General features: G+C 71.6%; 50 protein-coding genes, 2 pseudogenes and 1 riboswitch (1 of these 53 running past the window's edge). Of the genes and pseudogenes, 18 read left to right on the top strand and 34 right to left on the bottom strand.

The window, feature by feature from the left end; all coding sequences use genetic code 11:
• Positions 1-24 carry the beginning of an SDR family NAD(P)-dependent oxidoreductase gene (locus ACFCZF_RS08025; protein WP_376670927.1) on the bottom strand. Its footprint begins 795 nt before the window's first position, so only the first 24 of its 819 coding nucleotides appear in the window; the start codon lies at positions 22-24; its stop codon lies beyond the left edge, outside the window.
• 142 nt (positions 25-166) lie between these two features.
• Between ACFCZF_RS08025 and ACFCZF_RS08020 the strand changes: the two genes are divergently transcribed.
• Entirely contained in the window at positions 167-748 is a 582-nt protein-coding gene (locus ACFCZF_RS08020) for a TetR/AcrR family transcriptional regulator (protein WP_376670926.1), read from the top strand.
• A 51-nt stretch (positions 749-799) separates the two neighbouring features.
• A pseudogene (locus ACFCZF_RS08015) lies at positions 800-1,588 on the top strand (GNAT family N-acetyltransferase); the annotation flags it as partial.
• Between the two features lie 42 nt (positions 1,589-1,630).
• Here the strand turns inward: ACFCZF_RS08015 and ACFCZF_RS08010 are convergent.
• The 4 genes from ACFCZF_RS08010 to ACFCZF_RS07995 form a co-directional block, all read right to left on the bottom strand.
• The gene (locus ACFCZF_RS08010) at positions 1,631-2,023 is read right to left on the bottom strand and encodes a type II toxin-antitoxin system death-on-curing family toxin (RefSeq protein ID WP_376670925.1); all 393 of its coding nucleotides are present in this window, start codon (positions 2,021-2,023) and stop codon (positions 1,631-1,633) included.
• Positions 2,020-2,214: a ribbon-helix-helix protein, CopG family gene (locus tag ACFCZF_RS08005; RefSeq protein ID WP_307058058.1), complete on the bottom strand. Its 195-nt coding sequence runs from the start codon at positions 2,212-2,214 to the stop codon at positions 2,020-2,022. Before ACFCZF_RS08005 ends, ACFCZF_RS08010 begins: the two co-directional genes overlap by 4 nt.
• A 129-nt stretch (positions 2,215-2,343) precedes the next feature.
• Positions 2,344-3,696 carry a class I SAM-dependent RNA methyltransferase gene (locus ACFCZF_RS08000; protein ID WP_376670924.1) on the bottom strand — a complete coding sequence of 451 codons (1,353 nt, stop codon included), beginning with the start codon at positions 3,694-3,696 and terminating at the stop codon, positions 2,344-2,346.
• A gap of 77 nt (positions 3,697-3,773) precedes the next feature.
• Complete coding sequence (locus tag ACFCZF_RS07995) at positions 3,774-5,834, bottom strand: APC family permease (protein WP_376670923.1); 2,061 nt, start codon at positions 5,832-5,834, stop codon at positions 3,774-3,776.
• A 561-nt stretch (positions 5,835-6,395) separates the two neighbouring features.
• Here ACFCZF_RS07995 and ACFCZF_RS07990 point away from each other — a divergent pair.
• Entirely contained in the window at positions 6,396-7,067 is a 672-nt protein-coding gene (locus ACFCZF_RS07990) for a TrkA family potassium uptake protein (RefSeq protein ID WP_121749678.1), read from the top strand.
• Entirely contained in the window at positions 7,067-7,744 is a 678-nt protein-coding gene (locus ACFCZF_RS07985) for a potassium channel family protein (protein WP_375925177.1), read from the top strand. Before ACFCZF_RS07990 ends, ACFCZF_RS07985 begins: the two co-directional genes overlap by 1 nt.
• Before the next feature lie 158 nt (positions 7,745-7,902).
• Here ACFCZF_RS07985 and ACFCZF_RS07980 read toward each other — a convergent pair whose 3' ends face one another.
• The 9 genes and pseudogenes from ACFCZF_RS07980 to ACFCZF_RS07940 all read right to left on the bottom strand — a co-directional run bounded on the left by ACFCZF_RS07980 (position 7,903) and on the right by ACFCZF_RS07940 (position 16,628).
• Entirely contained in the window at positions 7,903-8,691 is a 789-nt protein-coding gene (locus ACFCZF_RS07980; protein WP_376670922.1) for a DUF3159 domain-containing protein, read from the bottom strand.
• A gap of 3 nt (positions 8,692-8,694) precedes the next feature.
• Positions 8,695-9,093: an OB-fold nucleic acid binding domain-containing protein gene (locus ACFCZF_RS07975; RefSeq protein ID WP_073731801.1), complete on the bottom strand. Its 399-nt coding sequence runs from the start codon at positions 9,091-9,093 to the stop codon at positions 8,695-8,697.
• Positions 9,094-9,177: 84 nt separating this feature from the next.
• Positions 9,178-9,894: a response regulator gene (locus ACFCZF_RS07970; protein ID WP_375923740.1), complete on the bottom strand. Its 717-nt coding sequence runs from the start codon at positions 9,892-9,894 to the stop codon at positions 9,178-9,180.
• Positions 9,882-12,437, bottom strand: coding sequence for an ATP-binding protein (locus tag ACFCZF_RS07965; RefSeq protein WP_376670921.1), 2,556 nt, complete (start codon positions 12,435-12,437; stop codon positions 9,882-9,884). The genes ACFCZF_RS07970 and ACFCZF_RS07965 overlap by 13 nt, the downstream gene beginning before the upstream one ends.
• Before the next feature lie 124 nt (positions 12,438-12,561).
• Positions 12,562-12,660 (bottom strand): annotated as a pseudogene (locus ACFCZF_RS07960) (ABC transporter ATP-binding protein); the annotation flags it as partial.
• A 149-nt stretch (positions 12,661-12,809) separates the two neighbouring features.
• Positions 12,810-14,504, bottom strand: coding sequence for an IS4 family transposase (locus ACFCZF_RS07955; protein WP_376670920.1), 1,695 nt, complete (start codon positions 14,502-14,504; stop codon positions 12,810-12,812).
• 210 nt (positions 14,505-14,714) lie between these two features.
• Positions 14,715-15,467, bottom strand: coding sequence for a DUF3710 domain-containing protein (locus tag ACFCZF_RS07950; RefSeq protein ID WP_375923734.1), 753 nt, complete (start codon positions 15,465-15,467; stop codon positions 14,715-14,717).
• A 1-nt stretch (position 15,468) separates the two neighbouring features.
• Complete coding sequence (gene dut, locus ACFCZF_RS07945; RefSeq protein ID WP_375923732.1) at positions 15,469-16,047, bottom strand: dUTP diphosphatase; 579 nt, start codon at positions 16,045-16,047, stop codon at positions 15,469-15,471.
• A complete protein-coding gene (locus ACFCZF_RS07940; protein ID WP_375923729.1) occupies positions 16,044-16,628 on the bottom strand; it encodes a PaaI family thioesterase in 585 nt (194 codons plus the stop codon). Before ACFCZF_RS07940 ends, dut begins: the two co-directional genes overlap by 4 nt.
• 57 nt (positions 16,629-16,685) lie before the next feature.
• Here ACFCZF_RS07940 and ACFCZF_RS07935 point away from each other — a divergent pair, with 57 nt between their 5' ends.
• Positions 16,686-17,147, top strand: coding sequence for a DUF3093 domain-containing protein (locus ACFCZF_RS07935; protein WP_121749670.1), 462 nt, complete (start codon positions 16,686-16,688; stop codon positions 17,145-17,147).
• Positions 17,148-17,160: 13 nt separating this feature from the next.
• On the opposite strand, the gene ACFCZF_RS07930 is transcribed toward ACFCZF_RS07935, so the two are convergent.
• From ACFCZF_RS07930 to ACFCZF_RS07915, 4 genes are all read right to left on the bottom strand, one after another.
• On the bottom strand, positions 17,161-18,111 hold the full coding sequence (locus ACFCZF_RS07930; RefSeq protein WP_376670919.1) for a hypothetical protein: 951 nt from the start codon (positions 18,109-18,111) through the stop codon (positions 17,161-17,163).
• A gap of 13 nt (positions 18,112-18,124) precedes the next feature.
• On the bottom strand, positions 18,125-18,421 hold the full coding sequence (locus ACFCZF_RS07925) for a DUF4193 domain-containing protein (protein ID WP_003993510.1): 297 nt from the start codon (positions 18,419-18,421) through the stop codon (positions 18,125-18,127).
• Between the two features lie 406 nt (positions 18,422-18,827).
• Positions 18,828-20,072, bottom strand: a complete 1,245-nt coding sequence (locus ACFCZF_RS07920) for a sensor histidine kinase (RefSeq protein ID WP_376670918.1) — start codon at positions 20,070-20,072, stop codon at positions 18,828-18,830.
• A 6-nt stretch (positions 20,073-20,078) separates the two neighbouring features.
• Positions 20,079-20,732 carry a response regulator transcription factor gene (locus ACFCZF_RS07915; RefSeq protein ID WP_003993508.1) on the bottom strand — a complete coding sequence of 218 codons (654 nt, stop codon included), beginning with the start codon at positions 20,730-20,732 and terminating at the stop codon, positions 20,079-20,081.
• A gap of 446 nt (positions 20,733-21,178) precedes the next feature.
• On the opposite strand from ACFCZF_RS07915, the gene ACFCZF_RS07910 reads away from it, so the two are divergent.
• Positions 21,179-21,352: a hypothetical protein gene (locus ACFCZF_RS07910; protein ID WP_167392522.1), complete on the top strand. Its 174-nt coding sequence runs from the start codon at positions 21,179-21,181 to the stop codon at positions 21,350-21,352.
• 1,096 nt (positions 21,353-22,448) lie between these two features.
• Here the strand turns inward: ACFCZF_RS07910 and ACFCZF_RS07905 are convergent.
• Together ACFCZF_RS07905 and ACFCZF_RS07900 are read right to left on the bottom strand one after the other, a co-directional pair.
• Positions 22,449-23,267, bottom strand: coding sequence for an inositol monophosphatase family protein (locus ACFCZF_RS07905; RefSeq protein WP_375923703.1), 819 nt, complete (start codon positions 23,265-23,267; stop codon positions 22,449-22,451).
• Positions 23,268-23,275: 8 nt separating this feature from the next.
• The gene (locus ACFCZF_RS07900; RefSeq protein ID WP_376670917.1) at positions 23,276-24,403 is read right to left on the bottom strand and encodes a ferrochelatase; all 1,128 of its coding nucleotides are present in this window, start codon (positions 24,401-24,403) and stop codon (positions 23,276-23,278) included.
• A 186-nt stretch (positions 24,404-24,589) separates the two neighbouring features.
• Between ACFCZF_RS07900 and ACFCZF_RS07895 the strand changes: the two genes are divergently transcribed.
• Together ACFCZF_RS07895 and ACFCZF_RS07890 are read left to right on the top strand one after the other, a co-directional pair.
• Entirely contained in the window at positions 24,590-25,846 is a 1,257-nt protein-coding gene (locus ACFCZF_RS07895; protein ID WP_375923698.1) for an MFS transporter, read from the top strand.
• Entirely contained in the window at positions 25,815-27,125 is a 1,311-nt protein-coding gene (locus ACFCZF_RS07890; RefSeq protein WP_376670975.1) for a D-arabinono-1,4-lactone oxidase, read from the top strand. The genes ACFCZF_RS07895 and ACFCZF_RS07890 overlap by 32 nt, the downstream gene beginning before the upstream one ends.
• Here the strand turns inward: ACFCZF_RS07890 and ACFCZF_RS07885 are convergent.
• Positions 27,049-27,903, bottom strand: coding sequence for a hypothetical protein (locus tag ACFCZF_RS07885; RefSeq protein WP_376670916.1), 855 nt, complete (start codon positions 27,901-27,903; stop codon positions 27,049-27,051). The two genes, ACFCZF_RS07890 and ACFCZF_RS07885, sit on opposite strands and share 77 nt — an antisense overlap.
• Positions 27,904-28,374: 471 nt before the next feature.
• On the opposite strand from ACFCZF_RS07885, the gene sepH reads away from it, so the two are divergent.
• Complete coding sequence (gene sepH / locus ACFCZF_RS07880) at positions 28,375-29,433, top strand: septation protein SepH (protein WP_375923693.1); 1,059 nt, start codon at positions 28,375-28,377, stop codon at positions 29,431-29,433.
• A gap of 415 nt (positions 29,434-29,848) precedes the next feature.
• Here sepH and ACFCZF_RS07875 read toward each other — a convergent pair whose 3' ends face one another.
• Positions 29,849-30,700 carry a sulfurtransferase gene (locus ACFCZF_RS07875; RefSeq protein WP_376670915.1) on the bottom strand — a complete coding sequence of 284 codons (852 nt, stop codon included), beginning with the start codon at positions 30,698-30,700 and terminating at the stop codon, positions 29,849-29,851.
• Positions 30,701-30,952: 252 nt separating this feature from the next.
• Here ACFCZF_RS07875 and ACFCZF_RS07870 point away from each other — a divergent pair, with 252 nt between their 5' ends.
• The gene (locus ACFCZF_RS07870; RefSeq protein ID WP_376670914.1) at positions 30,953-31,792 is read left to right on the top strand and encodes a VOC family protein; all 840 of its coding nucleotides are present in this window, start codon (positions 30,953-30,955) and stop codon (positions 31,790-31,792) included.
• On the opposite strand, the gene ACFCZF_RS07865 is transcribed toward ACFCZF_RS07870, so the two are convergent.
• The 4 genes from ACFCZF_RS07865 to ACFCZF_RS07850 all read right to left on the bottom strand — a co-directional run bounded on the left by ACFCZF_RS07865 (position 31,781) and on the right by ACFCZF_RS07850 (position 37,285).
• Positions 31,781-32,431, bottom strand: coding sequence for a thymidine kinase (locus ACFCZF_RS07865; protein WP_376670913.1), 651 nt, complete (start codon positions 32,429-32,431; stop codon positions 31,781-31,783). The two genes, ACFCZF_RS07870 and ACFCZF_RS07865, sit on opposite strands and share 12 nt — an antisense overlap.
• A gap of 110 nt (positions 32,432-32,541) precedes the next feature.
• Positions 32,542-33,735, bottom strand: coding sequence for an alkaline phosphatase family protein (locus tag ACFCZF_RS07860; protein WP_376670912.1), 1,194 nt, complete (start codon positions 33,733-33,735; stop codon positions 32,542-32,544).
• Complete coding sequence (locus ACFCZF_RS07855; protein WP_376670974.1) at positions 33,735-34,331, bottom strand: DUF5998 family protein; 597 nt, start codon at positions 34,329-34,331, stop codon at positions 33,735-33,737. The genes ACFCZF_RS07860 and ACFCZF_RS07855 overlap by 1 nt, the downstream gene beginning before the upstream one ends.
• Positions 34,332-34,393: 62 nt before the next feature.
• Entirely contained in the window at positions 34,394-37,285 is a 2,892-nt protein-coding gene (locus ACFCZF_RS07850; protein ID WP_376670911.1) for a GNAT family N-acetyltransferase, read from the bottom strand.
• A 197-nt stretch (positions 37,286-37,482) separates the two neighbouring features.
• Between ACFCZF_RS07850 and ACFCZF_RS07845 the strand changes: the two genes are divergently transcribed.
• Complete coding sequence (locus tag ACFCZF_RS07845; protein WP_055419832.1) at positions 37,483-37,764, top strand: HPr family phosphocarrier protein; 282 nt, start codon at positions 37,483-37,485, stop codon at positions 37,762-37,764.
• Between the two features lie 137 nt (positions 37,765-37,901).
• On the opposite strand, the gene ACFCZF_RS07840 is transcribed toward ACFCZF_RS07845, so the two are convergent.
• The 4 genes from ACFCZF_RS07840 to ACFCZF_RS07825 form a co-directional block, all read right to left on the bottom strand.
• Complete coding sequence (locus ACFCZF_RS07840; protein ID WP_376670910.1) at positions 37,902-38,621, bottom strand: GntR family transcriptional regulator; 720 nt, start codon at positions 38,619-38,621, stop codon at positions 37,902-37,904.
• A gap of 199 nt (positions 38,622-38,820) precedes the next feature.
• On the bottom strand, positions 38,821-39,585 hold the full coding sequence (locus ACFCZF_RS07835; protein WP_376670909.1) for a M23 family metallopeptidase: 765 nt from the start codon (positions 39,583-39,585) through the stop codon (positions 38,821-38,823).
• A gap of 12 nt (positions 39,586-39,597) precedes the next feature.
• Positions 39,598-39,762: riboswitch (cyclic di-AMP (ydaO/yuaA leader) on the bottom strand.
• Positions 39,763-39,953: 191 nt separating this feature from the next.
• On the bottom strand, positions 39,954-41,342 hold the full coding sequence (locus tag ACFCZF_RS07830) for a M16 family metallopeptidase (RefSeq protein ID WP_376670908.1): 1,389 nt from the start codon (positions 41,340-41,342) through the stop codon (positions 39,954-39,956).
• On the bottom strand, positions 41,339-42,691 hold the full coding sequence (locus ACFCZF_RS07825) for a M16 family metallopeptidase (protein WP_376670907.1): 1,353 nt from the start codon (positions 42,689-42,691) through the stop codon (positions 41,339-41,341). Before ACFCZF_RS07825 ends, ACFCZF_RS07830 begins: the two co-directional genes overlap by 4 nt.
• Positions 42,692-43,012: 321 nt before the next feature.
• Here ACFCZF_RS07825 and ACFCZF_RS07820 point away from each other — a divergent pair, with 321 nt between their 5' ends.
• Complete coding sequence (locus ACFCZF_RS07820; protein WP_376670906.1) at positions 43,013-45,472, top strand: DNA topoisomerase (ATP-hydrolyzing) subunit A; 2,460 nt, start codon at positions 43,013-43,015, stop codon at positions 45,470-45,472.
• Here the strand turns inward: ACFCZF_RS07820 and ACFCZF_RS07815 are convergent.
• The gene (locus tag ACFCZF_RS07815) at positions 45,469-46,578 is read right to left on the bottom strand and encodes a CobW family GTP-binding protein (RefSeq protein WP_376670905.1); all 1,110 of its coding nucleotides are present in this window, start codon (positions 46,576-46,578) and stop codon (positions 45,469-45,471) included. The genes ACFCZF_RS07820 and ACFCZF_RS07815 overlap by 4 nt on opposite strands.
• 319 nt (positions 46,579-46,897) lie before the next feature.
• Between ACFCZF_RS07815 and ACFCZF_RS07810 the strand changes: the two genes are divergently transcribed.
• Positions 46,898-47,446, top strand: a complete 549-nt coding sequence (locus ACFCZF_RS07810; protein ID WP_375924839.1) for a DUF6082 family protein — start codon at positions 46,898-46,900, stop codon at positions 47,444-47,446.
• A gap of 136 nt (positions 47,447-47,582) precedes the next feature.
• Entirely contained in the window at positions 47,583-47,819 is a 237-nt protein-coding gene (locus ACFCZF_RS07805; RefSeq protein ID WP_121749648.1) for a hypothetical protein, read from the top strand.
• Between the two features lie 174 nt (positions 47,820-47,993).
• Here ACFCZF_RS07805 and ACFCZF_RS07800 read toward each other — a convergent pair whose 3' ends face one another.
• Positions 47,994-49,166 (bottom strand): citrate synthase/methylcitrate synthase, encoded by a 1,173-nt coding sequence (locus ACFCZF_RS07800; protein WP_376670904.1) that lies wholly within the window; start codon positions 49,164-49,166, stop codon positions 47,994-47,996.
• Between the two features lie 125 nt (positions 49,167-49,291).
• On the opposite strand from ACFCZF_RS07800, the gene ACFCZF_RS07795 reads away from it, so the two are divergent.
• From ACFCZF_RS07795 to ACFCZF_RS07780, 4 genes are all read left to right on the top strand, one after another.
• Positions 49,292-50,551 (top strand): citrate synthase, encoded by a 1,260-nt coding sequence (locus ACFCZF_RS07795; RefSeq protein WP_376670903.1) that lies wholly within the window; start codon positions 49,292-49,294, stop codon positions 50,549-50,551.
• A 55-nt stretch (positions 50,552-50,606) separates the two neighbouring features.
• Positions 50,607-51,557, top strand: coding sequence for a sucrase ferredoxin (locus tag ACFCZF_RS07790; RefSeq protein WP_375924845.1), 951 nt, complete (start codon positions 50,607-50,609; stop codon positions 51,555-51,557).
• Between the two features lie 283 nt (positions 51,558-51,840).
• Positions 51,841-53,538: an ATP-binding protein gene (locus ACFCZF_RS07785; protein WP_376670902.1), complete on the top strand. Its 1,698-nt coding sequence runs from the start codon at positions 51,841-51,843 to the stop codon at positions 53,536-53,538.
• Positions 53,535-54,215 (top strand): response regulator, encoded by a 681-nt coding sequence (locus tag ACFCZF_RS07780; protein WP_376670901.1) that lies wholly within the window; start codon positions 53,535-53,537, stop codon positions 54,213-54,215. Before ACFCZF_RS07785 ends, ACFCZF_RS07780 begins: the two co-directional genes overlap by 4 nt.
• A gap of 30 nt (positions 54,216-54,245) precedes the next feature.
• Here the strand turns inward: ACFCZF_RS07780 and ACFCZF_RS07775 are convergent, their stop codons facing one another.
• Both ACFCZF_RS07775 and ACFCZF_RS07770 read right to left on the bottom strand, forming a co-directional pair.
• On the bottom strand, positions 54,246-55,838 hold the full coding sequence (locus ACFCZF_RS07775) for a cation acetate symporter (RefSeq protein WP_376670900.1): 1,593 nt from the start codon (positions 55,836-55,838) through the stop codon (positions 54,246-54,248).
• On the bottom strand, positions 55,835-56,398 hold the full coding sequence (locus ACFCZF_RS07770; protein WP_376670899.1) for a DUF485 domain-containing protein: 564 nt from the start codon (positions 56,396-56,398) through the stop codon (positions 55,835-55,837). Before ACFCZF_RS07770 ends, ACFCZF_RS07775 begins: the two co-directional genes overlap by 4 nt.
• Between the last annotated feature and the right edge of the window lie 337 nt (positions 56,399-56,735).

The raw sequence follows: 56,735 nt of genomic DNA, 5'->3' as shown, positions 1-56,735 counted from the left end.
AGTGATGAGCGCTGCACTGTTCACGGGAAATCTCCTTCACTCGACGATCGACTGATACAAGAGAGTACCCACTTCCCCATTAACTGCAACAACAATGACGCAGTTAATTGAGAGATGACGCACCGGTGTATCGTTTCGGATGTCAGGCAGATGAGTGGGAGGTGCCATGAGCGAGACAGCGGCACGACCGTTGCGAGCGGACGCGGAGCGCAGTGTGCGCGCCATCCTGGAGGCGGCCGAACGCGTACTCTCCGCGGATCCCGGCGCGTCGATGGAGCAGATCGCGACCGCGGCGGGAGTGGCCAGGACGACGATCCACCGGCGGTTCGCCCATCGGCAGGCACTGGTCGAGGCCCTGGCTTCGTCCGCCGCCCGCCAGCTCGCCCAAGCCGTGGAAGACGGCCGGCCCGACACCGCCCCTCCCCTTGTGGCACTGCACCGGATCACGGCCAATGTGCTCGAGGTGAAGGGCGCCTGGGCATTCGCCCTGGGGCTGCCGGCCGACCCCGACAGCGAAGCGGCCGCCGTCCACCAGGACATCGGCCGGCGGTGCATCACCGTGCTGGAACGTGCCCGGGCGGACAAGCTCATCGACGAGACAGCCGACCTCCACTGGGTACGACGGGTGTACTACTCGCTCCTCGGGGAGTCCCTGCAGGGGAGCCCGGACGACGCCGGTATCGACACCGACACCCTCGCCGCCCGCATCATCGACACCCTGCTGCACGGCGCCGGACCGCGCACCTGAACACGGCTGCGGGCGCGGCCATCGACGTACGGAAACCGCTCACCGACGGCGTTCACGCGAGAAGGCCAGGATCACCTGGCCGAGCTGCACCTGCACGTCCACCGGACGGAGCGGCGTCGGCACGTCGGGACGCGTCTCCTCGAAACAGCGGTGGCCGCCGCGCGGGAGGCGGGAAGGCGGTCGGTCGTCGCGCAGGCCGACGCGGACACACCCGGCGATCACTTCCTCGCCGCACGCGGCTTCCGCAAGGTGCTCACCTTGACATACGCCCGTCTTGCCCTGGAGAAGTGGGGCGCCGCCGAGGCTGACGCGATAGCGGCTGCCGCCGCGCGGCGACACCCCGGCTACCGGCTCGCGTCCTGGCGCGGCACCGTCCCCGGGGAACTGGCCGAGACATTCGCCGCGTCGCGCCGCGCGATGGACGACATGCCGATGGACGACACCGACTACGGCGTGGTCGTCTGGGACACCGAGCGGGTTCGGGCCGCTGCCCAGGCCATCGCCGACCGAGGGGACCTGCTGACCACGGTGGTTGCCGTCGACGAGTCCGACGGCTCGATCGCCGGCTTCTCCGAACTCGTCGTCCCGGGTGACGGCAAGGGCGACGGGACGCACTACGGCACCGGCGTCCTCCCCGAGCACCGCGGTCACGGCCTGGGCCGCTGGATGAAGGCCGAGTCGATCCACCTGGCCCGCACCAACCACCCCGATCTCGCCGGCCTGGTCACCGACACGGCGGACAGCAACACACACATGCGGCGCATCAACGACGCCTTGGGATACGCCCCCACCCACAAGGCCCTGGAGTACCAGCTCGACCTTCAATCAGCCGGCTCCTGACCGCGGGCCCGGAACACCCGGACTCGACCACGTCAACGTGCGTCAGGAAACCGGGAACCAGACCGACAGACGCTTGGCAATGACCGGTACGTCGATGTTGTCCTGCGCGACTTCCTCGACGAACGGGCCGGCAACGGAGACGGGCGGCGGTTCTGTACTGGCGCTGACGCCGTTGAACCGCAGGAAGACGCGCATGGCCAGCCAGGCAGTGCGCTTGTTGCCGTCGATCAGCGCGTGATTGCGGGCGACGGAGTGCAGCAGTGCCGCCGCCTTCTCGTGCAGCGTGGGATACAGCTCGGCTCCGAACACGTTGGTCCGGGGCCGTTCGACAGCTGACACCAGAAGTCCCATGTCACGCACGCTGTGCTCGGTACCGTTGACCGTGCGGGCGATGGCCAGGATCTCGTCGATCTGGATGTAGCGCACTTCGGTCACTTCAGGTAGTCCAGGATCTCCGCATCGCTCTCCATGAGCTCGGCCAGGACATCGTCGACCTTCAACTCGGCCCGGTTCTGGGCGTCGCGGATGGCCTCGATGGCGAGTTCCTGCTTGCTGCGGCCCTCACGACGAGCCCGTTCGGTGAGCTTCGCGTCAAGGTCGTCGGGGAGTCGGAGTGTCATCGCCATACAGCAATGATACCGGCCTGGTATCTAGGTAGCGAGCTGATACCACCTACTCGCGCCGCCGCCGGGGTGCAGCAGGATGCCCATACCGGCGGAGTCCCTGTCCCCGTGCCGACGGTCAGGTCAGCACGGTCAGACGCCCTTGTTCGCAGGCTCCAGGATCGCCACACACTCCACATGATGCGTCATCGGAAACAGATCGAACACCCGCAACATCCGCACCCGATATCCCCCGTCCCGGAAGTACCCCAGATCCCGGGCCAGCGCAGCGGGATCGCACGCCACGTACGCGATACGACGCGCCCCCAGGGACGCGAGGTGCTGCACCGTCTTCCGCCCCGCCCCCGCGCGCGGCGGGTCGAGGACGATGAGGTCGACCTCGTCGATGCCGGTGCGCGGCAGGACGGCCTCGACCTTGCCCTGTTCGATGCGGACGCGGTCGAAGCCGGCGAGGTTGTGACGGGCGTCCTCGACGGCGCGCTTGCCGGACTCGATGCCGAGTACCGCGCCCTTGTCGCCGACGCGGTCGGCCAGGGCGCCGGCGAAGAGGCCGACGCCGCAGTACAGGTCGAGGGCCATGTCGCCCTTGCGCGGGAGCAGGCCCTGCATGACCGCGAGGACCAGGGTGTCGGCGGCCTTGGGGTGGACCTGCCAGAAGCCGCCGGAGCCGACCCGGTAGGTGCGGCCGTCCGCGCGCTCGCGGACGAAGGGGCGGCCGTGGACGCGGTGGACGCCGCCGTCCTTCTCCTCCACGCGCATGACCGACACCGGGCGGTCCAGCTCGACGATGGGGAGCCTCGCACCCGGGCGGGGAGTCAGGATGACCTGCCGGTCCTGCGAGCCGCTCGCCGCGATCGCCTCGACCGACTCCATGCCGATCCAGTCGCGCTGCTCGATCCCCAGCTCGCTGACGCCCTCGGCGGCGATCATGCAGTGGTCGATCGGTTCGACCTCGTGCGAGCGGTGCTTGCGCAGGCCCGCGTTGCCCTCGGCGTCCACGGCGTACTGCACGCGCGTGCGCCACGACGGGACCTGGCCGGCGGGCAGCTTGTCGCCCTCGGCCGGCATCACCGTGCCGTCCCAGCCGGCCTCCTCGGGCGTGAGGCCCGAGAGCCGCTTGAGCTGCTCGGTGACGACCTCGCCCTTCAGGCGGCGCTGCGCTCCGGGCTTGGCGTGCTGCCAGTCACAGCCGCCGCAGCGGCCGGGGCCGGCGAAGGGGCACGGTGCCTCGATGCGGTCCTTGGAAGCGTCCAGGATCTCGACCGCGTCCGCGCGGAGGAAGCGGGCGCCCTCCTCGCCCTCGGTCACCCGGGCCACGACGCGCTCGCCGGGCAGCGTGTGCCGGACGAACAGCACCTGCCCCTCGGACGTACGGGCGATGCAGTGGCCGCCGTGGGCGACGGGGCCGATCTCGACCTCGTACTCCTGGCCCACCAGCGAGACCGCCTGGGACTCCGCCTGCGATTTCTTCGGTTCTGCCTGCATGGCGGGGTGACTCCAGAGAACGGACGACGAGAGACGGACGTCGGCAGACGAACGTCAAAGGACAACAGCCGTCCAGTCTACGTCGACGACGAGGACTCCTTCGCCCGGTCGTGCTGGGCCGGACCGCGCCGGACCGCACCTGGCGCGTTCCAGTCCTGCCGCTTGCGGGCCCGGCGCTTGGCGGCCTCGGAGGACTGCAGCTGGTAGGGGACGGAGGTGACCATAACCCCGGGGGTGAACAACAGCCGCCCCTTGAGACGCAGGGCGCTCTGGTTGTGCAGCAGGTGCTCGTACCAGTGGCCGACCACGTACTCCGGGATGATCACGGAGACCGCGTCGCGCGGGGACTCCTTGCGCAGGCTCTTGACGTACTCGATGACCGGCCGCGTGATCTCGCGGTACGGCGAGTCCAGCACCTTCAGCGGTACGGCGATGCCGCGCCGCTCCCACTCGTCGCGCAGCGCCTTCGTCTCCGCCGGGTCGACGTTGACGCTGAGCGCCTCCAGGGTGTCGGAGCGCATGAGCTTGGCGTAGGCGAGGGCGCGCAGGGTGGGGCGGTGGATCTTGGAGATGAGGACGACGGAGTGGACGCGGGAGGGGCGCACCATGTCGTCGCTCTGCGCATCCGGGTCCTCGGGGGCGGCGATCTCCTCGGCGACGCGGTCGTAGTGCTTGCGGATCGCCGTCATCGTGGCGAAGAAGATGCACATGCCGAGCAGGGCGACCCACGCTCCGTGCGTGAACTTCGTGGCGAGTACGACGACCAGCACCAGGCCGGTGAAGAAGGCGCCGAAGGCGTTGATCGCGCGGGAGCGGTGCATGCGGCGGCGCTTGGCCGGGTCCCGCTCCGTGGCCAGGTGGCGGTTCCAGTGGCGGACCATGCCGATCTGGCTGAGCGTGAAGGACACGAAGACGCCGACGATGTAGAGCTGGATGAGGCGGGTCGAGTCGGCGCCGTAGATGAAGACCAGGAGCATCGCCGCGCCGGCGAGGAGCACGATGCCGTTCGAGAAGGCCAGGCGGTCGCCGCGGGTGTGCAGCTGGCGCGGCAGGTAGCGGTCCTGGGCAAGGATCGAGCCGAGCAGCGGGAAGCCGTTGTACGCGGTGTTCGCGGCGAGGAAGAGGACGAGCGCGGTGGCGGCGGCCAGGACGATGAAGAGGAAGCTGCCCTCGCCGAAGACCGCCTCGGCGACCTGCGAGATCACCGGGTGCTGGACGTAGTCCGAGCCGAGCGCGACGCCGTTGTGGAAGAGGTCGGTGGCCGGGTTCTCCGACATGCGGACGTCGGTCGCGGCGGCCAGCGCGATGATGCCGCAGAACATGGTGACGGCGAGCAGGCCCATCAGCGCGAGGGTGTTGCCCGCGTTCTTCGACTTGGGCTTGCGGAAGGCCGGGACGCCGTTGGAGATGGCCTCGACGCCGGTGAGGGCGGCGCAGCCGGAGGAGAAGGCGCGCAGCAGGAGGAAGACCAGGGCGAAGCCGGCCAGGCCGCCGTGTTCCGGTTTGATCTCGTAGTCCGCCGTCGGGGCGCGCATGGTGTCGTCCAGTACCAGGCCTCGGAAGGCCCCCCACGCGATCATGATGAAGACGCCCGTGACGAAGACGTAGGTCGGAATCGCGAACAGGGTGCCCGACTCCCTGACCCCGCGCAGGTTCATCAGCGTCAGCAGCAGGATCACGGCGACCGCGCAGAGGACCTTGTGCTCGACGACGAAGGGGATCGCGGAGCCGAGGTTCTCGATGCCGGAGGAGATGGAGACGGCGACGGTCAGGACGTAGTCCACCAGCAGCGCGCTCGCCACCGTCAGGCCCGCCTTGGGGCCGAGGTTGGTGTTCGCGACCTCGTAGTCGCCGCCGCCGCTCGGGTAGGCGTGCACGTTCTGCCGGTAGGAGGCGACCACCGTGAACATCAGCACGACGACCGCGACCGCGATCCAGGGACTGAAGTGGTACGCCGACACGCCCGCGATGGACAGGACCAGCAGCACCTCGCCCGGCGCGTACGCCACGGAGGAGAGCGGGTCGGAGGCGAAGACGGGTAGGGCAATGCGCTTCGGCAGGAGCGTTTCCCCCAGCCGGTCACTGCGCAGTGCGCGCCCGATCAGGATCCGCTTGGGCACGTCGGTCAGTTTGGACACAACAGAGGATCGTAAGCGTTCGAACGGGCGCCCGCCCACCCGCCACCCCCGATCGGCCCGCCGTCTGCTCTACGGGTGAATTCGGCGGGTGGTCCGGCTGCGGATTCCGCAGGCCGCCGGGTTCCCATGCCTATATGACAAGCACCGTCCGATTGCCGGCCGATTGCCGTTCGCTTCCCGGCCGTTGCCGCCCCTGGAGGTCCCATGCACCTGAGCGCAGAGCTGATCGGCGGCGCCGCCACGCTCGTCGGCCTCGGAATCCTGACCCGCGCCAGCATCCGCAGCATCGGCCGGCGGGGGTCGTCGGCCGGGGGGTGAGACGGCCCCTGCGGGCGCTGGAGGCTTGCCGATACGTTGGGTGCGGGCAGGGGGACCCGGCTTCCCGGACGGGGAATCCGGCTTCCCGGGGCCCCGAGAGGCGTCAGCGTCGGTACTCACCGGCATGATGTTCCCCTGCGGCCCGCACACTGGCCGCGACGTGTCGCCAGGCGAGCCGAAAGAGAGACATGAGCAGGACATCCACAGAGGCCGGCGGGCCCGCAGAAAGCGGGGTGTGAGGCGATGCACATCGTCATCATGGGCTGCGGGCGCGTGGGCTCGGCCCTCGCGCAGACCCTGGAGCAGCAAGGGCACACGGTCGCCGTGATCGACCAGGACCCCACCGCGTTCCGTCGCCTCGGTTCCACGTTCGGCGGCCGTCGGGTCACCGGTATCGGTTTCGACCAGGACACCCTGCGCGAGGCGGGCGTCGAGGAGGCCGGTGCCTTCGCCGCCGTCTCCAGCGGTGACAACTCGAACATCATCGCTGCCCGCGTGGCCCGCGAGATGTTCGGCGTGGAGAACGTCGCCGCCCGTATCTACGACCCCCGCCGCGCCGAGGTCTACCAGCGCCTGGGCATCCCCACGGTCGCCACCGTCCGCTGGACGGCCGACCAGATGCTGCGCAGGCTGCTCCCCTCGGGCGCCGAGCCGTTGTGGCGCGACCCCACCGGCGGCGTCCAGCTCGCCGAGGTGCACACCTCGGCGTCCTGGGTCGGCCACAAGATCAGCCGGCTCCAGGAGGAGACCGGTGTGCGGGTGGCGTTCCTCACCCGGCTCGGGGAGGCCATCCTGCCCACCTCGCAGACGGTGTTGCAGGAGGGTGACCTGGTGCACGTGATGATGCGCGCCGACGAGGTTCACAAGGTCGAGGCGTCGTTCGCCAAGGGTCCCGAAGAGGAGGGCGGTCACTGATGAGGGTCGCCATTGCCGGAGCCGGTGCGGTCGGCCGCTCGATCGCGGGCGAACTGCTGGAGAACGGCCACGAGGTCCTGCTCATCGACAAGGCGCCGACCGCCATCTCGGTCGAGCGCGTCCCGATGGCTGAGTGGCTGCTCGCCGACGCGTGCGAGATCACGTCCCTGGACGAGGCGGCGCTCCAGCGCTGCAACGTCGTCATCGCCGCGACGGGCGACGACAAGGTCAACCTGGTCGTCTCCCTGCTGGCCAAGACGGAGTACGGCGTTCCGCGCGTCGTCGCCCGGGTGAACAACCCGAAGAACGAGTGGCTGTTCAACGAGTCCTGGGGCGTGGACGTCGCCGTCTCCACCCCGCGACTGATGTCGGCCCTGGTCGAGGAGGCGGTGAGCGTCGGTGACCTGGTCCGGCTGCTGCGCTTCAGCCACGGCGACGCCAACCTGGTGGAGCTGACGCTGCCGGAGGAGTCGGCCCTGGCCGGCATCCAGGTCGGCGACGTGGAGTGGCCCGAGGACACCTCGCTGGTCACGATCATCCGCGGCACCCGGGTGCTGACACCGTCCCGGGAGGACTCGCTGGAGGCGGGCGACGAGCTGCTGTTCGTGGCGGCCCAGGCCCGCGAGGAGCAGCTGGAGGACCTGCTGTCGGCGCGGAAGGGCAGTACGGCGCGCTGACCGACGCACGGCCCGCGACACGAGGGTGGGGCGCCCGGAGATCTCCGGGCGCCCCACCGTCGTATGCCGTCGGTGCCGTCGGCGCCGTCGTATGCCGTCAGCGCGCCGTCGGTGCTTGGGGCGCGTCAGCCTTCGGGTTCGTCGGCTCCCGGGTGCCGTCAGCCCTTGCGGTGCCTGCCGCCGGGCGTCTGGTCCAGGGTGTCCTCGCCCCGGGCCTCGCGCTCGGCCTTCTCGCGCTCCGCCCTCTCCTCCTCGGCCTTCTCCGCCGCCTCCATCTCCGCGAACACGTCGATGGGGGCCGGCGCCTTCGCCAGGAACACCCAGGTCAGCCACACGGCGAGCAGGAACGGCGGGATCTTCAGGGTGACCAGGACCCAGCCGAGCTGCTCGGTGTCCGCCCACCAGTACAGCGGGAAGAGGATGGCGCTCTTGCCGAGCAGGATCAGGCCCCAGGCGTAGCTGGCCTTGGTGTACGCCTTCTTGCGGCCCGGGTTGCGGGTGCGCCAGGAGAGGTTCTCCTTGAAGACCGGGCCGAGGATCAGGCCGATCAGCGGCACCCCGGCCAGCGAGGTGACGATGTACGCCATGGCCAGGCCCAGGGTGTAGAGCATGCCCGGCAGATAGAAGTTCTTGGCGTTGTCGGTCATCATCGCGAAGACCACGCCGAAGGCGACGCCGAAGACCCCGCTGAAGGCGTGCTTGACGGTGTCCTTCATCGCCAGCCGGACCACGACCAGCACCAGCGACACGGCGAGCGCCGCGATCGCGGACATGTGCAGGTCGTTGTTGAGGGTGAAGATGGTGACGAAGAGCAGGCCCGGCAGCACCGTCTCGACCATGCCCCGCACGCCGCCGAACGCCTCGAACAGCGCGGCCTCCGTCACCGCCCGGGCGTCGTCGGCTTCCGTGTCTTGGGTGTCTTCGGTCGGCTTGTCGAGCGACGTCACCGGCTACTCCCGTCCGAGGGGTCTCAGTTCGTATTTCGGGTTGAAGAGCACCCGGCGGCCCCGGCTCATCGAGATCCGGCCCGATGCGATGAGCTTGCGCCCCGGCTCTATGCCCACGATGGAGCGTCTGCCCAGCCACACCACGTCCAGGGCGGCGGAACCGTCGAACAGCTCGGCCTCCAGGGCCGGGACGCCCGCACGCGGTCGCAGGGTGACCGTGCGCAAGGTACCAGTAACCGACACGATCTGCCGGTCCTGACAATCGCAGATACGGGTGCAGCCGGCGGTGTCGGCGTCCTCGCGCAGTTCCTCGGACTCCAGGTCCTCCTGCGACGAGGAGAGCCGGTCGAACATGCGCCGGAACCGGCCCACCGGCTTGTCGGAACGCGGAGCAGCACTCATATCTGAAGCGTACCGGGGCGCGCCGACAGCCAGACACCCTCTCCGGCCCGGTATAGCGAGGCTCACTTCCCACTCACTTCCCGCTCACTTCTCGAAGCGGTACCCCATGCCTGGCTCCGTGATGAAGTGCCGCGGGTGCGCCGGGTCCGCCTCCAGCTTGCGGCGCAGCTGCGCCATGTAGACCCGGAGGTAGTTCGTCTCCGTCCCGTACGACGGCCCCCACACCTCCTGCAGCAGCTGCTTCTGGCTGACCAGGCGTCCGGTGTTGCGCACCAGCACCTCCAGCAGATGCCACTCGGTGGGGGTGAGCCGTACGTCCTTCCCGCCCCGGTTCACCTTCTTCGCGGCCAGGTCGACGGTGAACTCCGCGGTGTCCACGACCACGTCGTCCTCGCCGCCCGGGACCGGCTCGGCCCGGCGCACGGCGGCGCGCAGCCGGGCCAGCAGTTCGTCCATGCCGAAGGGTTTGGTGACGTAGTCGTCGGCACCCGCGTCGAGCGCCTCGACCTTCTCGTCGGAGGAGTGCCGGGCGGACAGCACCAGGATCGGTACCCGGGTCCAGCCGCGCAGCCCTCGGATCACCTCGACGCCGTCCATGTCGGGCAGTCCCAGGTCCAGCACCACGACGTCGGGATGGCGGGCCGCGGCGAGCTGGAGGGCGGCGGCACCGTCGTGGGCGGCGTCGACCTCGTAGTGCCGGGCCTTGAGGTTGATCACGAGGGCACGCACGATCTGCGGTTCGTCGTCGATCACGAGCACCCTCGTGGGGGTCCGGGGGTCTCCCCCGGTCAGGCTCGGCATCGGGCGGCCTGCCTTTCTGCTGTCGTGAGGTGGTCGGCGCGGGCGGGCGTTCCCGCCGCGCGGAGGGTGAGCACCATGGTGAGACCGCCGCCGGGGGTGTCCTCGGCGTTGAGGGTGCCGCCCATCGCCTCGGCGAAGCCCCGGGCCACGGCCAGGCCGAGCCCCACACCGGCGCCGCGCGGGGCGTCGCCGTAGCGCTGGAAGGGCTCGAAGATGCGGTCCTTGGCCTCGTCCGGCACGCCCGGCCCCCGGTCGACGACCCGCACCTCGACGCGGTCCGCGAGGGCGCTGGCGGCGACCAGGACGGTGCGACCGGCGGGGCTGTACTTGACGGCGTTCTCCACCAGGTTGGCCATCGACCGCTCCAGGAGCCCGGCGTCGACGGCGACCATGGGCAGCGTCTCGGGGATGTCCAGTTCGACGCTTCCCTCGGGCACCCCGCCCAGCGCCATCGGCACCACCTCGTCGACGTCGATCTCGCGGATCAGCGGCGTGACCGTACCGGTCTGGAGGCGGGACATGTCGAGCAGATTGCCGACGAGGTGGTCGAGGCGGTCGGCGCCCTCCTCGATGCCCTCCAGGAGCTCCGCCTCGTCCTCCTCCGACCACGCCACGTCGTCGGACCTGAGGCTGGTGACCGCCGCCTTGATCCCGGCCAGCGGGGTACGGAGGTCGTGGCTGACGGCGGCGAGCAGCGCCGTGCGGATGCGGTTGCCCTCGGCGAGCGCGCGGGCGCGGTCGGCCTCCTCGCGCAGGCGCCGCCGGTCCAGGACGACGGCGGCCTGGGCGGCGAAGGCGGCCAGTACCCGGCGGTCCTCGGCAGGCAGGACCCGGCCGCTCAGCGCGAGGGCCATGTGGTCCCCGACCGGAATGTCCACGTCCGCGTCCTCCGGGCGCCGCACCGGCGGCCCCGCCCCGGCGCGGCCGGCGCAGGTCCAGGGCGCCACGTCGCCCTCGCGCTCCAGCAGGGCGGCCGACTCCATGCCGAAGGTCTCGCGGACCCGTTCCAGGAGGGCCTCCAGGCTGGTCTCGCCGCGCAGGACGTTGCCCGCGAGGAAGGAGAGGATCTCGGACTCGGCGCGCAGCCGGGCGGCCTGGTGGGTGCGGCGGGCGGCGACGTCGACGACCGAGGCCACGGAGAGCGCGACGCCGACGAATATGGCGAGCGCGAGGATGTTCTTCGGGTCCGCGATGGTGATCCGGTTGACCGGAGGCGTGAAGAACCAGTTCAGCAGCACGGATCCGACCGCCGCCGAGGCGAGTGCCGGGTACAGCCCGCCCAGCAGGGCGGCCGCCACGGTCAGCGTCAGGTAGAGCAGGACGTCGTTGGCGAGCCCGAGGTGAACGGTGTTCAGCAGCAGCGTCAGCAGCACCGGCCCGCCGAGGCCCGCGAGCCAGCCCCAGACGATCCGGGAGCGGCCGAGCCGCGCTCCCCTGGCCACCGGCAGTCCGCGGCCCTTGGCGACCTCCTCGTGGGTCACGATGTGGACGTCCAGGTCGGGGCCGGACTCGCGGGCGACCGTGGCACCGACGCCGGGGCCGAAGACGTACTGCCAGGCCTTGCGGCGCGAGGAGCCGAGGATGATCTGGGTGGCGTTGACGCCGCGCGCGAAGTCGAGCAGGGCGGCCGGTATGTCCTCGCCGAGCACGTGGTGGAAGGTGCCGCCGAGGTCCTCCACCAGGGTGCGCTGCACCGCCAGCTCCTTCGGGGAGGCCGAGGTCAGCCCGTCGCTGCGGGCTATGTAGACGGCGAGCACCTCGCCGCCGGCGCCCTTCTCCGCGAGGCGCGCGGCCCTCCGTATCAGCGTCCTGCCCTCGGGGCCGCCGGTCAGGCCGACCACGATGCGCTCGCGCGAGCCCCAGATCTTCGACACGCGGTGTTCGCTGCGGTACTGCTGCAGGTACTCGTCGACCCGGTCCGCCACCCACAGCAGCGCGAGTTCGCGCAGGGCGGTGAGGTTGCCGGGGCGGAAGTAGTTGGACAGGGCCGCGTCGACCTTGTCCGACTGGTAGATGTTGCCGTGGGCCATGCGCCGGCGCAGTGCCTGCGGTGACATGTCGACCAGTTCGATCTGGTCCGCGCGCCGTACCACCTCGTCCGGCACGGTCTCCTGCTGTCTCACGCCGGTGATCGACTCGACGACGTCGCCGAGTGACTCCAGGTGCTGGATGTTGACGGTCGAGACCACGTCGATCCCGGCGGCCAGCAGCTCCTCGACGTCCTGCCACCGCTTGGCGTTGCGGGCGCCGGGGACGTTGGTGTGGGCGAGCTCGTCCACCAGGGCCACCCGGGGGGCCCTGGCCAGCACCGCGTCCAGGTCCAGCTCCGTGAAGACCGCGCCGCGGTGCTCCAGCTCCCGGCGCGGCACCTGCTCCAGGCCGTGCAGCAGCACCTCGGTGCGCGATCTGCCGTGGTGCTCCACGAAGGCCACGACGCAGTCGGTGCCCCGCTCCGTGCGGCGGTGCGCCTCGGACAGCATGGCGTACGTCTTGCCGACGCCCGGCGCCGCGCCGAGGTAGATCCGAAGCTTGCCGCGTCCCATGGCCTCATTGTCTTCCGGTCGACGCTGATTGCGCAGCGTCGACCTTACGGCGAGCAATCCCGACAAATCGGGGCGGGGTACGGGGTGGGGTCGCTCTTTGACGGAACTCTGACGTCCGCGGCCGTCACGGCCCGGTCAGCTCCCCGTCCCGCAGCTCCAGCACCCGGTCGGCGAGGTCCAGCAGCGTGGCGTCGTGGGTGGCGACCAGGGCGGTGACCCTCCCCCAGTGCCTGAACGGCAATGCCGTTGCTTTAGTGGTCGTGCCATCGGTTGTTGAGAGTGAGGACGGCCGGAGGGCGGGGGCTGCTGGCGGGTTCGCCTGGGGCCTTGCTGCCGTAGCCGGTGATGCACGACCGGATCTTTCGCGGACAGCTACGGGATCTTCGGCGGGGCAGCAGGCTGCGCCCGATCTCGGCGACTCCGAGGCGCCGGTCCCGCTTGATCGCTGAGGGGGGAAAAGCCGCTCGGCGAGATCACTGAGCGGCGGACGACGTGCAGGGCCCGGGTGAACGAGGTCCGTTCTGCGGTGCTGTGGTGCAGGTGGGCGGCCTCGTTCAACAGATCCCGGGTGGCATGGTGCACGATCAAGTGCGCGTAGATTTCCTGCCGCACGCCGTCCGGTGTCTGTGATCTGAGGACTGGTCGGCCGCGTTGGTGGGTCTTGATCTCGTCGAAGACGAGCTCGATCTCCCAGCGCCGGGCATAGAGCACGGCAAGTTCTTCGGCGGGGTACTTCTCGTGGTCGGTGAGACTGGTGATGAGCCGCACCACGTCGGTTTGCCCGTCGACGCGGTACTCGATCACCCGGACCAGCACCGGCGGGGCCTTGACCGTCCCGGCTGCCTTGCTGTGCTTGTTCGCCTCGATCCGGGCGAGGTAGCTGCCGTCGGGCAGGACATCCTGGACCCGGCGGGCCTTGCGCCGCTCGATCCGCCAGAGCAGGTGCGTGCCCTGGTCCCTCAGCCGGTGCCAGCGGGCCAGACCCCACAGCCCCCGGTCGGCCAGTAACAGCGTGCCGGCTCCGACATGGGCGTCCAGGGCGTCGGAGACGATGCGCTCGGAGTCCTTGAACCCGCCGATCGCGGTATCCAGCACGGCATGGGAGGAGCACTCAGCCACCGCGAGGACTCTGGCCTGCGGATATCCTATGGGACTGCGAGGAGAGCCGGACTTGCCGAAGGCGTCGTTGTTACTTGCGGAGTCGGGCACGGCCAGCAGCATCCCGTCCAGGGCCAGCACCCGCAGCCCGTGGAACAACTCGCCGTCCGTGCCGAGCGGACGGGCCACGGCCCGGAACAGCTCACGCATCACCGGCCAGCCGAGCCGCTGCCGGGCCCTGGTCAACGACGACTTGTTCACCCCGGACCAGGACCGCAGCCCCTTGTCGCCTGTCTTCACCAGCCGCAAGATCTCCAGGTAGTCGGCCCGCGGGAACAGGCACATCGCCAGCACGAAGTACACCGTGAACCGGGCGGACAGCAGACGCCGGCGCTTCTCCGAGCGCCCCGCCTCACCCACCACCCGGTCCACCAGCTCAGGCGGACACGACCGAGTCAGGACCCCCAACCCCAGCCGCTCTGAACGGCCTGGGGGCACCCCCACCTGCTGGCCGCCGGACAGCTCGCCGGGCCGCTGTGCGGCGTGGTCGGCGAGGCCGACCAGTGAGAGCAGCAGCTCGACGCGCTCCTCGCGCTCGCGCGGTGCGGCCCGGCGCAGCCGCATCGGTACGCCCACGTTCTCGGCGGCGGTGAGGATCGGGATGAGCCCGAAGGACTGGAAGACGAAGCCGACGCGGTCCCGGCGCAGGGCGAGCAGCCCCTCCTCGTCCAGCTCCGCCAGGTCGCGGCCGTCGACCTCGACCCGTCCGGCATCGGGTACGTCGAGACCGCCGACGATGTTGAGCAGCGTGGTCTTCCCGGACCCGGACCGCCCCTTGAGGGCGACCAGCTCGCCACGCGGCACCTCGAAGGAGACGCCGCGCAGGGCGTGTACGGCGGCGGCGCCGTGGCCGTACGACTTCCGCACGTCCTCGACGCGCACCATGGTCTCGGTGACCACCTGGCTCATGTGCCCTCCCCCGCCGGAAGCCGGGCGCCAGTATCGCGAGCGGACCCTGTGCCGTTCGCCTGTCCGGCCCGGATCGGAGCGTCGAACGTGAGTGGCTTCCCACGTGAGTGGCTTCCCATGACAGAAGGGCCGCGCCCCGAGCGGGGCGCGGCCCTTCACGCGCGCGTGCGGACGTTCACGCGCGTACGGAGAACCGTACGGAGACTTTACCTACCGGACCTCGGTGATCTCCGGTCCGCGCTGGAGCTGGCCCATGCCGCCGGCGAAGCGGGAGCCCTCCTCCTGTTGGACGCCCTCGGGGACCATCTGCGCGTCGTTCGGCAGCTTGAGGACGATCGGGTCGCGGGGGGCCATCGGGCCGTCGCCGCGGACCACGACCGTGTCCCGGAAGATCTGCTCCAGCAGACCGGCGGCCTGCGGCTGCACCGCGCCCTGGCCCGAGATCACTCCGCGCAGGAACCAGCGGGGGCCGTCCACACCGACGAACCGTACGACCTGGAAGCCGCCCGTGCCGTCCGGCAGCTGCACCGGGACCTGGGCCCGCAGCTCCCAGCCCAGCGGACCCTCGACCTCGTCGATGATGCCGCCCTGCTGGGTGATGCCGGAGCCGATCTCCTCGCGCACCTCGCCCCAGATGCCCTCGCGCTTGGGCGCCGCGAAACCCTGCAGCTGGATGGCGCTGTCGCGCAGCACGACGGTCGCGGCGACGATCGCGTCACCCGCGACCTCCACGCGCAGTTCCATGCCGTCGACTCCGGGGATGAACAGGCCGCCCAGGTCGACCCGGCCCTCGGCCGGGTCGCGGACCTCGGTGCTGTCCCAGGGCCCGTCGGGCCGCGGTTCGGGCTCGAGCCGCACACGCTCGGGCTCTTCGTCCGCCTCGGTGTCGACGCTGTCGACGACCTGCTCGGTCTCGCCGGCCGCGTCCTCGGCGGCATCCTTCTTCTTGCGACGTCCGAACACGTCACTGTCCTTCCCGGTCGGATACGACCGAAGCGTATCGATTCCCACCCGTCGGGCCGCCCTCGGCGACCTGACCGCTTGTGCCGCTTGCACGGTCCAACCCGGCGTGGCCACCGGTGGACCCGAAGCCCCCTCCGGCCCGCACCGAGTCGGGAAGCTCCGCGACCTGACGGAAGCGGACCCTCTCGACCTGTTGGACGACCAGTTGGGCAATCCGGTCGAAGCGCTCGAACCGCACAGTCTCGCGCGGGTCGAGATTCACCACGATCACCTTGATCTCCCCACGGTACCCGGCATCAATCGTCCCCGGGGCATTCACGAGGGCGACACCGCAGCGGGCGGCCAGACCGGAACGTGGGTGCACGAAGGCCGCGTACCCCTCCGGGAGCGCCACAGACACGCCCGTGGGCAGTACGGCCCGCTCGCCGGGCGCGAGTTCGCAGCCGGCGGTGGTGCGCAGATCGGCGCCCGCGTCGCCGGGCTGCGCGTACGTCGGGAGCGGTACGTCGGGGTCGACGCGGCGGATCAGGACGTCGAGTTCGGGCCTCGGCTCCCGGTGCCCGGGGTTCGGGAGGGTCACGGGTTCACCTCGAAGGCGCGCGTGCGGCGGACCTGGTCCGGGTCGTCCATGGCGGCGCGGATCTCCTCCTCGCGGCCGTGGTCGACGAAGTGATCGATCTTGACCTCGATGAACAGCGCGTCGGCGCGGACGGCCACGGGCCCGTCGGGGCCGCCGATCCGTCCCGTGGCGGTGGAGTAGATCTTCCGGCCGGCCACGGCGGTCACCTCGGCCTCCAGATGCAGCGTCGTGTCGACGGGCACGGGCCGCCGGAAGTCCGTCTCCAGCCGTCCGGTCACCGCGATGGTGCGCAGCAGCCAGTTCAGCGAGCCGAGGGTCTCGTCCAGGGCGGTGGCCAGCACGCCGCCGTGCGCCAGGCCGGGGGCGCCCTGGTGGGCGGGCTGCACGGTGAACTCGGCGGTGATCGACACGCCTTCGCCCGCCCGCGCCTGGAGGTGCAGTCCGTGGGGCTGGTCGCCACCGCAGCCGAAACACTGGCCGTAGTGCGCGCCGAGCAGTTCGCCGGGGGCGGGCGCGTCGGGGTGCCGTACGGGTTTCACGGCGTCGGCGGGGGGCTGAAGACCTGGGGAAGTACCACTCACAGGCGCAGACCTTACCCGCGCGTCGGCCGAACACCGATACCGTGCCAAGCTTGGTTCATGCAGCTCTCCACCGCCCCGTACGAAGAACGCCTCACCGCGCCGCGCTCCTGGTGGCTGGTCTCCTTCCTGGTGGGGCTTTCGTTCGCCCTGATCCTGCTGCCCTTCGGCACGCTGCCGATGCTGGGCGGACTGGCCGGCGGGACGGCGGTGGCGGCGGTGGCGGCCAGTTCGTACGGCGCGGTCCGCATCCGTGTCGTGGGCGGCTCGCTGATCGCGGGCGAGGCGAAGGTGCCGGTCTCGGCCCTGGGCGAGGCGGAGATCCTCGATCCGGAGGAGGCCCGCGCCTGGCGCACCTACAAGGCCGACACCCGCGCCTTCCTGCTGCTGCGCGCCTACATCCCGAGGGCCGTGCGCGTGCTGGTCACGGATCCGGAGGACCCGACTCCGTACCTGTACCTGTCGACCCGCGAGCCGGAGCGGCTGGTGGAGGCCCTGACGGCGGCGAAGGCGGCGGCGTAGCACCCGCGCGGGATCAGTGCCCGCCGTCCCCTCCAGGGCGGCGGCCGAGCCCTTTGGGACCGAGTTCCTTCGTGAGGGCGCCCATGTCCAGCGCGTCCCGCGGTCCCTCCAGCGCCGGGAGTTCTTCGAGGGCGCTCCACGGCACCTGCTGCTTGCGCAGGTCCGCCCGGATTCTCGCGGCCAGCTTTCTGGTGTCGCGGCGGTTCATGACGGCGCCCACGGCCGCGCCCACCATGAACGGCATCAGGTTCGGCAGGTCACGCACCATCCGCTTCATGATCTGCTGACGGAGCTGGCGCTTCATGTGGCTGTTCATGGCCGAACCGAGAGTCGACGGCTTGGACACGTCGACGCCGCGCTCGTCCGACCAGGAGTTCAGATACGCGGTGCTGCGCTGCGCGAGACCGCCGGGCGGTCGTACGCCGTAGACCTCGTGGAGTTCGGCGATCATCTTGAGTTCGATCGCCGCGACGCCGGTGATCTCGGCGGCCAGTTCCGTGGGCATCGCGGGCGGTACGGGCATCATCGCGGCCGCGCCGATCCCCGCTCCGACGGTCGCGGTGCCCTTGGCGGCGCCTGCCACCAGCCGGTCGGCGAGCTCCTCGGGTCCGAGACCGGGGAACTGCCTGCGGAGCGTCGCCAGGTCCCGTACGGGCACGCGCGGTGCCAGGTCGATGATTCGGTCGGCGAGGTGCGCCAGGGCGGCCCTGGCGCGCTGACCGCCGTTGCGGACCCCCTGTCCGGCCTTGTGCCGGAACGCCGCTGCCCGTCGCCGGGCAGCGGGTGCCGACGTCTCGGCGGTCGCCGGGAGGTCACCCCGGTCGGCCACTGATTCGAGCGAGGCCGTCCCCGTATCGGTCGGGCCCCGCTCGTCGTCACGCGCGCCATAGGGACCGTCGGACGGTCCTTGGTCCGCTTCCCGCCTGGAGAAGCGGCGCTTCCAGGGAGGGGTCGAGCCAGTCACGGCCGACCCCGCCTCAGTCGCAGTCGCGGCAGATCGGCTGGCCGTTCTTCTCCCGGGCCAGCTGGCTGCGGTGGTGCACCAGGAAGCAGCTCATGCAGGTGAACTCGTCCTGCTGCTTCGGAAGTACACGGACGGCCAGTTCCTCGTTCGAGAGGTCGGCGCCGGGAAGTTCGAGGCCTTCCGCGGCCTCGAACTCGTCGACGTCGACGGCCGAGGCGGACTTGTCGTTCCGCCTCGCCTTCAGCTCTTCGAGGCTGTCCGAGTCGACGTCGTCGTCGGTCTTGCGTGGAGTGTCGTAATCGGTTGCCATGGTCGCTCTCCCCCTCTGGGTGTCTGCGGGTGTCTCCAGCGCACGTAACGCGTGAGAGGCCGGACTTGTGCCCGACCCGAGGCGGAGATTTTGCCTCACATCAAGGTCTGTTACTCAATCGACACCCAACCGGACCCCTCATGAGTGATCGGCTTGGATGGCGATGGGGACCGTACACGGTCCGAATGCCGCACTTCAAAGGCGTCTCACCGTGTACTTCCCGTGATCAGGACCCCTGAAAACCAGGATTTTCCCGGCTTTCCGACAGGGTGCATGATCACGGAGAGTAGATGGCGGGAAAGCCTCCGCTGTGATCGATCACACAGGCAGCTCCAGGGCCGGTGGCCTGGAAATTCCGCTCAAAGCGAACATCCTCGGGTCTCGGTGAGATGTCGGGGTCATGATCTCAGACGGGCAGCGTCACCCGCATCACGAGCCCTCCGCCCTCGCGCGGCTGTGCGTAGATGTGCCCGCCGTGCGCCCGGGCCACCGACCGCGCGATGGACAGGCCGAGGCCGACTCCCTTGTCGCTGCCCGTGCGCTCGGTGCGCAGCCGCCGGAACGGCTCGAAGAGGTTGTCGACCTCGTAGGCCGGCACGACCGGGCCGGTGTTGGTGACCACCAGGACCGCCTGACCGTTCTCCACGGCGGTGGTGACCTCCACCCAGCCCGCCTCGGCCACGTTGTAGCGCACGGCGTTCTGTACGAGGTTCAGGGCGATGCGCTCCAGCAGGACGCCGTTGCCCTGGACCACGGCGGGATCGCGCGTGCCGCGGATCTCCACGCCCTTGGTCTCCGCCTCGGCGCGCACCTGGTCGATGGCCTGGCCGGCCACCTCGGCGAGGTCCACCGGCTTGCGCTCGACGATCTGGTTGTCGCTGCGGGCGAGCAGCAGCAGACCCTCGACGAGCTGCTCGCTGCGTTCGTTGGTGGCCAGCAGTGTCTTGCCCAGCTGTTGGAGCTCCACCGGGGCGTTCGGATCGGACAGGTGCACTTCCAGGAGGGTGCGGTTGATCGCCAGCGGCGTGCGCAACTCGTGGGAGGCGTTTCCGACGAAGCGCTGCTGGGCGGTGAAGGCCCGTTGCAGCCGCTCCAGCATGTCGTCGAAGGTGTCCGCCAGCTCCTTCAGCTCGTCGTCCGGGCCGTCCAGCTCGATCCGCCGGGAGAGGTCGGAGCCCGCCACCGCGCGCGCGGTGCGGGTGATCCGGCCCAGCGGCGACAGGACGCGGCCGGCCATGGCGTAGCCGAAGGCGAAGGCGATCACGGCAAGGCCGAGCAGGGCCAGCAGCGAGCGGCTGAGCAGCCGGTCCAGGGCGACCTGGCGCTGGTGGTCGATGCAGTCGCTGATCGCGGCGTTGAACTGCGACAGCGACAGGTTGCCGTTGGTGACCCCGGGACAGTCGCTGCTCGCGACCTCCAGGTCCTGGAAGTTGACGATCTTGTAGAGCGGTTGGTTGCCGGTGCGTACCGCCTGGGCGGCCAGCAGGTAGATGATCGACAGCAGCAGGATGCCGGCGATCAGGAACATGCCGCCGTACAGCAGCGTCAGCCTTATCCGGATGGTGGGCCGCAGCCACGGCAGCGGGGTGGCCGAGCGTGGGTCCCAGGTGGGTTTCGGAGGCGCCCCGGGGGGCGCGGGTGTCGTCGCCACGGTCGATCAGATCCGGTAGCCGGAGCCGGGGACGGTGACGATGACGGGCGGCTCGCCCAGCTTGCGGCGCAGGGTCATCACGGTCACGCGCACGACGTTGGTGAACGGGTCGGTGTTCTCGTCCCAGGCCTTCTCCAGCAGCTGCTCCGCGGAGACGACCGCGCCCTCGCTGCGCATGAGCACCTCCAGCACGGCGAACTCCTTGGGCGCGAGCTGCACCTCCTTGCCGTCCCGGAAGACCTCTCGGCGGTTCGGGTCGAGCTTGATGCCGGCCCGCTCCAGGACGGGCGGCAGGGGCACGCTGGTACGCCGGCCCAGGGCGCGCACGCGCGCGATGAGCTCGCTGAACGCGAAGGGCTTGGGCAGATAGTCGTCGGCGCCGATCTCCAGGCCCTCGACCCGGTCGCTGACGTCGCCGGAGGCCGTGAGCATCAGCACGCGCGTGGGCATGCCCAACTCGACGATCTTGCGGCACACGTCGTCGCCGTGCACGAGCGGGAGGTCGCGGTCGAGGACGACCACGTCGTAGTCGTTGACGCCGATGCGCTCCAGGGCGGCCGCACCGTCGTACACGACGTCGACGGCCATGGCCTCCCGGCGCAGTCCGGTGGCCACCGCATCGGCGAGCAGTTGCTCGTCCTCGACGACGAGTACGCGCACGTCGCTTGTCCTTCCTGTGTCCACCCGCGTAGCGCTTCTGGCGCACGAGGGCAGGGGGCTGGTGGGTGTTGCCTCCATCCTGCCCTTTTCGGCCATAAGTCGGCTGTAAGACGGGTGAGGGGCCGGTGACGGCCCCGGAGCGGCCCGCGCCGGACGGGACGGTCGGGAAAGGTGGCGGGAGCGGGAATGCGGGATTTTCTCGCGCGGTTGAGGTTTCCGCGGAAGGGAGTGGGGGGAGGACGGCTTTACACCCCGCGATCACGCTCTGCCTGTACCGCGTTACCGCGCGGTACGCCGCGGTCCGCTTCCGCAGAGCGGGCGTGGGTGTCCGGCACCGTCGCCGCCCGGCAGGGCTGCGCTGGGCACTCCACCGGAGACGTGATCGTCCCTTTCGAACGGCACACCCCCGTGCCACCGACCCACGACCCAGGACGAGGGGGCGCAGCATGGACGCTTTCACCGCAGGACTTCTGCAGCGCATAAAGACGACCGAGTCCGACCTGTCCCGGGCCCGCGACGAGGGGGACGAGTTCCTCGTCGAGGTGGAGCTGGGAGAGCTCGACGACCTGCGCCGTCTCGCTGCCGAACACGGTGTGGAGGTCGGCGCGACCGGCGTCTGATCGGCCCGTGAGCGACAAGGCCCCGGCGGGATCCAGCGCCGGGGCCTCGTCGTGCGTGGTGCCGTCCGGCGGTGAGCGGGCGGGGGCGTGGGCGCCGGGCGCCGTCCGCCCGAGCGAGGGTCCGCCCCGGCGGAACGGATATCGGGCGGGACCGGTGTCCGGCAGGTCGCCGTCCGGCGGTGAGCACGCGGGGCGTGGTCGCCGGGCACCGGGTCCGCCCCGGCGGAGCGGGTATCGGGCGGGGGTCCGCCCCGGCGGAACGGCTGTCGGGCGGGGCCAGTGTCCGGCAGGTCGCCGTCCAGCGGTGAGCACGCGGGGCGTGGTCGCCGGGCACCGGGTCCGCCCCGGCGGAACGGGTATCGGGCGGGGGTCCGCCCCGGCGGAACGGATGTCGGGCGGGGCCGGTGTCCGGCAGGCTGCCGTCCGGCGATGAACAGGCGTGGCGTGGGCGCCGGGGCGGCGTACAGAGCCGGGTGGCGGCGTCGGGCCGATGGCCGGGGTCGGCCGCCGAGCCTGTGGGGCCGCGGGGGCGACCCACGGGGCCGTCTGCGACGGTGCCGGGTGGTCCGGCGGGGCAGGGATGAGCCGTGACCGCGCCGAGCCGGTGGCACCACCGGACCGGATGCCGACGCCGAACCCACAGCCGGAGCCGGCCACCACACACCGGAGCCACGAGGACACCGCGCCCGACCATCTGCGACAGTGCCGGATGCCCCGGCACGGCAGGCATGAGCGGTGATCGCGCCAAGCCGAGCGGCGATGAGGTGGAAGCGCTGGGCGGGCAGTTCGGCGTCCGTGCGCGGACACCCGGCCCCGCAGACACAGGGCCGGGTGAGCCCGCCGGATCCACAGTCGGCGTCGACCGCCGTGCCGCTGGGGCGCCGCGCGCGGCCGGTGCCTGCGACGGGCCGATCGTCGCGGTCGGCCGCCGCGTCGGCGCGGTCGCGGGTGGCGTCGCGCGGGGCCGTCTGCCTCTGGGCGTGGTCGGTCCGCGGAACGGCGTGGGCACGGAGTGACACACGCCTTCCGGGGCCGGCCACGCGCCGCCCGCCGAACCGCCGGAGGCCTACGCGCCGCCCGCCGAACCGCCGGAGGCCTACGCGCCGAAGTCCACCAGGAGCCGCTGGAGGGGCTCGAAGACGCCCGGGGTGGCCGCGATCGTCAGGGCTCCGGACGGGCGCTCACCGGGGCGTCCACCGGTCACCGCGCCCGCCTCCCGGGCGATCAGGTCGCCCGCCGCGAGGTCCCAGGGGTGCAGACCGCGCTCGTAGTAGCCGTCGAGGCGTCCCGCGGCCACGTCGCACAGGTCGATCGCGGCCGAGCCGCCGCGCCGGATGTCGCGCACCAGCGGAATGAGCCGCCGCGCGATCTCGGCCTGTTCGGCGCGGACGTCGGCGACGTAGTTGAAGCCGGTGGAGACCAGGGCCTGGTCCAGCGGCGCCGTGGAGCGGCAGGCGAGCCTGCGTTCGCCGGCCCAGGCGCCCGTTGCCCAGGCGCCACCGCCCAGTACCGCGTGGTACGCCTCGCCCCGCATCGGGGCCACGACCACCCCGGCCACCCGCTCGCCGTCCTGCTCGGCGGCGACGGAGACCGCCCAGGTGGGCAGTCCGTACAGGTAGTTGACCGTGCCGTCGAGCGGGTCGATGACCCAGCGGATGCCGCTCGTGCCCTCGGTGACGGAGCCCTCCTCGCCCAGGAACCCGTCGTCGGGACGCCGGTCGGCGATCAGGCCGGTGATCAGCTTCTCCGCCGCGATGTCCATCTCGGTGACCACGTCGATCGGGCTGGACTTGGTGGCGGCGACCGCGAGGTCGGCCGGGCGGCCGTCGCGCAGCAGCTCGCCCGCGCGGTGGGCGGCCTCCTGGGCGATCTTCAGGAGCTCGGCATGGAGGGGGCGGGGCGTCACGTCGGTCACGGGGCTCCTCACGCGTAGGGGCTGTCGGCGCCCGCGGCGGCGGGACGGGGGGCGCGGGCGGGGCAGCAGCCGACCGGGCACAGATTGTGGCTCGCGCCGAGCGCGCCGAGGGCGCACGGCGCGACCTCCTGCCCGAGTTCGTCGGCGGCCCGCTCCAGGACGAGGTCGCGGACCGCTGCGGCGAACCGCGGGTCGGCGCCGACGGTGGCCGAACGACGTACCGGCAGTCCCAGCTCCTCCGCCTTGGCCGTGGCCTCGGTGTCGAGGTCGTACAGGACCTCCATGTGGTCGGAGACGAAGCCGATGGGTGCCATCACCACGGCGGGGGCGCCGGCCGCACGGCGCTCCTCCAAGTGGTCGCAGATATCGGGCTCCAGCCACGGGATGTGCGGGGCGCCGGAGCGCGACTGGTAGACGAGCTGCCAGGGGTGGTCGACGCCGGTGCGCTCGCGGACGGCGTCGGCGATCACCTGGGCCACGTCCAGGTGCTGGCGTACGTACGCCCCGCCGTCGCCGTGCTCCTCGACCGGACCGGAGGTGTCCGCGGCGGAGGTGGGGATCGAGTGGGTCGAGAAGGCGATGTGCGCGCCGTCCCGGAACTCCTCGGGCAGCTCGGCGAGGGACCGGACGACGCCGTCGACCATGGGCTCGACGAAGCCCGGGTGGTTGAAGTAGTGGCGGAGCTTGTCGATCTCCGGCAGCTCCAGTCCCTCCGCTTCCAGGGCGGCGAGCGCGTCCGCGAGGTTCTCGCGGTACTGCCGGCAGCCCGAGTACGAGGCGTAGGCGCTGGTGGCCAGGACGAGGATGCGCCGGCGGCCGTCGCGGACCATCTCGCGCAGGGTGTCCGTCAGGTACGGCGCCCAGTTGCGGTTGCCCCAGTAGACCGGCAGGTCCAGACCGTGCTCGGCGAAGTCCTTGCGGAGGGCGTCCAGCAGGGCTCGGTTCTGGTCGTTGATGGGGCTGACGCCGCCGAAGAGGAAGTAGTGCTGACCGACTTCCTTGAGTCGTTCCTTGGGGATGCCGCGCCCTCGTGTCACGTTCTCCAGGAACGGGACCACGTCGTCCGGGCCCTCCGGGCCGCCGAACGAGAGCAGGAGCAGGGCGTCGTAGGGGCTGGCATCGAGCACGTCTGGCATGTCTCGATCCTGCCACCCGGCACTGACAGCGGGAAAACGGCGGGGTGCCGACCGTGCGTTTCGCCAGGTCCGCGGGGCTGTTTCCGGGCGGCCGGACGAGTAAGCTGTATCGACTGCGTTCGCACCTTACTGAGCCAGTCCTGAGCCGTTCTTGAGCTGTTACTGAGCCGTTCCCCGGAGACCTCGTTGCCCAGCCCCTACCGCGCCCTGTTCGCCGCCCCCGGCACCAAGGCCTTCTCGACCGCGGGCTTCCTCGGCCGGATGCCGCTGTCGATGATGGGCATCGGCGTGGTGACGATGATCTCGCAGCTCACCGGGCGGTACGGACTGGCCGGGGCGCTGTCGGCCACCATCGCGCTCGCCGCCGCCGTGGCGGGGCCGCAGGTCTCCCGGCTGGTGGACCGGTACGGTCAGCGACGGGTGCTGCGCCCGGCGACCCTCGTGTCGCTCACCGCGGCGGCCGTGCTGCTGCCGGCCGCGCACTACGGATGGCCGGACTGGGTGCTGTTCGTCGCCTGCGTCGGCATCGGCTGCGTGCCGAGCCTCGGCGCGATGGTCCGGGCCCGCTGGGCGGCCCTGTACCGGGGCACCCCACAACTCCACACCGCGTACTCGTTCGAGTCCGTGGTGGACGAGATCTGCTTCATCTTCGGGCCGATCATCTCCATCGGCCTGTCCACGGCCTGGTTCCCGGAGGCCGGGCCACTGCTCGCCGCCTGCTTCCTGGCCACGGGCGTCTTCTGGCTGACCGCGCAGCGCGCCACCGAGCCGGAGCCGCATCCGCGCGAACACAAGGGCGGCGGCACCCCGCTGCGCTCCCGGGGACTTCAGGTACTGGTCGTCACGTTCGCGGCGACGGGAACGATCTTCGGGGCGGTCGACGTGGTCACCGTGGCCTTCGCCGAGGAGGAGGGGCACAAGGCCGCCGCCAGCCTGGTGCTCGCTCTGTACGCGGCGGGTTCCTGCACAGCGGCCATGATCTTCGGGCTGATGCGCTTCGCCGGGCCGCCGGAACGACGCTGGCTGCTGGGCGTCTGTGCGATGGCCGTGAGTATGATCCCCCTCCTACTGGTCGGAAACCTGCTGTTTCTGGCCGCGGCGCTGTTCGTTGCGGGTCTGTCCATCGCTCCCACGATGATCACGACGATGTCCCTCATCGAAGAGCACGTACCACGCACGCAGCTCACCGAAGGCATGACCTGGGTGAGCACCGGCCTCGCGGTCGGGGTCGCGCTCGGCTCCTCCGCGGGCGGCTGGGTGATCGACGCCTCCGGGGCGCGCGCGGGGTACTGGGTTCCGGCGGTGGCCGGGGCCGTCGCGGTCGCGGTCGGTTTCCTCGGGTACCGCCGGCTCAAGCGGCCGGATCCGCGTCGGGGAGGGACCGTTGAGCAGCACACGCACGGCGAGCGGGATGACGAGCGGGAAGAACGGCACATGGCGTAACTGGGGCGGCAACGTCTCCGCGCGCCCCGCGCGGGAGGTCACTCCCGCCTCCGTGGACGAACTGGCCGAGGCCGTTCGCCGGGCGGCCCAGGACGGCCTGCGGGTCAAGGCCGTCGGCACCGGGCACTCCTTCACGTCCATAGCCGCGACGGACGGTGTGTTGATACGCCCTCAGCTGTTGACCGGCATCCGCGGCATCGACCGCGACGCCATGACGGTCACGGTCGAGGCCGGCACACCGCTCAAGAGGCTCAACCTGGCCCTCGCGCGGGAGGGTCTGTCGCTGACGAACATGGGCGACATCATGGACCAGACCGTCTCGGGGGCCACCAGTACCGGCACCCACGGCACGGGCCGCGACTCGGCCTCGATCGCCGCCCAGATCCGTGGCCTGGAACTGGTCACGGCGGACGGCTCGGTGCTGACCTGCTCCGAGCGCGAGAACCCCGAGGTCTTCGCCGCCGCCCGGATCGGCCTGGGCGCGCTGGGCGTCGTCACCGCGATCACCTTCGCCGTGGAGCCGATCTTCCTGCTCACGGCCCGCGAGGAGCCGATGCCGTTCGATCGCGTCCTCGCCGACTTCGACGAACTGTGGACCGAGAACGAGCACTTCGAGTTCTACTGGTTCCCGCACACCGGCAGCACCAACACCAAGCGCAACAACCGCAGCGCAGGCCCCGAGCAGCCGGTGGGGCGGCTCCAGGGCTGGTTCGAGGACGAGTTCCTGTCCAACGGCGTCTTCCAGGCGGCCAACTGGGTCGGCCGCGCGGTGCCCACCAGCATTCCCGCGATCGCCCGGGTCTCCAGCAAGGCGCTGTCCGCGCGGACGTACACGGACACCCCCTACAAGGTCTTCACCTCTCCGCGCCGGGTGCGCTTCGTGGAGATGGAGTACGCCGTTCCGCGCGAGGCCGTCGTGGAGACGCTGCGCGAACTGAGGACGATGGTCGACCGGTCACGGCTCCGGATCAGTTTCCCGGTCGAGGTGCGTACGGCTCCGGCCGACGACATCACGCTGTCCACGGCATCGGGCCGCGACAGTGCGTACATCGCCGTCCACATGTTCCGGGGCACGCCCTACCAGGCGTACTTCACCGCCGCCGAGCGCATCTTCACGGCGCACGAGGGGCGGCCGCACTGGGGCAAGATCCACACTCGGGACGCCGAGTACTTCTCACGGGTGTATCCGCGCTTCGGCGAGTTCACGGAGCTGAGGGACCGTCTTGACCCTGATCGTCTGTTCCGGAACGACTACTTGCGCCGGGTTCTGGGGCCGTAGCCGAGGCGTCGGGGGCCGGGCTCGTGGCGTCGCCGGAGCCGTCGGTTCCGCCTGCGTCCGGAGTGGGCGTCGGGCTGGACGTCGTACCGCCGTCCTCGGTGGAGGTGCCGCCCGACGACGTGCCGTCGCCGGTTTCGTCCGGGGTGCCGGACGGGGTGGGCGCCTGGGTGTCGTCGCCGGAGCCGGAGCCGGAACCCTCCGAGCTACCGGGCCCACCCGAGTTCTGGTTGTCCTGGCTGTCCCGAGAGTCCCCTGATCCGCCGGAATCGCCCGACTCCCCCGAATCCGGCGTGGACTTGCCGTGGCCGGTGAAGGCACTGCCGACGGTGGTGCTGCGGTCGCCGCTCAGACTTTCGCCGGAGGCGAGTTCGTACGTCGTGATCCCGGCCATGGTGACGCCGAAGACGAGGGCCGCCGCGACCACCGGGCGCTTCCAGCCCGTGGTCCGCGCGCGGTAGACGGTGCCCTCGGTGAACTCACCCGGAACCGATGCGGTCAGCCCGCCCGTCCGCACGGTGCCGACGGTGCGCTTCACCCTCATCTGCTCGCCGGTGCGCTTGAAGAAGTGCTGGAGGACCGAGCCTCCGCACGTGGCGATGACACTGATCAGACCGGCTCCGAGGATCGTGCCGTACACGCCGAAGGAGGAGGCGAGTTTGGCGGCCACCACCGCCGCGAGGGCGCTGCCGGCGACCTGGGGCACGTTCAGGTCGATTCGCTTGGACTTCACCTCCGCACGCGTATCCGTTTCGCCTGCTCCATCGGGCTTTTCACGCATCCCCGGACCTTGCCTGTCTTTCCCGTACATGATCGATCAACTGCACGAGAAAGGGACGTGGGGGCGAAACCATTAGTTCCGTTTCTGGTGATTCCGTGAAGTACGCCACGTCCAAGATCGCGCGAATCGCGCCGGGAGGGCCGAGCGCCACCCCTTGACGGAAGTTGGGCGGCGCGCCAATCCACGCACGTGGCCCGAATGGAGTACTGTTGCGAGCCCCGGGTCCGGTCTCCCGACAGGGAGTTCAGGATCTTGAAGGACCGCCGGGAGGGGGCTAGTTGCACAGGGTGACGGAGTTGGTCACTTAGCGTTGCGAATAGGTAACCGTGCCATAACGGCGTTTCAGGGCCCGTGCCCGACACGCCGGGCAACTCGGCAAGGTTGTGGCAGGCTGCACCCGGGCAGGCCACACTCGACAGAGCGGAAGCAGCGACGCACGTGACGTCGGCAGGCACCACCCGGGAGGTCCCCATGCCCGAACTGCGTGTCGTGGCCGTCTCGAATGACGGCACACGGCTGGTGCTGAAGGCTGCGGACAGCACGGAGTACACGCTTCCGATCGACGAGCGGCTCCGGGCCGCCGTACGCGGCGACCGTCCCCGCCTCGGCCAGATCGAGATCGAGGTGGAGAGTCATCTCCGCCCACGCGACATCCAGGCGCGTATACGTGCCGGCGCGACCGCGGAAGAGGTCGCGCAGATGGCCGGCATCCCCGTCGACCGCGTCCGGCGCTTCGAGGGACCCGTGCTGGCCGAGCGCGCCTTCATGGCGGAGCGGGCCCGCAAGACCCCCGTCCGCCGTCCCGGCGAGAACTCCGGGCCGCCACTCGGCGAGGCCGTCCAGGAGCGGCTGCTGCTGCGCGGCGCCGACAAGGACACCGTCCAGTGGGACTCCTGGCGCCGCGACGACGGCACCTGGGAAGTCCTCCTGGTCTACCTGGTCGCGGGCGAGCCGCACTCGGCGAGCTGGACGTACGACCCACCCCGGCGGCTCGTCCAGGCCGTCGACTCGGAGGCGCGCGCGCTGATCGGCGAGTCCGACGACCTCGCCGCGCCCGAGCCCAGCTTCCCGTTCGTCCCGCGCATCGCACGGCTGCCGCGCGACCGGCCGCTGGACCGCACTCTCGACCGGGAGCAGCGGGAGCGGCCGAGCCTGCCTCCGGCGCCGTCCGAGCCGGCCGAGGAGCCCGCGACCGCGGCCACCGCCTCGGCCGAACGCGACTCGCTCACCAGCCTGCTGGAGGCGGTACCGAGCTTCCGGGGCGACCTGGTGGTGCCCGAGCGCGCTCCGGAACCGGCGGAGGAGCCGGTCGAGGAGCCGGAGGTGGAGGAGCCCCCGGCACCCGCGGCGTCGGCCGGTTCCGCCTACGCCGACGTGCTCATGCCGCGCTCCGTGGCCAGCCACCGCGACCGCCTCACCGGTTCCACCGACCGCCAGGCCGAGGCCGACGGCGTCCGCCCGGGCCGCCGGGCGGCGGTGCCGAGCTGGGACGAGATCGTCTTCGGGACGCGGCGGAAGAAGCAGGAGTAGACGGTCTTCGACGATCGGGGCCGCGCCCACGTGGGCGCGGCCCCGACCGTCGGGCCGACTGGGCGGGGCCCCATTGCGGCGTCGTCGCCCTGCCTCGGACCTGGACGGTGGGACACCATCGCGACGTCGTCGCCCTGCCCGGACCTGGCCCACCACGCTCTCGTCGGCTCTGCGCGGGGCCGGCCCCACCTGCTCGGACCTGCCCTGCCCCACCACGCCCTCGCCAGCTCTGCTCGGGGCCGGCCCCACCTGCTCGGACCTGCCCTGCCCTGCCCCACCACGCCTCGTCGGCTCTGCTCGGGGCCGGCCGCCCCCCCCCCTGCTCGGACCTGCCCCGCCCCACCACGCCCTCGCCGGCTCTACTCGGGGCCGGCCCCCCTGCTCGGGACCCGGTCCCACCACTCCTCCGTCAGGCCTACTGCGGGTCCGGCCCCACGGCGACCGGTCGGCCCGGATCCGAGGACCACTCCGACCACGAGCCCACGTACAGCGCCGCCGGGATGCCCGCCACCGCCAGCGCCAGCACCTCGTGGGCGCCCGACACGCCCGAGCCGCAGTACACGCCCACCTCACCGTCCTCCGTGGCGCCCAACGTCTTGAAGCGGGCGCGGAGTTCCTCCGCGGGCAGGAACCGGCCGTCCGGCGCCACGTTGTCCGTCGTCGGCGCGGACACGGCGCCCGGGATGTGACCCCCGACCGGATCGATCGGCTCCACCTCGCCCCGGTACCGCTCCCCCGCGCGGGCGTCGAGCAGCACCCCGGAGCGGGCCAGCGCGGCGGCCCCGTCGGCGTCCAGCAGCCCCGCCGCGCCCGGCTCCGGGGCGAAGTCGCCCTCCGCGGGCGCGGGGACGTCGGTCGACAGCGGCGCCTCCCAGGCCGGCAACCCGCCGTCCAGGACCCGCACGTTCGGGTGACCCGTCCAGCGCAGCAGCCACCAGGCGCGTGCCGCCGCCCACCCCTGGCCGCCGTCGTACACGACGACCGGCCGGCCCGACGACACGCCCGCGCGGCGCATCACCGCGCCGAACTCCGCCACGTCGGGCAGCGGATGCCGGCCGCCCCCGCCGGGCGCGGCGGCGAGTTCCCTGTCCAGGTCGACGAAGACCGCACCGGGAAGGTGCCCGGCGGCGTACTCGGCCCGGCCGTCGAACGGCGGAGCGTCGGCCGCCTTGGCCGTGCTCAGCTGCCAGCGGACGTCAAGCAGGACGGGCGGGTTCGCGTCCGCCAGTTCGGTCACGAGTTCGGATGCGGAGATGGTGGCGTTCATGACCCCATCCTGGCGTACCGAGTGGCCGCCGCGTCGACGTCGGGCTACTCTGCCCGCCGGACAGTACCGATCACGAGGCGTACGGGTTCGGGCACATGCTGTACTACCCGTACAGCCCCGGGCTGCCCCACGGGCGCGCCCGAAGCGCGCGGCACCGGATCCGGTGCCGGCATCGCGCGCAGGTCCGTCAAAGCGGAATCCGTCAGGCGGAAGCGGACGCACGGCCCACGGAGGGCCGAGAAGAGAGTGACGATGACCGACGCACGGGGGTCGGCCGGCCGGAACGGCGAGACGAACGCCCGGCACACGCCCGGCACACCCTGCTGGGTGAGTCTGATGGTGCACGGACCGGCCGCGACCCAGGAGTTCTACGGCGCACTGTTCGGCTGGGAGTTCCAGCCCGGACCGCAGCAGTTGGGCCCGTACGCGCGGGCCCTGATCGACGGGCGCGAGGTCGCGGGCATCGGCCAACTGCCCCCGGACCGGCATCTGCCCATCGCCTGGACGCCCTACTTCGCCTCCGACGACGTCAACCGGACGGCCGAGACGGTACGCCTGTGCGGTGGCACGATCGGCGTGGGACCGCTGGACGCGGGCGAGGCCGGTCGTCTGGCCATCGGCTCCGACCCGTCGGGCGCCGTCTTCGGCATCTGGCAGGCGGCGGCGCACCTCGGCACGGCCGTCACGGACGTGCCCGGCACACCGGCGTGGAACGAGCTGATGACCTTCGAGTCGGCGAGCGTCGCCAAGTTCTACGAGACGGTGTTCGGCTTCGAACTGGTGCCGGAGGTCTCCGCCGACTTCGACTACGTGACGCTGTGCCTCGACGGCCGCCCCGTCGCCGGCATCCACGGCGTCGGCAACGCCCTGCCCCGTGACCGGGGGCCACACTGGGTGACGTACTTCGAGGTGGCCGACGCGGAGGAGTCCATGGAGCACCTCGCCGATCTGGGCGGGCATGTACTCAAACCGGCCCAGGACACCGCCCACGGCCGGTCCGCGATGGTGGCGGACCCGGAAGGGGCGCGGTTCTCGCTGCTGGAGGGCCGACGGGGCCCGGCCGCGGGGTCCCGGAGTCGCTCAAGCGGGTGATACCGGCAGCACGTCCGGTGACAGCGCGGCCGCGCGGGCCGTCGCGGCGGTCGTACGGCGCCGGTGGTGCCGTCGGCACAACACCTCGTAGCCGATCTCGTCGGGGGACTGGGCCACGTCGCCGACGACCACCTGGGCGCCCTCGACGACCATGACGCCGCCCACGGTGCGGGCGTTGTGCGTGGCGCGGGCGCCGCACCAGCACAGGGCCTCGACCTGGAGCACCTCGACGCGGTCGGCGAGTTCGACCAGGCGCTGGGAGCCGGGGAACAGCTTGGAACGGAAGTCGGTGGTGATGCCGAAGGCGTACACGTCCATGCCGAGATCGTCGACCACGCGCGCGAGCTGGTCGATCTGGTCCGGCGCGAGGAACTGGGCCTCGTCCGCGATCACGTAGTCCGCGCGTCCGCCCTGCGAGAGGTGGTCGACGACGTAGGCGTACAGGTCCCGTCCGTCCTCGACCTCCACCGCGTCGGTGACCAGGCCGAGGCGGGAGGAGAGCTTGCCCTCGCCCGCGCGGTCGTCGCGGGTGAAGATCATGCCGGCCAGGCCGCGCGCCGAGCGGTTGTGCTCTATCTGGAGAGCCAGTGTCGACTTCCCGCAGTCCATCGTTCCGGAGAAGAAGACCAGCTCGGGCATGAGGGGTTGAGCACCTTTCGGCAGCGGCGGCGGGAAGCGGGGCGGAGGGGACGGGATGGGACGGGGTCGGATGGGATGGGATGGGATGGGGTGGGATGGGGAGCGGGGCTTCAGGAGCGTACTTCGAGCAGGGGGACGAGTTGTTCGGCAGGGGTCATCGACCCGTGGTTGCCGACCATCGCCGACTCCTTCGGCTCCCGCTCGGAGGCGATGAGCAGGACGTCGTCCCGCGCGGCGGCGACCACGTCGCCGATGCGGTCGTACACCCGGTCGTCGATGCGGGGGCCGAACCAGCCCGCCGCGATCGCCTCGTCCCGCGACGCCACCCAGAACTGCTCGCCGAGCACCTCGCGCCAGCAGGTCAGCACGTCGTTCGCCGCGCCGGGGACGGCGTAGACGTGCCGGGCGCGGCCCTCGCCGCCGAGGAGGGCGACGCCCGCCTTCAGCTCCCAGTCGTCGTCGAAGTCGATGCGGTGGTCCTCGTCGAAGGGCACGTCGATCATGCCGTGGTCGGCGGTGACGTACAGGGCGCTGCGCGGCGGCAGCTGCTCGGCGAGGCGCTGGACGAGCCGGTCGACGTGCCCGAGCTGGCCGCGCCAGGTGTCGGAGTCGACGCCGAAGCGGTGGCCGGCGCCGTCGACCTCGGCGTAGTACGTGTAGACGAGGGCGCGGTCGGCGCCGGCCAGTTGCTCGGCGGCGCAGTCCATCCGGTCCTCGCCGGACAGCCGGCCGTGGAACGTTCCGCCGCTGAGCGCGACCTTGGTCAGCGGGGTGTTCGCGAAGGTCGGGGAGGAGACCTGGGCGGCGCGCACACCCGCCTCGTGGGTGAGCTGGAAGACGGTGGGGTACGGCTGCCAGGGGCCCGGCGCGGTCCACGGCTGCCAGCGCAGCTGGTTCATCAGCGCGCCGGTGGCGGGATCACGCACGGTGTAGCCGGGCAGGCCGTGGGCGCCCGGTGGCAGGCCGGTGCCGACGGAGGCGAGGGAGGTGGCGGTGGTCGCCGGGTAGCCGGCGGTGATCGGGCGTCCGGTGCCGCCGCGCGAGGTGCCCAGCAGCGAGCTGAGGAAGGGGGCGTCCTCCGGGTGCGCGCGCAGCTGCTCCCAGCCGAGGCCGTCGATCAGGAACACGCAGTTCCGGTCGGCGGGGGTCAGTTCCGTGATGCCCGCGGTCATGCCGGGGACGCCGAGGCCGGCGGCCAGGGTGGGCAGCAGGTCGGCGAGCGAGCCCGTGCCGTACTCGGGTACGGGGGCGGAGTCGACGGGGAGGGGCTCCGGGTCGGTGTCCCAGGCGGCGGGCTGCACCATCAGCGGGCGGAATCCGCGGTCGCCTCGGAGAGGGCCTGGGCGAAGGCGAGTGCCTGGCGCACCGTCTCCGGGCCGTCCCCGGCCTCGCTGACGCGCAGGCTGAGGTCGTCGGCCGTCGAACTGCCCGTGTAGCCGTGGTCGGCCTCGCAGTTGGGGTCGCCGCAGGCGGCCGGCTCCAGGTCGATGCGGGAGACGGCGCCCCAGCCGATGGTCAGCACGATCTCGCGGGGAAGTGTGCCCGGCTTGTACTGCTCCGGGTTGGCGACCACGCGGCTGACGACGATGGACGAGATCCGGCCGATCTTGACGGACTCCGTGGAGGTCGTGGCGTACGGCGTGGGAGACGTGTCGTCGGCGGCCTGCTCGTCGGTGTGGCTGACGATGAAGCGGTTGCCGGTGAGCACGAGAACGGTCACGTGCCGGCGTACCTCGTTCTGGTCGAACGTCGTCTCCTGGTGGACCAGGTACGACCGCACGGGCTCGCCGCCCACGGCGGCCTCCACCGCCTCGGCCACGAGGGCCGGGTAGTAGCCGCTGCGCTCGATCGCCGCTCGCAGCCCCTGGGTCGTCGTACTGGTCTTGGCCATGCCGTCCATCCTACGGGGGCGCACCGACTGCGAGGCACGCTCGTGCGGTGCCCGGCCCCAGCCGTGGGCGGTCAGTACGCCGGCAGGGTCCGCGGGCCGAGGTCGTCCCTGGCGGGAGGGGGTGCGAGGCGGACGGAGGCGCTGAGGACGCTCAGGCCGCGCGAAGCGACGATGACCGGTTCCAGGGTGACCGCGACGACCTCCGGGTGGTCGTCGACCAGCCGGGAGACCCGCAGCAGCAGCTCCTCCAGGGCGGCGCTGTCGACCGGGGCCGAGCCGCGCCAGCCGAAGAGGAGGGGTGCCGTGCGGATCGAGCGGATGAGCGAGGTGGCCTCCCGGTCGGTGACCGGGATCAGCCGGTGCGCCATGTCGCCGAGCAGCTGGGTGGCGGCCCCGGCGAGCCCGAAGGAGAGCGCGGCACCGGCCGCCGGGTCGATGACCGCCCGTACGACCGTGTCGACGCCGCGCGGTGCCATGCCCTGCACCACCGGGCGCAGTTCCTCGGGCCTCCCGAACAGCTCGGTCAACTCGGTGTACGCCCGGCGCAGTTGCTCCTCGTCCGCGAGATCCAGGCGTACGCCGCCCAGGTCGGCGCGGTGGCGCAGGTGCGGGGCGGTGGCCTTGAGGGCGACGGGGTAGCCGATGGTCCGCGCGGCGGCGACGGCGTCGTCGGGGGTGGGGGCGGGCAGGGCGCGGTGGACGTGTATGCCGTACCTGCCGAGCAGGTCGCAGGTCTCCTGCGTGCCGAGGGTGAGCCCCTGCCCGCGCGCGAGGTGCCCGGCTATCAGCCCGGCGGCGCCCTTCTCGTCGATGTCCTCGTACTCCGGCACCTTCCCGGGGTCGGCGGCGTCGCGTCGCCACTGGGCGTAGGCGACGGCCTGGGCGAGGGCGCGGACGGCCCGCTCGGCGGCGGGGTAGGCGGGGATGAGGTGGGCTCCTTCCGGAGCCTGGACGGAGGGCGGCCGCTGTGCCGCGGCTGGGGAACGGGACTCCTCAGGGGTGGTCGAAGCCGCCTGCGGTGCCGTGTTCGAGGTGGCCTGCGGCGCCGTGCCCGCGGTGGCCTGCGGCGCCGTGGCCGAAGTGGCCTGCGGTGCCGTGCTCGTCGCCGCGGACAGGGCTTCCGCGAGGCCGCCCAGTTCGACGTGGACCACCAGGACCGGCTTGCCGGGCTCCGCGGCCGCCGCCGACCGCAGGGCCTCCGCCAGCGCCGCGTCACCGGCCGACCCCTCCCCCACCGTCGGGATGGCCGTCACCACCACCGCGTCGCACGTGTCGTCGGCCAGGGCGCGGGAGAGCGCCGCGTGGAAGTCGTCCGCCGAAGCCGCCGTCGTCAGGTCCAGGGGCGAGTGCGGCCGCAGCCCCTCGGAGAGGCAGGCGTCGTATGTCAGAAGGCCCAGTGATTCGGAGTTCCCCAGGATCGCCACCCTCGGCCCCGCGGGCAACGGCTGGCGGGCGAGGAGCAGCCCCGCGTCGACCAGGTCGGTGATCGTGTCGACGCGGATCACGCCGGCCTGCCTCAGCAGCGCGGAGACCGTCGCGTGGGGCAGCCGCGTCGCCCGGACCGCGTGTCCCTGGGGTGCCACGCCGCCGTGCCGGGCGCCCTGCACCACGACCAGCGGCTTGACGGCCGCCGTCCGCCGGGCCAGGCGGGTGAACTTGCGCGGGTTGCCGATGGACTCCAGGTACATCAGCGCGACGTCGGTCTCCGGGTCGTCGTACCAGTACTGAAGTACGTCGTTGCCGGAGACGTCGGCCCGGTTGCCGGAGGAGACGAAGGTCGACACGCCCGTGACGCCGGTGACTCCGCCGCCGCGCCGGTGCAGCCGGGACAGCAGGGCGATGCCGATGGCGCCGGACTGGGCGAACAGCCCGATCCGGCCGGGGCGCGGCATCTCGGGGGCGAGGGAGGCGTTGAGCCGCACCTGGGCGGAGGTGTTGACGATCCCGAAGGCGTTGGGGCCGATGATCCGCATGCCGTACGTGCGCGCGTGCCGCACGAGGGCGCGCTGCCGTTCGCGTCCGTCGGGGCCGCTATCGGCATAGCCGGCGGAGATCACCACGAGGCCCTGCACGCCGTGCTCGCCGCACTCGGTGACGACCTCGGGGACGTGCTCGGCGGGCACGGTGACGACGGCGAGGTCGACGGGCCCGTCGATCTCGCGCACCGAGCGGCAGGCGGGCACCCCGTCGAGCTCCTTCTGCGTCTCGGGGAGCGCCTTGTTCACGGCGTACAGCCGGCCGGTGTAGCCCGCGTCCCGGATGTTGCCGAGGATGCTGCGGCCGACGCCTCCCGGTGTGCGGCCGGTGCCGATGACCGCCACCGAGCCGGGTTGCAACAGCCGCTGAACCGAACGCGCCTCCGCGCGGTGCTCGCGCGCGTACTGCACGGCGAGCGAGCGGTCGGTGGGTTCGAGGTCGAACTCCAGGCGGACCACGCCGTCCTCGAAGCTCCGCTTCTGGGTGTACCCGGCGTCCATGAACACCTTGATCATCTTGGTGTTGGCGGGCAGCACCTCGGCGGCGAAGCGGCGGATGCCGCGCTCGCGGGCGACGGCGGCGATGTGTTCCAGCAGCGCGGAGGCGACGCCGCGCCCCTGGTGGGCGTCCTGGACGAGGAAGGCGACCTCGGCCTCGTCGGCCGGTGCGGAGGCGGGTGTTCCACCGGCGCCGATCCGGTCGTAGCGTACGGTGGCGATGAACTCGCCGCCGATCGTGGCCGCGAGTCCCACCCGGTCCACAAAGTCGTGGTGCGTGAAGCGGTGGACGTCCTTGGCGGACAGGCGAGGGTACGGCGCGAAGAAGCGGTAGTACTTCGACTCGTCGGAGACCTGCTCGTAGAAGCTGACCAGGCGCTCGGCGTCATCAACGGTGATGGGGCGGACGCGCGCGGTGCCGCCGTCGCGCAGCACCACGTCGGCCTCCCAGTGGGCGGGGTACTCGTGCCGGTCCGACGAGGTCTGCATGGGCCCCAGAGTACGGCTCGCGTACGACAACGGCGCGAGGCAGTCTGTGGAGGACGGAAGGTCGGGCCGAGGCCGCGGTCCGACGACCACACGGGGCGGCGGCAGCCGTCCTCGCACGCTTCACGATGTGGGAAACTGGTCTAGACAAGACTGGTCTAGACAACCTGAACCCCTGAACACCTGAAGGGCAGCATCACATGGCTGAGCGCCGCGTCAACGTCGGCTGGGCCGAGGGTCTCCACGCCCGCCCCGCCTCCATTTTCGTCCGAGCCGCCACGGCCACAGGCGTCCCGGTGACGATCGCCAAGGCCGACGGGTCCCCCGTCAACGCGGCCTCCATGCTGGCCGTCCTCGGCCTCGGCGCCCAGGGTGGCGAGGAGATCGTCCTCGCCGCCGACGCCGAGGGCGCGGACGCCGCCCTGGACCGGCTGGCGAAGCTGGTCTCCGAGGGGCTCGAGGAACTCCCCGAGACCGTCTGAGCAACGGCAGCACCGAAAGGCCCGCCCGGACCACCGGGCGGGCCTCTCGCTTTCTCTTTCCGCTTCCCCCGTCTTCATGGGCAGCAGGAAATAGCCCCCTCCCCCGAATTACTCTCTCTTTGTATACGGCGCCCGTGTTAATGCCGCAGGCTCGGCATGTTTACGGGACGTTGCGATTTCCTCACACGCTCCGTCCGCTCGCCCCCGCCTCCGCCTCCACCTCCGCCGCCGGAGACGAATCGCAGCCTGTGCGCCGGCGCCGACCGCTCGGTGTGCAGCGTCATGAGCGCCCGCGCTCGCTCGCCGTCGCCCCGGGCCACCGCGTCGACGATCGCGCCGTGCTCCGCCCAGCACTCCACGGGTCCGGCCGACGCCTCCACGACGTACATCCAGGCGATCTTGTGGCGCAGTTGGGTCAGCAAGGCCGTCAGCGACGGGCTGCCGGCGGCCTGGGCCAGGGTCTCGTGGAACCACCCGTCCAGTGAGCGCAGATCCTCGCTGTTGCCCTGCCTGGCACGCTCCTGCCCCAGCCTGACCAGACCACGCAGCACCTTGAGGTGGGCCTCGGTGCGGCGCCGGGCGGCCCGGGAGGCACCGAGAGGTTCGAGGAGCGTGCGCGTCTCCAGCAGGTCGGCGGCCTCCTGCTCGGTGGGTTCCGCGACGCACGCGCCCGCGTGCCGCCGCGTCACCACGAAGCCTTCGGCCTCCAGCGTGCGCAGGGCCTCGCGGACGGGGACGCGGGAGACGCCGTAGCGGCGGGCCAGGAGTTCCTCGGTGAGCCGACCGCCGCGTCCGTGGACGCCGGTGACGATGTCGTCCCGGATCGCCGTGCACACCGAGTGCGCCGGAATACGCATGCCCGACCTCCGCCTTAATCCCCGTGAAACGTCGACGATTGACGCGTGCTCAGTGACTCTAAGCCAATCAAGCGCACATTCCGACGGCAGAGCGGATTTCATGGTTATTTTTTGGACCACCGACGCGTGCACCGAAGGAAAGAAAGCCAAAAGCCCCGGCTCGGGAGGCCGGGGCTTTCGAATGTCGTACCGTCCGTCGTCAGACGTTCACGCCGTGGGAGCGGAGGTAGGCGACGGGGTCCAGGTCCGAGCCGTACTCGGGGCTCGTACGGGCCTCGAAGTGCAGGTGCGGTCCGGTGACGTTGCCGGTGGCACCGGAGAGGCCGATCTGCTGCCCGGGTTCGACCGCCTGGCCGACCGAGACGCCGATGGACGACAGGTGGCCGTACTGGGTGTACGTGCCGTCGTGCATCTTGATCACGACCTGGTTGCCGTACGCCCCGCCCCAGCCGGCCTCGACGACGGTGCCGACGCCGACCGAGTGCACGGAGGTGCCGCTGGAGGCGTGGAAGTCGATGCCGGTGTGGCTGCCGGAGGACCACAGCGAGCTGCCGGCCTGGTAGGCGGTGGAGACGTAGGAGGCGGTGATCGGCGACACGAAGGTGTTGAGGCGCTTGCGCTCCGCCTCGCGTGCGGCGCGCTCCTTGGCCTCGCGCGCCTCCTCGGCCGCCTCGGCCGCCCGCTCGCGCGCGGCCTCCTGGGCCGCCTCACGGGCGGCGGCGTGCAGGGCGGCCTGCTCCTGCGCGGTGGCCTGGGCGTCGATCTCGTCGGCTATGGAGTCGCCGATGGTGATGACCGGGGTGAGTCCGCTCTGCTCCGCCCGGGGCTCGGCGGCGAGCGCCGGAGCCGCGAGGGTGCCGACGACGCCGGTGGTGGCGAGGGCCGCGACACCCGCCGCGCGGGCGGTGGTGCGGTGCACCCGGCTGGGACGGCGGTGCTTCCCGGTGGCGCGCGTGAACGCCATGTAGAGGCTGGTCCTTTCCTTCCCTCTCGCCTACCGGGTTAGCTGACGGGTTCGGAGCAGGAAGGTCTCCTACGGACCCCCTCGCTGCGCGCGCGGGCGTCCGATTCACCCCAGGGACTGCGTTGGGTCCCCGGCTCCCCTGGCTCGCGCCGTACGGGGACTCGGCGATGACTGTCCGGTGCCGCGGGCGCGGCGCACTGCGTGACGAACAGACCGGATGACGCTAAACGCGGCTGTGTTCAATCCTCAAACGCAACAAGCCTTTTGTAGCGCACGCCACAGGGCAGACGGGCAGCCTCTCCCGCAATCCGGACAAAAGACGGCCCCGGTGACACTCGGGTCACCGGGGCCGCCACACGCGTGTGCCGCTACTCGGCCGCCACCACGGTGACTTCACCGATGCCGAGGGCCTCGACGGGCTCCTTGATCTGCGCCGCGTCGCCGACGAGGACCGTCACCAGACGGTCGACCGGGAAGGCGTTCACGACCGCCGCCGTGGCCTCCACGGTGCCCGTGGCGGCGAGTTGGCGGTAGAGCGTGGCCTGGTAGTCGTCGGGCAGGTGCTGCTCGACCTGGTCGGCCAGCGTGCTCGCCACGGCCGCCGCCGTCTCGTACTTCAGCGGCGCCACGCCCACCAGGTTCTGCACGGCCACGTCGCGCTCGGCGTCGGTGAGACCCTCCGCGGCGAGCTTGCGCAGCACCGTCCACAGGTCCTCCAGGGCGGGACCGGTGTTGGGGGTGTCCACGGAGCCGCTGATGGCGAGCATCGCGGCGCCCGTGCCGTCGGGCGCGGAACGCATGACCTGCCCGAACGCCCGTACGCCGTAGGTGTAGCCCTTCTCCTCGCGCAGGACGCGGTCCAGGCGCGAGGTGAGGGTCCCGCCGAGGCAGTAGGTGCCGAGCACCTGCGCGGGCCACACGCGGTCGTGCCGGTCGGCGCCGGTGCGGCCGATCAGCAACTGCGTCTGGACGGCACCGGGTCGGTCCACGATGACGACCCGGCCGGTGTCGTCGGCGCTCACCGGGGGTACGGGACGCGCCTCGGCCGCGGAGCCGGTCCACGCGCCCAGCGTCTCGCCGAGCAGCGCGTCGAGGTCGACGTCGGTGAGGTCGCCGACGACCACGGCGGTGGCGGTGGCGGGTCGGACGTGCTTCTCGTAGAAGCCGCGTACGGCCGCCGAGTCGATGCTCGCGACCGTCTCCTCGGTGCCCTGGCGCGGGCGCGACATACGCGCCCCGGCCGGGAACAGCTCCTTGGAGAGTTCCTTGGCCGCGCGGCGTGACGGGTTGGCCAGCTCGTGCGGGATCTCGTCGAGCCGGTTGCGGACCAGCCGTTCGACCTCGCTGTCCGCGAACGCGGGCGCCCGGAGGGCGTCGGCGAGCAGGCCCAGGGCCTTGGCGAGGCGTGAGGCCGGCACCTCCAGGCTCAGCCGGACGCCGGGGTGGTCGGCGTGTGCGTCGAGGGTGGCACCGCAGCGCTCCAGTTCGGCGGCGAAATCCTCGGCGGAGTGCTTGTCGGTGCCCTCGGAGAAGGCGCGCGCCATGATCGTGGCGACACCGTCGAGGCCGGCCGGCTCGGCGTCCAGGGGCGCGTCGAGGAGCACCTCCACGGCGACGACCTGCTGGCCGGGGCGATGGCAGCGCAGCACGGTGAGGCCGTTGCCGAGGCTGCCGCGCTCGGGGGCCGGGAACGCCCACGGCTTGGGCTCGCCGGCCCGCGGCTGGGAGTGGAATTCCATGGTGGCGAGCTCGGTCACTTGGCCGCCTCCTCGTTCTCGTCGGTGGCGTCGTTCTCGTCGGCGGGGGCGGTCGGCTCGTAGACGAGCACCGCGCGGTTGTCGGGGCGCAGGCGGGCCTTGGCGACCTCCTGGACCTCCTCGGCCGTCACCTCGAGCACCCGCTGCACGGCGGTGAGGGCGAGCTGCGGGTCGCCGAACAGGACGGCGTACCGGCACAGTTCGTCGGCGCGGCCCGCGACCGTGCCCAGGCGGTCCAGCCACTCGCGCTCCAACTGGGCCTGGGCGCGCTCCATCTCCTCGGCCGTGGGGCCCTCCTCGGCGAACCGGGCGAGCTCCTCGTCGATGGCGGTCTCGATGACCGGCACCTCGACGTCACCGGACGTCTTCACGTCCAGCCACCCCAGGGAGGGCGCTCCGGCGAGCCGCAGCAGGCCGAAGCCGGCGGCGACGGCCGTGCGGTCGCGGCGTACCAGCCGGTTGTACAGGCGGGACGACTCACCGCCGCCCAGGACGGTGAGGGCCAGGTCGGCCGCGTCGCACGCGCGCGTGCCGTCCTCCGGCAGGCGGTAGGCCGCCATCAGGGCGCGGGCCGGCACCTCCTCCTCGACCACCTCGCGCAGCTGCCCGCCCATGACATCGGGCAGCGAGCCGTCCCGGGGGGCCTGCTTGCCGTCGTGCGAGGCGATGGAGCCGAAGTACTTCTCGATCCAGGCGAGCGTCTGCTCGGGGTCGATGTCGCCGACGACCGACAGCACCGCGTTGTTCGGCGCGTAGTAAGTGCGGAAGAACGCGCGCGCGTCCTCCAGCGTCGCCGCGTCCAGGTCGGCCATGGAGCCGATCGGCGTGTGGTGGTAGGGGTGGCCCTCCGGGTAGGAGAGGGCGGTCAGCTTCTCGAACGCCGTGCCGTAGGGCACGTTGTCGTAGCGCTGGCGGCGCTCGTTCTTGACGACGTCCCGCTGGTTCTCCATCGACTCGTCGTCCAGCGCGGACAGCAGGGAGCCCATGCGGTCGGCCTCCAGCCAGAGGGCGAGCTCCAGCTGGTGGGTGGGCATGGTCTCGAAGTAGTTGGTGCGCTCGAAGCTGGTGGTGCCGTTGAGCGAGCCGCCGGCGCCCTGCACCAGCTCGAAGTGGCCGTTGCCCTTGACCTGGGCGGAGCCCTGGAACATGAGGTGCTCGAAAAGGTGAGCCAGGCCGGTACGCCCCTTGACTTCGTGGCGCGAGCCGACGTCGTACCAGAGGCACACCGCCGCGACCGGGGTCAGGTGGTCCTCGGAGAGCACCACGCGCAGGCCGTTGGCCAGGCGGTGCTCGGTCGCTGTCAGGCCGCCGGAGCCTGCCTGGGCTGTGGCCGTGTGACCCATGGGCATGTACGTCCCTTCGATCGCGGAATCCTTGGTGGAAACACTTGATGGATCATTGGGCGGAACTGCGGAATTCCGCCGATCCTGCCACTGTATGCAAGCGTGCGGGACACCGGTGGAGTTCCCGGACCTCGTACGCCGAGAGCGAGAACGGGGTTGGCGGCCCGAGCCGCCCGACCGGGGCGAGGGCTCGGGACGAGGGCGTACCCTGCGGGCAGCGCCGGGCCGGGCAGCCCGTGACGGGTCCTGGTCGGTCGCTGTCAGTGCCGCAGTCCACAATGGACCGCGTCAGATCACCGTTCACGCTTCAGCAAGGAGCCGGCAGCGATGGCCCGCCGTAGTACGAAGACCCCGCCGCCCGACGACTCGTACGAGGAGAAGATCCTCGACATCGACGTCGTCGACGAGATGCAGGGCTCCTTCCTCGAGTACGCGTACTCGGTCATCTACTCCCGGGCGCTGCCGGACGCCCGCGACGGCCTCAAGCCGGTGCACCGCCGCATCGTCTACCAGATGAACGAGATGGGCCTGCGGCCCGAGCGCAGCTACGTGAAGTGCGCCCGCGTCGTCGGCGAGGTCATGGGCAAGCTGCACCCGCACGGCGACGCGTCGATCTACGACGCCCTGGTGCGCATGGCCCAGCCGTTCTCCATGCGCGTCCCCCTGGTCGACGGCCACGGCAACTTCGGCTCCCTGGGCAACGACGACCCGCCGGCCGCCATGCGGTACACCGAGTGCCGGATGGCCGAGGCAGCCGGCCTGATGACGGAGTCCATCGACGAGGACACCGTCGACTTCGGCCCCAACTACGACGGCCAGGAGCGGGAGCCGGTGGCGCTGCCCGCCGCCTTCCCGAACCTGCTGGTCAACGGCGCCTCCGGCATCGCGGTCGGCATGGCCACGAACATGCCCCCGCACAATCTGCGCGAGGTCATCGCGGCCGCCCGGCACCTGATCCGGCACCCGAACGCCGACCTCGAAGCTTTGATGAAGCACGTTCCGGGCCCCGACCTGCCCACCGGCGGCCGGATCGTCGGTCTGCCCGGCATCCGGGACGCCTACGAGACGGGCCGCGGCACCTTCAAGATCCGGGCGACCGTCGCCGTCGACACGGTGACGGCCCGCCGCAAGGGGCTCGTCGTGACCGAGCTGCCCTTCGCGGTCGGCCCGGAGAAGGTGATCGCCAAGATCAAGGACCTGGTCGGCTCGAAGAAGCTCCAGGGCATCGCCGACGTCAAGGACCTCACCGACCGCGAACACGGGCTGCGCCTGGTCATCGAGATCAAGAACGGCTTCGTGCCCGAGGCGGTCCTGGAACAGCTCTACAAGCTGACGCCGATGGAGGAGTCCTTCGGCATCAACAACGTCGCCCTGGTGGACGGCCAGCCGCTCACGCTGGGCCTCAAGGAGCTGCTGGAGGTCTACCTCGACCACCGCTTCAACGTCGTACGGCGCCGCAGCGAGTTCCGCCGGAGCAAGAAGCGTGACCGTCTGCACCTGGTCGAGGGCCTGCTCACCGCCCTGGTCGACATCGACGAGGTCATCCGCCTCATCCGCTCCAGCGAGAACTCCGCACAGGCCAAGCAGCGCCTGATGGAGCACTTCTCGCTCAGCGACGTCCAGACCCAGTACATCCTGGACACGCCGCTGCGCCGGCTCACCAAGTTCGACCGCATCGAGCTGGAGTCGGAGAAGGAGCGGCTGAACGCGGAGATCGAGGAGCTGACCCGGATCCTCGACTCGGACGCGGAGCTGCGCAAGCTGGTCTCGACCGAACTGGCCGCGGTGGCCAAGAAGTTCGGCACCGACCGCCGTACGATGCTGCTGGAGTCGTCCGGCGCCCCGGTCGCCGTCGTTCCGCTCCAGGTCGCGGACGATCCGTGCCGGGTGCTGCTGTCCTCGACGGGCCTGCTGGCCCGCACCGCGAACGCCGACCCCCTCGTCACGGAGGCCGGCGCCAAGCGCGTCAAGCACGACCTGATCGTCTCGGCGGTGCCGGCCACGGCACGCGGCGAGGTGGGCGTGGTGACGTCGGCCGGGCGCCTGCTGCGGGTGAACGTCGTGGATCTGCCCCAGCTGCCGGAGCCCATGCCGACGCCGAACCTGTCGGGTGGCGCGCCGCTGGCGGAGTTCGTGACCCTGGAGGACGACGAGGCGGTCGTCTGCCTGACCACGCTGGACGAGTCCTCGCCCGGCCTGGCGCTCGGTACGGAACAGGGTGTCGTCAAGCGTGTGGTGCCCGACTACCCGTCCCACAAGGACGAGTTGGAGGTCATCGCCCTCAGGGAGGGCGACCGGATCGTCGGCGGCGCCGAGCTGCGCACCGGCGACGAGGACCTGGTCTTCGTCACGGACGACGCGCAGCTGCTGCGCTACCAGGCCTCGCAGGTCCGCCCGCAGGGCCGTCCGGCGGGCGGTGTGGCGGGCGTCAAGCTCGCCGACGGCGCGAAGGTCATCTCCTTCACGGCGGTGGACCCGGCCGCGGAGGCGGTGGTGTTCACGGTCGCCGGTTCGCGCGGCACGCTGGACGACTCCGTTCAGACCACGGCCAAGCTCACGCCGTTCGACCAGTATCCGCGCAAGGGCCGCGCCACAGGCGGCGTGCGCTGCCAGCGGTTCCTCAAGGGCGAGGACTGCCTGGCCTTCGCCTGGGTGGGCGCCACCCCGGCACTCGCCGCGCAGAAGAACGGCACCCCCGCCCAGCTCCCGGACATCGACCCGCGCCGCGACGGCTCGGGCGTGTCGCTGCCGAAGGCGGTGTCGGTGGTGGCGGGACCGGCCGTCTAGGACCCGTCCTGGGAACCGGGCGGCGGTTCATCGCCGCCGGGTTCCTCGGCGTCGGGCTCCTCGCCGTCGGGGCCCGGTACGTAGCGCAGGACGCCCCACATGCCGTGCTCGTCGGCCCGTGGGGCGTCGGCGTCCTCGCGGCACGCGTCGAGTTCCTCGCCGAGGGCCGGCGCGTCGATGCCGGAGCCGATGAGCACGAGCTGGGTGCGGCGGGCGTCGGCGGGCGCCCAGGGCTCCGGGTAGAAGCGCAGGAAGCGCCCCACGGCGTGGACGGCGTACCGGTTCTGCGTGTCGTACGGGCCGAAGTCGACGTACCCCTTGATCCGGTACAGGCCCTCCGGACGGCTGTCGAGGAACCTCATGAGCCGGCGCGGGTCGAGCGGGAGGTCGGAGACGAACGACAGGGTGTCGTAGGCGGCGTGCAGATGCTCGGCGTGTGCGCCGCCCCTGGAGTAGTCGTGCAGGTCGTCGAAGGCCAGCTGCCCCACGCGCTCCTCGCTCGGTCGGCAGTCGTAGAGGAACTCGGGGTCGATACGGCCGTAGCTCGCGGGCACGACGGCGGCGCGGTCGCCGAGCGACCGTACGAGCGTGAGCACCCGCTCGGCGTCCGGGGCCCGGTCGGTCTTGTTGACCACGACCAGGTCCGCCAGCGCCAGGTGCCGGTCGATCTCGGGATGCTTGGCGCGCGTGTCGTCGAACTCCGCGGCGTCGACGACCTCGACGAGTCCGCCGTAGACGACCCCGGGCTGCTCGCTGGCGAGGAGCATGCGCACGAGTTCCTGTGGCTCGGCGAGACCGCTGGCCTCGATCACGATGACGTCGACGCCGGCGTCGGGGCGGGCTAGCCGCTCCAGGTAACCGTCCAGTTCACTCGCGTCGACGGCACAGCACAGGCACCCGTTGCCGAGTGACACGCTGGAGTCGCCGAGTGCGCCGGCGACGGCCATCGCGTCGATCTCGATCGAGCCGAAGTCATTGACGATGGCACCGATACGGCTGCCGCCGCTGCGGTGCAGGAGATGGTTGAGGAGTGTGGTCTTTCCGGAGCCGAGGAATCCGGCGAGTACGACGACCGGGATCTGCTGCGGAGTCGGGCGATGCCCCACCGTGCGACCTCTCTCTCACCTACGCGTACGCCGGCCCGCGGCGGGGCGTACACCCACGTACGGAACTGCCTGATCAGGATACGAGCCGGCGGAGTGCCCGCGGAGTGAACGATTGTTAGCAGCACATGCTGGGCAGACGTTTTGCATGGCGCCGGACCGTGCGACCCTCGCTTCCCTCCGTGCGCCGCCTCTCCGCCTCCCCGCCGGTCAGCGCCGCTCGGCACTCTGGAGGCGGCAGCGCCACGACATCGCTCGCCGGTCCCCGTCAGCCGACCCGCACTCGACGACCGGCGGGCGGTCGCCTGATTCGGGGGTTGACATGGTCACACGGAAGAACATCACGGGGAGGTTCGGCTCCGCCGCGGCCGGCATGCTGCTCGCCACGGGGGTGACGCTGGCCGCGCGCCGGCGAGGGCTGGAAAAGGCCCGTCTGCACGAGCGACAGCTGGAGCTGGAAGAGCTGGCGATCCGGCGCAAGTCGCTGCAGCATCAGCAGCGCATGCACTGGGAGTTGCTGGCCAGGGCGATCGACGACCCCTCCCTGGCCGAGGTCATCGACACGTACGACAAGGGAATCCCGGCGCAGAAGCGACGCCAGTTCTTCTACGCGAACGCGTGGTACGTCAACCTCTACCACCTCTACGAAGCGGGCCTCCTGGATCAGGAGGAGTTGTTCGGGCGCTTGCGTGAGCTCTTCCAGACCCCGCTGATGCGGGAGTACTGGGAGGCCTCGAAGGAGCAGCGGGCGTCGCTCAAGGCGACATCCACCGAGTCACGCATGGGCGGCATGGTGGACGGGCTCATCAGGGATCTGGACGAGGCCGACACGGACGAGTGGTGGGTGGTGGGCACGCCCCCGTCCGTCTGAGGCTCGGGGCTGCGGGTCAATCTCAGGAGGGAAATGGTTCTCACGAGTGTCTTTCGGCCATGCAGTCACACCGGCCCCACCGATCCCAGTAACGTGCTCCCCAGCACAGTGCCCAACCTGTAAGGACCGGTACCCCTTGAAAATCGTGCGCCGCATCGGTGTGCCTCCAAGCTCGCGCGGCAGTACCTCGGGAGCCAGCTGTCCGGACCTCTTCGAGCTGAGCGACGGCAATTTCGCCGTCATCGGCACCGAGGCCACCGAGACCCTGGAGCGCGAACTCCCCGCCGATGCCTCCCGTGCGGGCTATGAACGCATCGTGGTCATCAGCAGGGAGACCCTGATCCGCGCCAAGGCGGACATCCCCGACGCCTGACCTCCCGCGGGCACGCGTCCACCACCCGACCCGTGCCCCGTCACGCCGTCCCGGCCGCACGCAACCGTCCCCCGCGCCGGACCAGCCGTCCGTCGAGCCCTCGGCACCCCGTCCCGCTCGACGGCCCCACCGATGAGGCCTGGCGCCAGAACGGCACCAGGCCGCACGCACTCCTCAGCCCGCCGCAGGCACCCCGACCGGCGCCCCCGGCCCCACATACCGCGCCGCCGGCCGGATGATCTTCGAGTCCCGTGCCTGCTCCAGGATGTTCGCGCTCCAGCCCACCACCCGCGCCGCCGCGAACGTCGGCGTGAACATCTCGCGCGGCAGACCGCACAGTTCCATGACCACGCCCGCGTAGAACTCGACGTTGGTGTGGAGCTCGCGCCCCGGCTTCAGCTCCGCGAGGATCGCCTCGACCTGCCGCTCCACCTCGACGGCGAACTCCACGCGCGGACCGCCGAACCGCCGCGCCACCTCTCGTAGCATCCGGGAGCGCGGGTCCTCCGTGCGGTAGACCGCGTGACCGAACCCCATGATGCGGTCACCCGCGAGCACCCGCTCTCGGATCCAGGTATCGACGCGGTCGGGAGTGCCGATCGCGTCCAGGGTGTCCAGCGCCCGGCTGGGCGCCCCGCCGTGCAGCGGGCCGGACAACGCCGACACCGCCCCGGCGAGGCACGCGGCAACGTCCGCACCCGTCGAGGCGATGACCCGCGCGGTGAAGGTCGACGCGTTGAAGCCGTGATCAACGGTGGAGATCAGGTACTGCTCGATCGCCCGCGTCCGCTGCTCGTCCGGCTCCGTACCGGTCAGCATGTAGAGGTAGTTGGCGGCGAACGACAGATCCTCGCGAGGCTCCACGGGTTCGAGTCCCCGCCCCAACCGGTGCAGCGCGGTGAGCAGTGTCGGTACGGCCGCGGCGGCCACGAGGGTGTCCTGGCGGCGCTCGTCGGCCGACAGGTCGTACACGGGTTTGAAGCCCTGGGCCGCACCGAGCAGCGAGAGGGCCGTGCGCATCCCGGTGAGCGGACCGGAACGTCCACCGGCCGCGGCGACGGCGGGCAGTGCCGTGCGTACCTCGTCGGGGAGCCGACGCAGGGCCGCGGTCTCGGCGGCGAAGGCGGCACCGCGCCCGGCGTCCGGCAGTTCGCCGTGGACCAGGAGGTGCCAGACGTCCTCGAAGCCACGGCTCTGAGCGAGCTCGACGGCCGAGTACTGGCGGTAGTGGTAGAAGCCCTCGAGCCCCCGCACGTCACCGACCTCGGTGTCGGCCACCACGACACCCGCGAGCCCTCGCGGCACGTCGACGAGCGTTGCGGCGGCTGCGGTTCTGTTGACGGACATGATTACCTCCCTGGTCTTGAATTCACTGTCTATAGTTGACTCGCCCTCTGTCAATATTGATTGAATCAATACACAGAACCAATGGGCAGACCAAGGCAACCGTCACGATCGATACGGTGACCCCCATGCGCGATCAAGAGCCCGAGCACCCCGCCGCCGGCGAACGGCGCCTGACCACCAAGGAGGCGGCCGAACTGCTCGGGGTCAAACCCGAGACCGTGTACGCGTACGTCAGCCGCGGCCAGCTCGGCAGCCGACGCTCGCCGGGCGGCCGGGGCAGCACCTTCGACGCGAAGGAGGTGCGGGCGCTCGCCCGGCGCAACCGGCGTGACAGCGGCACCCCTGCGGCCTCCGGCCAGGAGCTGGCCGTACGCACCCGCATCACGCTCATCGAGAGCGACCGGTTCTACTACCGGGGCGTCGACGCCGTCGAACTCGCCATGCGCCACAGTTACGAAGAGGTGGCCGAGTGGCTCTGGACCGGGCGGCTGCGCCCCGGCATCGCCTTCACCGCGCCCGAGACCTCCGTGGCCGTCGCCCGCCGGGCCGTCGACGCGCTGCCCGAGCACGCCGGTCCCACCGACCGGTTGCGCGTGGCCGCCATCGCCGCCGCGGCCGCGGACCCACTCCGCTTCGACCTGTCCGAGGAGGCCGTGCTGGGCACCGCGCGCGTCCTCATCCCCACTCTCGTCGCCGCGCTGCCGCCCGTATTGCGCACCGGCCACGACCAGGGCTCCCTCGCCCATCGCCTGTGGACGCGGCTCAGCGGACGGCCCGCCGACGAGGCGGCGCTGCACGCCCTCGACACGGCGCTCTCCCTGCTCGTCGACCACGACCTGGCCGCCTCCACACTCGCCGTGCGCGTCGCCGCGTCGGCCCGGGCACACGCCTACGCGGCCGTGTCAGCCGGGCTCGGCGTGATCGAGGGCCCACTGCACGGCGCGGCCGGCGGCCTCGCCCACCGGCTGCTGCTGGAGGTGCTCGAACAGGGCAGCGCGGCGCCGGTGGTGGCGGAGGAACTGCGGGCCGGGCGCCGCATCCCGGGACTCGGCCACCGGCTCTACCCCGGCGAGGACCCACGCGCGCGTGCCCTCTTCGCGCTCCTGGACGACATCCCCCGGGCGGCGCCCGCACTCGCGGCGGCCCGTGACTTCCAGGCCACCGCAGCGCGCCACACGCCGCTGAACGCCAACGTCGACCTGGCGCTCGCCGTGCTCACCGCGTCCTGCGGCATGCTCCCCGCAGCAGCCGAGACGATCTTCGCCGTGGCCCGTACGGCGGGCTGGATCGCGCATGCGCTGGAGGAGTACGGGGAGCGCCCCCTGCGTATGCGTCCGAGCGGGCACTACTCGGGTCCGAGGCCGCCACAGCCACTGCCGGAGTAGCGGTTCAGGCGCGGCTGGAAGTCACCGCGGCTCAAGTCAGGTTAGGCTCACCTCTGTGAGTACGTGCTCAACCGTCTCCCGGAACCTCGACGAGCCCGTTTCGGGCACCGCACCCGTCGCGAGGACCTGGTTGCTGCTCGAACAACCCGGCCCGTGGGGCGCCAAGGCGCTCACTTCGAGTCACCTGGACCCCGCGCTGGGGCGCGCCCTGGAGGCGGCGGTGAAGGGTACGGGCGTGCGCATCGCGCTCATCCGCCGGCCCGGGCGCCACGCGGACGCGGACCGTGGCACCCCCGCCGAGCGCCGGGTGTACGCGGCCCACACGGTGCCGGGAAACGTGTGGTTGCACACCACAAGGCTCACCGACCCCCGCCGACTGCTCGGCCTCGATTTCGCCGCGCTCGGCAGGGGCGATCGCCGTACCTTCGACTCGGCCCTCGAAGGCGGTCCCCACCCGGGCGCCCCGCTCGCTCTCGTCTGCACCAACGGCAAGCGCGACCGGTGCTGCGCGCTCCTCGGCAGGCCGCTGGCGGCCGAGCTCGCGGCGTCCGGGGCCGAGGACGTGTGGGAGGTCACCCATCTGGGTGGCCACCGCTTCTCGCCGGCGGTGCTCGTGCTGCCCCACGGATACGCGTACGGCCGGGTCCAGGCCCACACCGTCAAGGAGATCCTGCACGGTGCGGCGCAGGGACGGATCGTCGTCGAGGGCTGCCGCGGGAACTCCGCGTGGGAGCGCCCCGGCCAGGCAGCCGAGCTGGCCGTGCGCGCCACCGTGAACGAGGACGCGGCCCAGGCGCTGAACGTCGTACGGACGGACGGTGCCGCACCGCGCTGGGAGGTGACCCTGGCCCACACCGACGGCCGGCACTGGCGGGTCACCGTCACGCAGGGCGCGTCGGCGCCGGCGCGTCCGGAGAGCTGCGGGGCCTCGGTGCTGGGCTCGCCGGCGCGGATGGAGGTCACGGCGGTGCGCGAACTGTCGGTGACGGCGGCGCTGGCGAGCTGACGTTCCGGTCCCGAGGGCGAGCGGAGCCGGCCCGTAGTGGCAGCGACGGCTCGGGAAACGGCGTGCGAGCCGGGAGAGCGGCCCAAGCCCCCGGAAAGGCAGCTCAAGCGCCCGGGAAGGGGAACGCGGCACAAGCCGCCCGGGGGAACGACGCGAGCCCCCTGGGTGAACAACACGGACGCGGGACGGCGAGGCCCGGCCGAGTCACTCGCTCCGGAGCGCTCGGGAGATCCGCGCCACACCCCGTACGGCATGCCGCCACCTCCCACGTACCGTCATGGGTATGAGCCCCACTCCCCCCGTACGCCGCCTGCGCCTCGGCCTGCCACGGCGGGTGTTCTCGCAGGTGCTGCTGATGCAGCTGGCGATCGCCGCGGGAGTCGCCGTACTCGCGACCGGGCTGTTCCTGGCGCCGCTCAGTGACCAGCTGGACGACCAGGCGATGCGCCGTGCTCTCGCGATCGCGCAGACCACCGCGCAGCAGCCGCAGGTCGTCCAGGACCTGCGGACCACCCGGCCGACGCCGAACGGCCCGGTGCAGCGGGAAACGGAGCGGATCCGGAAGGCCACCGAGGCGGAGTACGTCGTCGTGATGGACCGGCAGGGCGTGCGATGGTCGCACACCGATCCGGACCGGATCGGCGACGTCGTGTCGACCGACCCCGGGCAGGCGCTGGCGGGCCGCGAGATCATGGAGATCGACGACGGCACTCTGGGGCGGTCCGCGCGCGGCAAGGTGCCGCTGCGTGACGGCGACGGCGACGGCGACATCGTCGGCGCGGTCTCGGTCGGCATCGCGTACGACAGCGTCCGGGCCCGGCTGATCCACGCCATCCCCGGGCTGTTCGCATACGCCGGCGGCGCGCTGGCCGTGGGCGCGCTGGCAGCCTGGCTGATCTCGCGCCGGGTCCAGCGCCAGACCCGTGACCTTGCCTTCTCGGACATCGCGGGGCTGCTCGCGGAGCGCGAGGCCATGCTGCACGGCATCCGGGAGGGTGTCGTCGCCCTGGACCGCGGCGGCAGGGTGCGCCTGCTCAACGACGAGGCGCAACGCCTGCTGGGCATCGGCGGCGAGGCCGTCGGCTGCTCCCCCGACGAGGCGCTCGGCGAGGGGCGTACGGCCGACGTCCTGGCCGGCCGGGTGGCCGGAACCGACCTGCTGACCGTCCGCGGCCAGCGGGTCCTGGTCGCCAACCGCATGCCCACGGACGACGGCGGGGCCGTCGCCACCCTGCGTGACCGCACCGAGCTGGAGCAGCTCGGCCGGGAACTGGACTCGACGCGCGGCCTGATCGACGCCCTGCGCGCGCAGGACCACGAGCACGCCAACCGCATGCACACCCTGCTGGGGCTGCTCGAACTGGAGATGTACGACGACGCCGTGGAGTTCGTCGGCGAGGTGGTCGGCGACCACCGGGTCACCGCGGAGCAGATCACCGAGCGGATCCAGGACCCCCTCCTCGCCGCCCTGCTCGTCGGCAAGGCGACCGTCGCGGCCGAACGCGGAGTCGTGCTGTGGGTGTCCGACCGGACGCGACTGCCCGACCGTCTGGTCGACCCCGGAGGGCTCGTCACGGTCGTCGGCAACCTGGTCGACAACGCACTCGACGCCGTCGCGGGCGAGCCGCACGCGCGCGTGGAGGTCGAATTGCGTGCGCGGGGACGTGCCGCCACGCTCCGGGTGCGTGACACCGGGCCCGGAATTCCGGCGGAACACCGTGAGCTGGTGTTCACGGCGGGATGGTCCACCAAGGAGCCGCCGGCGCACCGTCAGCGCGGCATCGGGCTGTCGCTGGTACGCAGGCTGGCCGAGCGACAGGGCGGCAGCGCCATCGTCCGTGAGGCGCACGGCGGGGGCGCGGAGTTCGTCGTCGTCCTGCCCGAGGCACTGACCGAACCGGACCTGGACCCCGCCCTCACAGCCCCCGCCGTCACCATCACCGCCCCCGTGAACACAGCTGCCGAGGAGGAGTCCCGATGATCGAGGTCCTGGTGGTGGACGACGACACGCGGGTCGCGCGGGTCAACGCCGCCTACGTCGAGAAGGTCCCGGGCTTCCACGTCGCCGGCGAGGCCCACAGCGCGCTGGAGGCGCTGCACAGGGTGGAGACGCTGCCCCGCCTGGACCTGATCCTGCTGGACCACTACCTGCCCGACCGGACCGGTCTGGAGGTCGTCCAGGAGATGCGGCGGCGGGGCGTCCAGACCGACGTGATCATGGTGACGGCGGCACGGGACGTGTCGACCGTCCAGGCGGCGATGCGCCAGGGTGCCCTGCAGTACCTGGTCAAGCCGTTCGCGTTCGCCGGGCTGCGCGCCAAGCTCGAGGCGTACGCGGCGCTGCGGCGCACTCTCGACGGCGGTGGTGAGGCGGAGCAGGCGGAGGTCGACCGCATCTTCGGCGCCCTGTCGGCACCGTCGGAGCCGGGGCTGCCCAAGGGGCACTCCCCCACCACCGCCGAGCTGGTACGCCAGTGCCTGATCAAGGCCGACGGGGCGCTCTCCGCCCAGGAGATCGCCGAACGGACCGGGGTGAGCCGCCAGACCGCTCAGCGCTATCTGAAGCTCCTGGAGCGCACGGGGCGGGCCAGGCTGACCCTCAAGTACGGCGACGCCGGCCGTCCGGAGCACCGCTACGAGTGGGCGACCCGCCCCTGAGGAGCGTCGGGCCGATCGCGGCGCCGTCTCCTACACGGCCCCCGCCCCGGTCAGCGACCGCACCTCCGTCTCGGCGTGCTTGGCCTCGTCCGGGACCTCCCGCGAGGTGACCGTGCCGAGCCAGCCCGCGAGGAAGCCCAGCGGGATCGAGACCAGGCCGGGGTTCTGCAGGGGGAAGTACTGGAAGTCGACACCCGGGAACAGCGACTCCGGGCTGCCCGAAACCACGGGAGACAGCAGCACGAGCACCACGGACGGGACGAGGCCGCCGTAGACGGACCACACGGCGCCGCGCGTGGTGAAGCCGCGCCAGAACAGCGAATAGAGCAGCACCGGCAGGTTTGCGGACGCGGCGACGGCGAAGGCGAGGCCCACCAGGAAGGCGACGTTGAGGTCGCGGGCGAGCAGGCCGAGAGCGATCGCCACGGCGCCGATACCGACGGCTGCGATACGCGCCACGGCGACCTCGCTGCGCGGCTTCGCGTCGCGGCGCCGCAGGGACGCGTACAGGTCGTGGGCCACGGACGCCGAGGAGGCCAGGGTGATACCGGCGACCACCGCGAGGATGGTGGCGAACGCGACGGCGGCGACGACCGCGAACAGAACCGTTCCCCCGGTGGACCCCGCGCCGCCGCCCAGATCGAGGGCCAGCAACGGGACCGCCGTGTTCCCGGCGGCGTTCGACGCTCGTACCGCACCCGGTCCGACCAGGGCGGCGGCACCGAACCCGAGCACGATCGTCATCAGGTAGAAGCCGCCGATGAGGCCGATCGACCAGACGACTGACCGCCTCGCGGCCCGGGCCGTGGGCACGGTGTAGAAGCGGGACAGGATGTGCGGCAGCCCGGCCGTGCCCAGTACCAGGGCGAGCCCCAGGCTGATGAAGTCGAAGCGCGAGGTCCAGTCCCCGCCGTACGCCAGCCCGGGCGCCAGGAACGCCTCGCCGTGACCGCTGCGTTCGGCCGCCGTGCGCAGCAGCCGGTCGAAGTCGCCGTGGAAGCGCACCAGGACGAGCGCGGTCAGTGCCACGGTGCCGCCGAGCAGCAGCACTGCCTTCACGATCTGGATCCAGGTGGTGGCCCGCATCCCTCCGAGCGACACGTAGATCACCATGAGGGCGCCGACGCCGATGACCGTCCAGGTCCGCGCCGTCTCGGTCGTACCGCCGAGCAGCAGTGCGACCAGACTGCCCGCGCCCACCATCTGGGCCACCAGATACATGACGGACACGGTGACCGAGGAGGTTCCGGCCGCGATCCGAACCGGTCGCTCCCGCATCCGTGCCGCCACGACGTCGGCGAGGGTGTACCTCCCGCAGTTGCGCACCAGTTCGGCGACGAGGAACAGCACGACGAGCCAGGCGACCAGGAAGCCCACCGAGTACAGCATGCCGTCGTAGCCGTAGAGCGCGATGAGCCCCGAGATGCCGAGGAAGGAAGCGGCCGACATGTAGTCGCCGGCGATGGCGAAACCATTTTCCATCGGGGAGAACAGGCGCCCTCCGGCGTAGAACTCCTCCGCCGAGCCCTGCCTTCTGCGGCTCACCCACGTGGTGATCGCCAGGGTGACGGCGACGAATGTGCTGAACAGCAGCAGCGCCAGCGTCTGGTGGTCGCCCGTCACGACGCACCGCCTCGCACTCCGCGCGTCAGTTCCTGGGTGTCCCAGCGCAGTTCGAGCGCGGCCCGGTCCCTGCGCAGCCGGGCGTGCCGGGCGTACGCCCAGGTGAGAAGGAACGTGGTGAGGAACTGCCCGAGTCCGGCGACCATCGCCACGTTCACCGCTCCGGCCACCGGCCGGGCCATCAGCGCGGGCGCCGTCGTGGCGGCCACCACATAGGCGACGTACCACGTGAAGAAGGCGGCCACCGCCGGCACCACGAACCGCCGGTACCGGCTGCGGACCTCCTGGAAGGCCTCGCTGCGCTGCACCTCCAGGTACACGTCGGCCGCGCCCCTGGGCGGCTCTCCCACCGGTTCCCGGCGCGTCGAGGGCAGCGCGGGCTCGGGTACCACCGTGCCGGCCGACTCGCCCCAGCCGGAGGCGAGGGCGTCGTACCACGGGTCGTCGTACCCCGGACTCGAAGGCACCTCGGCGGAGGCGCCGTCCGGGGCGTCGCGGTGGTCGACCCCGCTTTCGGGACCACCCCGGACACCGCTGAGGCGGTCGTTGCTTGGCTGCATGCCCAAGGATGGACAGAACGGGAAGATCCCCGACTCTTCTTCCCCTCGCGCTTCACCCCATCAGGTGACTGTGCCCCGTGGTGGCCGCACGAGCTCCTTCCCGTGCGCATGACGCACCGCCTCCCGGACATCGTGTCTCCGTGAGCGGGACCGGAGAGATCGGGACGGGAGAGACGTCGTGAGACGTGGGCAGGGCCTCGCGGACCGAGCCGGGGCCGGGGTGTTGCCGAACCCAGACCCCCCCCCCCCTTCCCCCCCCCCCCCCCCCCCCCCCCCCCCCCTCCCCCCCCCCCCCCCCCCCCCCCGCCCCCCCCCCCCCCCCCCCCAACTATCTTCC

Source organism: Streptomyces sp. NPDC056296 (assembly GCF_042268605.1).
In the GTDB taxonomy this organism is placed as follows: Bacteria; Actinomycetota; Actinomycetes; order Streptomycetales; family Streptomycetaceae; genus Streptomyces.
This window is presented reverse-complemented; position numbering and strand designations above follow the sequence as displayed.

Bases quoted from the DNA above. Each gene is read 5' to 3' on its own strand.
- ACFCZF_RS07885 (WP_376670916.1), bottom strand. From the start codon at position 27,903: ATGCGTGAAAAGCCCGATGGAGCAGGCGAAACGGATACGCGTGCGGAG.
- ACFCZF_RS07825 (WP_376670907.1), bottom strand. From the start codon at position 42,691: ATGCCCATGGGTCACACGGCCACAGCCCAGGCAGGCTCCGGCGGCCTG.
- sepH (WP_375923693.1), top strand. From the start codon at position 28,375: ATGCCCGAACTGCGTGTCGTGGCCGTCTCGAATGACGGCACACGGCTG.
- ACFCZF_RS07975 (WP_073731801.1), bottom strand. From the start codon at position 9,093: ATGAGTGCTGCTCCGCGTTCCGACAAGCCGGTGGGCCGGTTCCGGCGC.
- ACFCZF_RS07890 (WP_376670975.1), top strand. From the start codon at position 25,815: ATGACGAGCGGGAAGAACGGCACATGGCGTAACTGGGGCGGCAACGTC.
- ACFCZF_RS07840 (WP_376670910.1), bottom strand. From the start codon at position 38,621: ATGCGTATTCCGGCGCACTCGGTGTGCACGGCGATCCGGGACGACATC.
- ACFCZF_RS07865 (WP_376670913.1), bottom strand. From the start codon at position 32,431: ATGCCCGAGCTGGTCTTCTTCTCCGGAACGATGGACTGCGGGAAGTCG.
- ACFCZF_RS07810 (WP_375924839.1), top strand. From the start codon at position 46,898: ATGGTCACACGGAAGAACATCACGGGGAGGTTCGGCTCCGCCGCGGCC.
- ACFCZF_RS07910 (WP_167392522.1), top strand. From the start codon at position 21,179: ATGGACGCTTTCACCGCAGGACTTCTGCAGCGCATAAAGACGACCGAG.
- ACFCZF_RS07780 (WP_376670901.1), top strand. From the start codon at position 53,535: ATGATCGAGGTCCTGGTGGTGGACGACGACACGCGGGTCGCGCGGGTC.
- ACFCZF_RS07800 (WP_376670904.1), bottom strand. From the start codon at position 49,166: ATGTCCGTCAACAGAACCGCAGCCGCCGCAACGCTCGTCGACGTGCCG.
- ACFCZF_RS07990 (WP_121749678.1), top strand. From the start codon at position 6,396: ATGCACATCGTCATCATGGGCTGCGGGCGCGTGGGCTCGGCCCTCGCG.
- ACFCZF_RS07875 (WP_376670915.1), bottom strand. From the start codon at position 30,700: ATGAACGCCACCATCTCCGCATCCGAACTCGTGACCGAACTGGCGGAC.
- ACFCZF_RS07965 (WP_376670921.1), bottom strand. From the start codon at position 12,437: ATGGGACGCGGCAAGCTTCGGATCTACCTCGGCGCGGCGCCGGGCGTC.
- ACFCZF_RS07770 (WP_376670899.1), bottom strand. From the start codon at position 56,398: ATGCAGCCAAGCAACGACCGCCTCAGCGGTGTCCGGGGTGGTCCCGAA.
- ACFCZF_RS07900 (WP_376670917.1), bottom strand. From the start codon at position 24,403: ATGCCAGACGTGCTCGATGCCAGCCCCTACGACGCCCTGCTCCTGCTC.
- ACFCZF_RS07935 (WP_121749670.1), top strand. From the start codon at position 16,686: ATGCAGCTCTCCACCGCCCCGTACGAAGAACGCCTCACCGCGCCGCGC.
- ACFCZF_RS07845 (WP_055419832.1), top strand. From the start codon at position 37,483: ATGGCTGAGCGCCGCGTCAACGTCGGCTGGGCCGAGGGTCTCCACGCC.
- ACFCZF_RS07795 (WP_376670903.1), top strand. From the start codon at position 49,292: ATGCGCGATCAAGAGCCCGAGCACCCCGCCGCCGGCGAACGGCGCCTG.
- ACFCZF_RS07860 (WP_376670912.1), bottom strand. From the start codon at position 33,735: ATGGTGCAGCCCGCCGCCTGGGACACCGACCCGGAGCCCCTCCCCGTC.
- ACFCZF_RS07925 (WP_003993510.1), bottom strand. From the start codon at position 18,421: ATGGCAACCGATTACGACACTCCACGCAAGACCGACGACGACGTCGAC.
- ACFCZF_RS07850 (WP_376670911.1), bottom strand. From the start codon at position 37,285: ATGCAGACCTCGTCGGACCGGCACGAGTACCCCGCCCACTGGGAGGCC.
- ACFCZF_RS07870 (WP_376670914.1), top strand. From the start codon at position 30,953: ATGACCGACGCACGGGGGTCGGCCGGCCGGAACGGCGAGACGAACGCC.
- ACFCZF_RS07835 (WP_376670909.1), bottom strand. From the start codon at position 39,585: ATGGCGTTCACGCGCGCCACCGGGAAGCACCGCCGTCCCAGCCGGGTG.
- ACFCZF_RS08005 (WP_307058058.1), bottom strand. From the start codon at position 2,214: ATGGCGATGACACTCCGACTCCCCGACGACCTTGACGCGAAGCTCACC.
- ACFCZF_RS07820 (WP_376670906.1), top strand. From the start codon at position 43,013: ATGGCCCGCCGTAGTACGAAGACCCCGCCGCCCGACGACTCGTACGAG.
- ACFCZF_RS07970 (WP_375923740.1), bottom strand. From the start codon at position 9,894: ATGCCGAGCCTGACCGGGGGAGACCCCCGGACCCCCACGAGGGTGCTC.
- ACFCZF_RS07855 (WP_376670974.1), bottom strand. From the start codon at position 34,331: ATGGACGGCATGGCCAAGACCAGTACGACGACCCAGGGGCTGCGAGCG.
- ACFCZF_RS08020 (WP_376670926.1), top strand. From the start codon at position 167: ATGAGCGAGACAGCGGCACGACCGTTGCGAGCGGACGCGGAGCGCAGT.
- ACFCZF_RS07785 (WP_376670902.1), top strand. From the start codon at position 51,841: ATGAGCCCCACTCCCCCCGTACGCCGCCTGCGCCTCGGCCTGCCACGG.
- ACFCZF_RS07985 (WP_375925177.1), top strand. From the start codon at position 7,067: ATGAGGGTCGCCATTGCCGGAGCCGGTGCGGTCGGCCGCTCGATCGCG.
- ACFCZF_RS07955 (WP_376670920.1), bottom strand. From the start codon at position 14,504: ATGAGCCAGGTGGTCACCGAGACCATGGTGCGCGTCGAGGACGTGCGG.
- ACFCZF_RS08000 (WP_376670924.1), bottom strand. From the start codon at position 3,696: ATGCAGGCAGAACCGAAGAAATCGCAGGCGGAGTCCCAGGCGGTCTCG.